This is a genomic window from Streptomyces sp. NRRL S-920, from assembly GCF_000717945.1.
Lineage (GTDB): Bacteria > Actinomycetota > Actinomycetes > Streptomycetales > Streptomycetaceae > Streptomyces > Streptomyces alboniger.
The window spans coordinates 1-43299 of sequence record NZ_JODF01000054.1 but is presented as its reverse complement, the minus strand read 5'-3'; the positions used below and the strand labels follow the sequence as shown (position 1 = coordinate 43299).

The 43299-nt window shown below is 72.8% G+C and carries 38 protein-coding genes and 1 riboswitch; of the genes, 13 read left to right on the top strand and 25 right to left on the bottom strand.

Annotation, left to right across the window (positions count from 1 at the left end; translation table 11 throughout):
* Positions 1-156 precede the first annotated feature (156 nt).
* The 6 genes from IG54_RS0129265 to IG54_RS0129240 form a co-directional block, all read right to left on the bottom strand.
* Complete coding sequence (locus IG54_RS0129265) at positions 157-1605, bottom strand: penicillin-binding transpeptidase domain-containing protein (protein WP_030791186.1); 1449 nt, start codon at positions 1603-1605, stop codon at positions 157-159.
* A gap of 114 nt (positions 1606-1719) precedes the next feature.
* Entirely contained in the window at positions 1720-2424 is a 705-nt protein-coding gene (locus tag IG54_RS0129260; protein WP_051820113.1) for a response regulator transcription factor, read from the bottom strand.
* Positions 2421-3674 (bottom strand): sensor histidine kinase, encoded by a 1254-nt coding sequence (locus IG54_RS0129255; RefSeq protein ID WP_030791179.1) that lies wholly within the window; start codon positions 3672-3674, stop codon positions 2421-2423. Before IG54_RS0129255 ends, IG54_RS0129260 begins: the two co-directional genes overlap by 4 nt.
* On the bottom strand, positions 3671-4702 hold the full coding sequence (locus tag IG54_RS0129250) for a hypothetical protein (RefSeq protein ID WP_030791177.1): 1032 nt from the start codon (positions 4700-4702) through the stop codon (positions 3671-3673). The genes IG54_RS0129255 and IG54_RS0129250 overlap by 4 nt, the downstream gene beginning before the upstream one ends.
* Before the next feature lie 179 nt (positions 4703-4881).
* Complete coding sequence (locus tag IG54_RS0129245) at positions 4882-5358, bottom strand: GNAT family N-acetyltransferase (protein ID WP_030791175.1); 477 nt, start codon at positions 5356-5358, stop codon at positions 4882-4884.
* 3 nt (positions 5359-5361) lie between these two features.
* Positions 5362-6135 carry an IclR family transcriptional regulator gene (locus IG54_RS0129240; RefSeq protein ID WP_030791173.1) on the bottom strand — a complete coding sequence of 258 codons (774 nt, stop codon included), beginning with the start codon at positions 6133-6135 and terminating at the stop codon, positions 5362-5364.
* Between the two features lie 143 nt (positions 6136-6278).
* Between IG54_RS0129240 and IG54_RS0129235 the strand changes: the two genes are divergently transcribed.
* A complete protein-coding gene (locus tag IG54_RS0129235; RefSeq protein ID WP_078594652.1) occupies positions 6279-7811 on the top strand; it encodes an aldehyde dehydrogenase (NADP(+)) in 1533 nt (510 codons plus the stop codon).
* Positions 7812-7835: 24 nt separating this feature from the next.
* On the opposite strand, the gene IG54_RS0129230 is transcribed toward IG54_RS0129235, so the two are convergent.
* On the bottom strand, positions 7836-8990 hold the full coding sequence (locus IG54_RS0129230; protein ID WP_030791169.1) for a Gfo/Idh/MocA family protein: 1155 nt from the start codon (positions 8988-8990) through the stop codon (positions 7836-7838).
* Positions 8991-9053: 63 nt separating this feature from the next.
* Here IG54_RS0129230 and IG54_RS0129225 point away from each other — a divergent pair, with 63 nt between their 5' ends.
* From IG54_RS0129225 to IG54_RS0129215, 3 genes are all read left to right on the top strand, one after another.
* Positions 9054-9425, top strand: coding sequence for a winged helix-turn-helix transcriptional regulator (locus IG54_RS0129225; RefSeq protein WP_037897939.1), 372 nt, complete (start codon positions 9054-9056; stop codon positions 9423-9425).
* 94 nt (positions 9426-9519) lie between these two features.
* On the top strand, positions 9520-10236 hold the full coding sequence (locus tag IG54_RS0129220; protein ID WP_030791165.1) for a DsbA family oxidoreductase: 717 nt from the start codon (positions 9520-9522) through the stop codon (positions 10234-10236).
* Positions 10237-10258: 22 nt separating this feature from the next.
* The gene (locus tag IG54_RS0129215; protein ID WP_030791162.1) at positions 10259-11326 is read left to right on the top strand and encodes an aminotransferase class V-fold PLP-dependent enzyme; all 1068 of its coding nucleotides are present in this window, start codon (positions 10259-10261) and stop codon (positions 11324-11326) included.
* 21 nt (positions 11327-11347) lie between these two features.
* Here the strand turns inward: IG54_RS0129215 and IG54_RS0129210 are convergent, their stop codons facing one another.
* The gene (locus IG54_RS0129210; protein ID WP_234336382.1) at positions 11348-11803 is read right to left on the bottom strand and encodes a MarR family winged helix-turn-helix transcriptional regulator; all 456 of its coding nucleotides are present in this window, start codon (positions 11801-11803) and stop codon (positions 11348-11350) included.
* Between the two features lie 191 nt (positions 11804-11994).
* On the opposite strand from IG54_RS0129210, the gene IG54_RS0129205 reads away from it, so the two are divergent.
* Positions 11995-13056 (top strand): alkene reductase, encoded by a 1062-nt coding sequence (locus tag IG54_RS0129205; RefSeq protein WP_030791155.1) that lies wholly within the window; start codon positions 11995-11997, stop codon positions 13054-13056.
* Positions 13057-13140: 84 nt separating this feature from the next.
* Here the strand turns inward: IG54_RS0129205 and thpD are convergent, their stop codons facing one another.
* From thpD to IG54_RS0129175, 6 genes are all read right to left on the bottom strand, one after another.
* Entirely contained in the window at positions 13141-14040 is a 900-nt protein-coding gene (thpD, locus tag IG54_RS0129200; RefSeq protein WP_030791152.1) for an ectoine hydroxylase, read from the bottom strand.
* 74 nt (positions 14041-14114) lie between these two features.
* Positions 14115-14519 carry an ectoine synthase gene (locus IG54_RS0129195; RefSeq protein WP_030791148.1) on the bottom strand — a complete coding sequence of 135 codons (405 nt, stop codon included), beginning with the start codon at positions 14517-14519 and terminating at the stop codon, positions 14115-14117.
* 53 nt (positions 14520-14572) lie between these two features.
* Positions 14573-15844: a diaminobutyrate--2-oxoglutarate transaminase gene (ectB, locus tag IG54_RS0129190; RefSeq protein ID WP_030791145.1), complete on the bottom strand. Its 1272-nt coding sequence runs from the start codon at positions 15842-15844 to the stop codon at positions 14573-14575.
* A gap of 144 nt (positions 15845-15988) precedes the next feature.
* Complete coding sequence (gene ectA, locus IG54_RS0129185) at positions 15989-16540, bottom strand: diaminobutyrate acetyltransferase (RefSeq protein ID WP_078594650.1); 552 nt, start codon at positions 16538-16540, stop codon at positions 15989-15991.
* A 439-nt stretch (positions 16541-16979) separates the two neighbouring features.
* Positions 16980-17510 carry a DinB family protein gene (locus tag IG54_RS0129180; RefSeq protein WP_030791139.1) on the bottom strand — a complete coding sequence of 177 codons (531 nt, stop codon included), beginning with the start codon at positions 17508-17510 and terminating at the stop codon, positions 16980-16982.
* A 433-nt stretch (positions 17511-17943) separates the two neighbouring features.
* Positions 17944-19044 (bottom strand): pyridoxal-phosphate-dependent aminotransferase family protein, encoded by a 1101-nt coding sequence (locus IG54_RS0129175; protein WP_030791135.1) that lies wholly within the window; start codon positions 19042-19044, stop codon positions 17944-17946.
* 166 nt (positions 19045-19210) lie between these two features.
* On the opposite strand from IG54_RS0129175, the gene IG54_RS0129170 reads away from it, so the two are divergent.
* Together IG54_RS0129170 and IG54_RS0129165 are read left to right on the top strand one after the other, a co-directional pair.
* The gene (locus IG54_RS0129170; protein WP_030791132.1) at positions 19211-20305 is read left to right on the top strand and encodes an amidohydrolase family protein; all 1095 of its coding nucleotides are present in this window, start codon (positions 19211-19213) and stop codon (positions 20303-20305) included.
* 369 nt (positions 20306-20674) lie between these two features.
* Positions 20675-21622 carry an SCO1860 family LAETG-anchored protein gene (locus IG54_RS0129165; protein ID WP_030791129.1) on the top strand — a complete coding sequence of 316 codons (948 nt, stop codon included), beginning with the start codon at positions 20675-20677 and terminating at the stop codon, positions 21620-21622.
* Positions 21623-21698: 76 nt separating this feature from the next.
* On the opposite strand, the gene IG54_RS0129160 is transcribed toward IG54_RS0129165, so the two are convergent.
* The gene (locus tag IG54_RS0129160) at positions 21699-22193 is read right to left on the bottom strand and encodes a GNAT family N-acetyltransferase (RefSeq protein ID WP_030791126.1); all 495 of its coding nucleotides are present in this window, start codon (positions 22191-22193) and stop codon (positions 21699-21701) included.
* Positions 22194-22399: 206 nt separating this feature from the next.
* Here IG54_RS0129160 and IG54_RS0129155 point away from each other — a divergent pair, with 206 nt between their 5' ends.
* Positions 22400-23182 carry an SDR family oxidoreductase gene (locus tag IG54_RS0129155; RefSeq protein WP_030791123.1) on the top strand — a complete coding sequence of 261 codons (783 nt, stop codon included), beginning with the start codon at positions 22400-22402 and terminating at the stop codon, positions 23180-23182.
* A 24-nt stretch (positions 23183-23206) separates the two neighbouring features.
* On the opposite strand, the gene IG54_RS0129150 is transcribed toward IG54_RS0129155, so the two are convergent.
* Positions 23207-25123, bottom strand: coding sequence for a CASTOR/POLLUX-related putative ion channel (locus IG54_RS0129150; RefSeq protein ID WP_030791105.1), 1917 nt, complete (start codon positions 25121-25123; stop codon positions 23207-23209).
* A gap of 265 nt (positions 25124-25388) precedes the next feature.
* Here IG54_RS0129150 and IG54_RS0129145 point away from each other — a divergent pair, with 265 nt between their 5' ends.
* Complete coding sequence (locus IG54_RS0129145) at positions 25389-27395, top strand: flavin monoamine oxidase family protein (protein WP_030791088.1); 2007 nt, start codon at positions 25389-25391, stop codon at positions 27393-27395.
* A gap of 7 nt (positions 27396-27402) precedes the next feature.
* On the opposite strand, the gene cobC is transcribed toward IG54_RS0129145, so the two are convergent.
* Positions 27403-28875, bottom strand: coding sequence for an Rv2231c family pyridoxal phosphate-dependent protein CobC (cobC, locus tag IG54_RS0129140; RefSeq protein WP_078594646.1), 1473 nt, complete (start codon positions 28873-28875; stop codon positions 27403-27405).
* Positions 28876-28956: 81 nt separating this feature from the next.
* Between cobC and IG54_RS0129135 the strand changes: the two genes are divergently transcribed.
* Positions 28957-29688, top strand: a complete 732-nt coding sequence (locus IG54_RS0129135) for a ZIP family metal transporter (RefSeq protein ID WP_030791058.1) — start codon at positions 28957-28959, stop codon at positions 29686-29688.
* Positions 29689-29702: 14 nt separating this feature from the next.
* Here IG54_RS0129135 and IG54_RS0129130 read toward each other — a convergent pair whose 3' ends face one another.
* The 7 genes from IG54_RS0129130 to IG54_RS0129100 all read right to left on the bottom strand — a co-directional run bounded on the left by IG54_RS0129130 (position 29703) and on the right by IG54_RS0129100 (position 38272).
* Positions 29703-31142 carry a cobyrinate a,c-diamide synthase gene (locus IG54_RS0129130; protein WP_030791054.1) on the bottom strand — a complete coding sequence of 480 codons (1440 nt, stop codon included), beginning with the start codon at positions 31140-31142 and terminating at the stop codon, positions 29703-29705.
* The gene (cobO, locus tag IG54_RS0129125; RefSeq protein ID WP_030791051.1) at positions 31136-31744 is read right to left on the bottom strand and encodes a cob(I)yrinic acid a,c-diamide adenosyltransferase; all 609 of its coding nucleotides are present in this window, start codon (positions 31742-31744) and stop codon (positions 31136-31138) included. The genes IG54_RS0129130 and cobO overlap by 7 nt, the downstream gene beginning before the upstream one ends.
* A complete protein-coding gene (locus IG54_RS0129120) occupies positions 31744-33810 on the bottom strand; it encodes a putative cobaltochelatase (RefSeq protein WP_030791047.1) in 2067 nt (688 codons plus the stop codon). Before IG54_RS0129120 ends, cobO begins: the two co-directional genes overlap by 1 nt.
* A gap of 61 nt (positions 33811-33871) precedes the next feature.
* Positions 33872-35380 carry a cobyric acid synthase gene (locus IG54_RS0129115; protein WP_030791044.1) on the bottom strand — a complete coding sequence of 503 codons (1509 nt, stop codon included), beginning with the start codon at positions 35378-35380 and terminating at the stop codon, positions 33872-33874.
* Positions 35377-36330, bottom strand: coding sequence for a cobalamin biosynthesis protein (locus IG54_RS0129110; protein WP_030791041.1), 954 nt, complete (start codon positions 36328-36330; stop codon positions 35377-35379). Before IG54_RS0129110 ends, IG54_RS0129115 begins: the two co-directional genes overlap by 4 nt.
* Positions 36331-36439: 109 nt before the next feature.
* A riboswitch (cobalamin riboswitch) is annotated at positions 36440-36577 on the bottom strand.
* 156 nt (positions 36578-36733) lie between these two features.
* The gene (locus IG54_RS0129105; RefSeq protein WP_030791037.1) at positions 36734-36958 is read right to left on the bottom strand and encodes a hypothetical protein; all 225 of its coding nucleotides are present in this window, start codon (positions 36956-36958) and stop codon (positions 36734-36736) included.
* Positions 36959-36970: 12 nt separating this feature from the next.
* The gene (locus tag IG54_RS0129100; protein ID WP_030791035.1) at positions 36971-38272 is read right to left on the bottom strand and encodes an inorganic phosphate transporter; all 1302 of its coding nucleotides are present in this window, start codon (positions 38270-38272) and stop codon (positions 36971-36973) included.
* A gap of 314 nt (positions 38273-38586) precedes the next feature.
* On the opposite strand from IG54_RS0129100, the gene IG54_RS0129095 reads away from it, so the two are divergent.
* From IG54_RS0129095 to IG54_RS0129085, 3 genes are all read left to right on the top strand, one after another.
* On the top strand, positions 38587-39273 hold the full coding sequence (locus IG54_RS0129095; protein WP_037897937.1) for a class II aldolase/adducin family protein: 687 nt from the start codon (positions 38587-38589) through the stop codon (positions 39271-39273).
* Between the two features lie 95 nt (positions 39274-39368).
* Positions 39369-40505 carry an alpha/beta hydrolase family protein gene (locus tag IG54_RS0129090; RefSeq protein WP_030791031.1) on the top strand — a complete coding sequence of 379 codons (1137 nt, stop codon included), beginning with the start codon at positions 39369-39371 and terminating at the stop codon, positions 40503-40505.
* 88 nt (positions 40506-40593) lie between these two features.
* A complete protein-coding gene (locus tag IG54_RS0129085; protein ID WP_078594644.1) occupies positions 40594-42060 on the top strand; it encodes a hypothetical protein in 1467 nt (488 codons plus the stop codon).
* A gap of 41 nt (positions 42061-42101) precedes the next feature.
* Here the strand turns inward: IG54_RS0129085 and IG54_RS0129080 are convergent, their stop codons facing one another.
* The gene (locus tag IG54_RS0129080) at positions 42102-42992 is read right to left on the bottom strand and encodes a neutral zinc metallopeptidase (protein WP_030791027.1); all 891 of its coding nucleotides are present in this window, start codon (positions 42990-42992) and stop codon (positions 42102-42104) included.
* Positions 42993-43299 lie beyond the last annotated feature (307 nt).

The following is a 43299-nucleotide window of genomic DNA, read 5'->3' as shown; positions in this document are numbered from 1 at the left end:
CCATCGCGTTGCCGCCCTCCTCCGCCTTGCATCTCGACGCACCAGACCCCGCTCACCAGCGCAGAAAGGTGACCGCCACCCAAGTGCGGCCTGATCCGCGGGACAGGCCCTAGCCCCTGAGGCACCCAGCCTTGAGGCACCCAGCCCCCGAGGCATCTAGCCCTTGAGCGCCGCCGCCATCATCGCCTTCGCGATCGGCGCGGCCAGGCCGTTGCCGCTGACCTCGTCGCGGGCCGCACTCGACGACTCGATCATCACCGCGACCGCCACCTCCCGGCCGTCGTCGCCCTTGGCGTACGACGTGAACCACGCGTACGGCGTCTTGCTGTTGTTCTCGCCGTGCTGGGCCGTCCCCGTCTTGCCGCCCACGGTCGCGCCGCTGATCTGCGCGTTCGACCCGGTGCCCTTCTCGACCACCGTCTCCATCGCGGACTGGAGGCCCTCGGCGGTGGACGCGCTCATCACGCGCTTGGCGTCTTCGTCGTCGTACTTCTCCAGGACGTTGCCGTCCGAGTCGGTGATCTGCGAGACCATGTGCGGCGCGGCCAGCTCCCCGCCGCCTGCGATCGCCGCCGACACCATCGACATCTGCAACGGCGTCGCCGTCACGTCGAACTGGCCGATGCCCGACAGGCCCGTCTGCGCCTTGTCCATGCCGGAGGGGTACACGCTCTCGCCCGCGCGCACCGGCACATCCAGCTTGTCCGCGTTGAAGCCCAGCTTCTCCGCCATCGCCCGAACCTTGCCCTGACCCAGGTCGACGGCCATCTTCGCGAAGACGTTGTTGCAGGAGTACTGGAGGCCGGTGCGGATCGTCGCGTTCTCGCAGGGGGCCGACTGGTTCTCGTTCCTCAACACCGTCGCCGTGCCCGGCAGCGTGTACGGGTTCGGGCTCTGGGTCCTGGCGTCCACCGAGGAGTAGAGGCCGTCCTCCAGGGCCGCCGCCGCGACGACCAGCTTGAACGTGGAACCGGGCGGCAGCGGCTGGCGCATCGCGCGGTTCACCATCGGCTTCTCCTTGTCGCCGGTCAGCTCCTGCCACGCCGTGGAGTCCGTGGAGCCGCTGATCCTCGACGGGTCGTACGACGGCGTCGAGACCATGCCGAGGATCTTGCCGGTTCTCGGGTCGACGGCGACCGCCGCGCCCTTGGTGTCACCCAGCGCCTTGAACCCGGCCTTCTGCACCGCCGGGTCGATGGTCGTCACCACATCGCCCGGATCGGCGCGCTTGTTGGTGACCGCGTCGAGCGGGTTCTTCAGACGGTTGTCGGTACCGTCCAGGAGGTCCTTGTAGATGCCCTCCAGCTGCGTGGCGCCGTACACCTGCGAGCTGTAGCCCGTCACGGGCGAGTAGAGATCGCCGTTCTTGTACGTCCGCTTGTACGCGAGGTCCCCTCCCTTCGTCCGCGCGGAGCCGGTGATGGCCTCACCGCCCACGATGATGTCGCCCAGCGGGTGCGCGTACTGCTCGATCGCGTTGCGCCGGTTCAGCTTGTCGTCCGCGAGCGCCTTCGAGTCGTGGAACTGCACCCACGTCGCCCGCACCAGAAGAGCGAGCACGAGCAGCAGAGCGAAGACCGAGGCGTGCCTGATCGTCTTGTTCATCCCACGAAAGGACGAGCGAAGGGGAAGGTTTCGTTCCCTTCTGATCCGCTTGTGACCGTTTTCTCAGAGAGTCCTCATGAACCGGCGGGCGCGCGGGCCGCGGGGCGCGCGCGGTCAGTCCGTGTTCATGAAGCCCGCCTCGTACGCCGCGATCACCGCCTGCGTGCGGTCCCGCGCGCCCGTCTTGGCGAGCACGGACGCCACGTGCGTCTTCACTGTCGCCGCGCCTACCCCCATCCGCCCGGCGATCTCCGCGTTGGTCAGCCCCCCGGCCATCAGCCGCAGCACCTCGCTCTCCCGGGCGGTGAGCCGCGCCACCCAGGCGGGCGGCGCCGGCTTGGCCCGCCCGTGCTCGGCGGCCAGGGCTCGCACGGCCGCCGGGAAGAGCAGCGAGTCGCTGTGCGCGACGACGCGCACGGCCTGCACGAGCGCGTCCGCGTCCGCCCGCTTGAGCAGGAAACCGGCCGCGCCCGCGCGGAGCGCCTCGTACACGTACGCGTCGTTCTCGAAGGTCGTCACGACCACGATGCGCGGCGGCTGCGGCATCGTCCGCAGGATCTGCTCGGTGGCGCGGATGCCGTCGATCTCCGGCATGCGGACGTCCATCAAAACGACGTCGGGCATCAGCTCCCGCACGACCGACACCGCCTCCGCGCCGGTCGCCGCCTCGCCGACGACCTCGATGCCCGGCTCGGCGGAGAGGATCGCGCGCAGGGCGGTACGCACCATGCGCTCGTCGTCGGCGAGCACGATCCGGATGGCCGCGCCTGCCTGGCCGGCGGGCGCGGGGGGGCCGGTGGGTGCGGGTGTGGTGGTCATGTGTGTCCCTTCAGCGGAAGTCGTACGTCGAGTCGCCAGGCGCCGTCCGCCGGGCCCGCGTCGGCGGTGCCGCCGAGCAGCCGGGCCCGGTCCGCGATGCCGCGCAGGCCGTGGCCGCCGCCGGGGCGGGTGGCGGGGGCGTGGGGCGGCAAGGGGTTCTCGGCCGTGACGGCCAGGTCGGGGCCGTCCAGGGTGATGCGCAGGGTCACGGCGGTGCCGTCACCGCCGTGCCGCAGCGCGTTGCTCAACGCCTCCTGCACGATGCGGTAGGCCTCGCGGGAGACCAGCGGGGGCAGGGCGGCGGGCTCCATGCCGACGTCGGCGCTCACCCGCAGGCCACCCGCCCGCGTGCGGCGCAGCAGGCCCTCCAGATCGGCGGCGAGCGTGGGCGCGGGCGCCGTGGAACGGGCGTCGTCGGCCTCCCGCAGCACACCGAGCACGGCGTCGAGTTCGCCGACCGTGCGGCGCGTGGTGTCCTCGATGGCGGCCAGCGCCTCGCGGACGAACTCCGGGTCGTGGTCCAGGACACGGCGGGCCGCGCTCGCCTGGAGCGTGACCGCGCTCAGCGCGTGGCCCACGGAGTCGTGCAGTTCGCGCGCCAGGCGGTTGCGCACCGCGAGGTCGGCGGCGCGCTGCTCGGCGGCGGCGAGCCGGTCGGCGGGCGTCGGCCCGAGCAGGGCGGGCGCCCAGCGGGCGAGGACGCCGCCGGCCGTGGCCGCACACGCCGCGAGCGCCACCAGGCAGGCGCAGCCGATGACCGGGGAGAGGGCCACCATCCAGGGTTCGCCGAAGACTTCGGGCATGCCGATGTGCCCCTGGAACACGGCGAAGAACGGCACTGCGATCAACACGGCCGCGAGCGGCGGCAGTCCGAGCGACATGCCGCTGATGACCCCGCCGAGGCCGAGGTGGAGCGTGAACCACGCGGCGGTCCGCCCGCGCGCCACCCGCCCCCGCGCGGGGCCCTCGGCGAGGGAGTCGTGCGGCACCGCGCACAGCGCCCGCACGGCGGCCACCGACATGGGCCGGGTCAGCGGGAAGAGGGCGGTGACCGCGGCCAGCGGCAACCCGGCCGCGAAGGCGGCGAGTTGGGAGGAGAACGACCCCAGGACCTGGTCCTCGTCGACGAGCGGGCTCACGATCAGGGAGCCGACGAAGACGTACGGCATGGCGAGCGCGCCGCCCAGGATCAGATGGACCCACCGGCGGCGGGCCGCGCGCCCGAACAGGGCGGTGGCGAGCGCCTTCACGCCGCGGACCCCGCCCGCGCCTTGAGGAAGCGCGCGCCGAGGGCGGCCACGAGTATGCCGATGATCATCTGCACAGCGTAGGTGAGAAGCATCAGGCCGGTGGGCTGTCGGGAGAGATCGTCGGCGGGGCCGGTGAGCGAGGCGAACAGCAGCCAGGCTCCCCAGCAGCCCACCGCGCCCGAGCCCGCCCAGGCGAGGGCGAGCGGCACCTTCACCGGAAGGGCCTCCAGCGCCCGGAGCACCGGAGACCGTCGGAAGGCGAGCATCAGGGCGCCCGTCACGGCGGCGGCGAGGTAGGCCACGTCCAGGCACTCCAGGACGGAGGAGTCGGCGGTGCGCTCCCCGGCCCGCGCCGCGCTGAGCCCGATGGTGGAGCCGGTGGCCCACAGCACATGGAGCGCGAGGGGGAGCGGCGCGAGCAGCGCGGCGGCGACGGCGGCGGCCCGCGCGCCCCGCTCCCCGGCGCCGGGGAGCGGCAGGTTCCCCACGCGCCCCCGCCACAGGTGCCCCCAGCGATCACGCGCGTACAGCACGAACAGGGCGCCGAGCGCGCCGCCTTGGACGATGAAACCGGTGTAGACGACGCCGAAGACCCAGTCGGCGAGGAACGGCTCGCCCCCGCCGCTCCCCGCCGAGTCCCGCACGCTCCCGTCCAACGCCCTGACCAGCAGTTGGAGCGGGAATCCGGCCATGATCGGCACGAGCAGCCCGGTGGCGGCCCACATCGGGAATACGAGCAGCGGGGCGGGCGTCCGCAGGCCCCGGGGCCGGGTCAGAACCAGCACCAGCACGATGACGCCGGCGTCCATGAGGACGGTGAGCCCATTGGCGAAGACCATCAGCGCCCGGTGGTCGAGCAGGGAACTGCCCTCGGGAATCCCGAGTCGGCTCCCGCAGATCCAGGCCACCTTGAGGGCGAGGTACGGAACACAGGCGAGCAGCGCGACGAACCGCAGGGCCCGACGGGGGCGGCCGAGGGCGAAGGGCGCGGGGGCCGCCGGTGGGGAGGAGCGCTGGGTCTGCGTCATGCCCCCACGCTCCCGCTCGGACACCCCCCGGCACCTCCTGCGCCGTGACGATCCGCCTCCCCCGCACGGCGGAGCCGAGACCCCGCCCAGGACGAGTCAGGGGCTGACCGGGTCGTCAGGGGCTGACCGGGTCGTGCGGCTCAGGCTCCTTCCAGGATGGGCTGACCGGGTCGTGCGGCTCAGGCCCCGTCCAGGACGAGGACCACCTCGTCGATCTCCGCCCCGCGCGCCGCCGCGTACCCCCGCTCGCGCGCGGACTCGCGGAACCCGCACTTCTCCAGGACCCGCAGCGAGCCCGCGTTGTCCGCCGCCGCACGGGCGTACAGCGGGCGTTCGGGGAACAGCGCGAGCAATTCGCGCAGGGCGGCGGTGGCCAGGCCGCGCCCCCAGTACGCGCGATCGATCCAGAACGTGACCTCCCGCTCGCCCGGCTCGCCGTACACCCCGGCGTTGCCCACCACGTCCCCGTCCGCGAGGACCGTCCGCACGTCGGTGCCGGCCGAGGCGCGCATCTTCGTCCACTGGGCGTCGAAGCGGGTCCGGTCGGCCGGGTCCTCGGGAAGGAAGGCGGCCATGTGACCGGACTCGGGGTCGTTCAGCTGCCGGAAGAAGACGGGCAGATCGCTGTCGTGCACTTCTCGCAGGCTGACATCCATGCGTCAGAGCCTACGAGTCGCCAACGTCAGCCGGTCGCGCGCGTCGAACAGGGCGTCCTTGACGGTCTGTTCGTGCGCGGGCGTGAGCCGGGCCGCCGGTACCGAGCAGCTGATCGCGTCCCGCGCCGGGGTGCGGTAGGGGATGGCGACGCCGAAGCAGCGCAGACCGAGCGTGTTCTCCTCGCGGTCCACCGCGAACCCCTGCTCGCGCACCGCGTGCAGCTCCTCGATGAGCTTTTCGCGGTCGGTGGTGGTGTGTTCGGTCAGGGCGGGCAGCGCCTCCGGGAGCAGCTTGCGGACCTGTTCGTCGGTGTGCGTGGCGAGCAGCGCCTTGCCGAGCGAGGTGGAGTGCGCGGGCAGCCTGCGGCCCACCCGCGTGAACGGCCGCAGAAAGTGCTGGGACTGGCGGGTGGCGAGGTAGACGACGTTCGTGCCGTCGAGCCGCGCGAGGTGGATCGTCTCCGCGGTGTCGTCGGAGAGCCGGTCGAGCGTCGACCGGGCGGCGGCCACGACCTCGTCGCCGTCGATGTACGAAGTGCCGACAAGCAGGGCGCGTACGCCGATGCCGTACCGCGTGCCGGTGGCGTCCGTCTCCACCCAGCCCAGCTCGACCAGCGTGCGAAGGAGCATGTAGAGGCTCGACTTGGGGTAGCCGACGGCCTCCTGGACCGCGGCCAGGGAGTGCATTCCGGGGCTGCCCGCGAAATACTCGAGCAATTCCACCGTCCGCACCGCGGACTTGACCTGCGCGCCGCCTCCGGTCTCGCCAGCCGACATCGCCCTTGACCCCTTTGAACGCCGAGAAATACTCTCCAACTCCCCGCCGTTCACTAACGGAGACAGTGTTCAGCATATCGAACAGTCCTAGTGAGTGGCATATCTCTGGAAACCTCAGGAAACCTCTTGAAAGGGAATCCGCGGTGGCAGCAGCACCAGTCTGGAGTGTCGACCCCCGAACCGGGAAGCAGCGCGAGCAGGTCGCGGTGGAAGCCACGGCCGAGGAGGTGGGCCAGACGGTCCGTGCCGCCCGGGACGCGGCACCCGCGCTCGCCGACCGCGCGGTCCGCGCCGCCTTCCTGCGCACCGCCGCCGGACTCCTGGAGGAGGCGAAGGACCACCTCGTGGAGGCCGCGGACGCGGAGACCGCGCTCGGCCCCGTCCGGCTCACCGGCGAACTCGCCCGCACCTGCTTCCAGTTGCGCGCCTTCGCGGACATAGTCGACGAGGGCGCCTTCCTCGACATCGTCATCGACCACCCCGACGCCACGGCGACCCCGCCCATCCCGGACCTGCGCCGCTACAAGATCCCGCTCGGCGTCGTCGCCGTCTACTCCGCGTCCAACTTCCCCTTCGCCTTCTCCGTACCAGGCGGCGACACCGCGAGCGCGCTCGCCGCGGGCTGCTCCGTCGTCGTCAAGGCCCACCCCGACCACCCGGGCACCTCCGAGCTGGTCGCCTCCGTACTGCGCAGGGCCGCGGCACGGCACGGCATCCCCGAGGGCGTCCTCGGCCTGGTGCACGGCTTCGAGGCGGGCGTCGAACTGGTCAAGCACCCGCTGGTCGCCGCCGCCGGGTTCACCGGCTCCATCCGCGGCGGACGTGCCCTCTTCGACGCGGCCGCCGCACGGCCCGTGCCGATCCCCTTCCACGGCGAGCTGGGCTCCCTCAACCCCGTCGTCGTCACCGAGGCCGCCGCGGCCGAGCGCGCCGAGCAGATCGGCACCGGCCTCGCGGGCTCGATGACGCTCGGCGTCGGCCAGTTCTGCGTCAAGCCCGGCCTGGTCCTCGCCCCCGAGGGCGCGGGCGGCGACCGGCTCGTGAAGTCCCTGACCGAGGCGGTCAGCGACACCGACGCCGGGGTCCTCCTGGACCACCGCATGCGGGACAACTTCGTCGCCGGGGTGCGCGAGCGCGCCGAACTCCCGGACGTGGAAACCCCCGTGACCCCCGGCTCGGGCGGCGAGCACACCGTCAGCGCCGGCTTCCTCACGGTCCCGGCCGCGCGCCTCACCGGCGAAGGGGCGTACGACCTGCTCCTGGAGGAGTGCTTCGGTCCGGTCACCGTCGTCGCCCGCTACGCCGACGACGCGGAGATCACCGCCGTCCTCTCCCGCCTGTCCGGCAACCTCACCGCGACCGTGCAGCTCTCCGCCGACGAGGCGGCGGGCGTGAGCGCCCGGGGCGCCGAGCTGATCGCCGAGGTCACCCCGCTCGCCGGGCGCGTACTCGTCGACGGCTGGCCCACCGGCGTCGCCGTCGCCCCCGCCCAGCACCACGGCGGCCCCTACCCGGCCACCACCTCCACGTCGACGTCCGTGGGCGGCACGGCCATCGAACGCTGGCTGCGCCCGGTCGCGTACCAGAACACCCCCGAGGCGCTGCTCCCGCCCGAGCTGCGCGACGCCAACCCGCTGGGGCTGCCGCGCCGGATCGACGGGCGCCGGGAGCACTGACCCGCCGCGGGGCCGATCCACGGCTCACACCGCCACGCGGCGCCCCGTGGCCGCCGACCGCCCGATCGCGTCGAGCAGCCGCTGGCGCCGCACCGCGTGCGCGAAGTCAGGCGCGTGGGCGGTGCCCTCGGTCAGGTCCGTGAGGATCCGCGCGTACTGCGCGCCCACGTTGTACGCCACTTCGTACGACGGAAGCCCACGCAGCTCGGTCAGCTCGGTCACGTCGAAGTGGCGTGCGGGCACGGGGAGTTCGGTGAGCCCCTGGTCGGCGCCGCGTCCGCCGCGCACGGTCAGCGCGGCCTGCTGGAGGTGCCCGGAGTCGCCCGTGACGACGAGGTCCCCCTCGGTGCCGTTGATCTCCCAGTGGAAGTCGGTGCCCCGGGAGAGCCCCGAGCGGAAGTGCGCGGTGGCGACGGCTCCCGACTCCAGGCGTCCCGACACGGCGATCTGGTCGGCGGCCGTCATCGCGGCGGTGCGCCCCGTGCCGGCCTCGCGCACGACGGGCCGCCGCGTCGCGAGGGTGGCGGAGACCTCGGTGAACTCCCCGAGCGCCATGGTGAGCCCGTCGATGGTGTGCCCGAAGGGGATGGTGAGCATCGTGGCGCCGTTCCGCTCGTCCAGCAGATAGGCGCCGCTCGGCTCGAACACCGGCCCCCACCCGCGCCCCGAGGCGACCATGGTCGTCGACAGGACTTCGCCCACGTAGCCGTCGGCGACCAGCTCCCTGACGTGCCGGACAGCGGGCGCCGAACGGGCCTGGAGGCCCACGAACGTCCGTACGCCCGCCCGGTCCGCGGCCGCCGCCAGCTCCTCGGCCTCGGCGAGGCCGTTGCCGAGCGGCCACTCGCAGAGCACCGCCTTGCCCGCGCCGAGCGCGGCGAGGGCCGCCTCGCGGTGCAGCGGCACGCGTACGCTCACCACGACGAGGTCGACCTGGTCGCTGCGGACCAGCTCCTCGGTCGAGCCGAACGCCAGTGGCACCCCGTACTCCGCGCCCGCCGCCCGCGCCGAGGCCTCGCTCGACGCGGAGAGGGCACGCAGCTCGTACCCCTTGAGGCGGGCCAGCGCGGGCAGGTGGGAGCGGGACGCCCAGCCGCCGCGGGCGGACAGGCCGACGATGCCGACACGGACGGGAAAGGGGACGGAGGCGACGGTGGCGGAGGCAGCGGTGGATTTCATGATCGGGACGGTAGAGCGCACTGCCCGGTTACCCGCAAGGAGACCAACTATATTTTGGGAACCATGACTGGTCAGCCCCACAATGACTCGCTCGCCCAACCCCGGCACGACATCTACGGCCTGCTCTGCCCGGGCCGCGCGGTCTTCGAGCTGCTCGTCCACAAGTGGACGGGCCTCGCCATCACCGCCCTGGCGGACGGCCCGCGCCGCTTCGGCGAGCTGCGCCGCAAACTGGAGGGCGTCAGCCCCAAGGCGCTCACCCAGACCCTGCGCCGCCTGGAGGACAACGGCCTGGTCAGGCGCACGGTCTACGCCGAGGTCCCGCCCCGCGTCGAGTACGAACTGACCGCCCTCGGCCGCGGCGCCCTGGAGCCCCTGGCGCATCTGCGCACCTGGATCAGGACGAACACGGGAAAGTTCACGGCGGGGGAATGAGCCGCTTTGCCCGTACGTTGACGCCCTGAGCGGAGGGTCCCTCCGCACCGACAGTCACGCATCCGCGTACCGCACGACCTGGAAAGAGCCACACATGCGCGTCGAGATCTGGAGCGACATCGCCTGCCCCTGGTGCTACGTGGGCAAGGCCCGCTTCGAGAAGGCCCTCGCCGCCTTCCCGCACCGCGACGGCGTCGAGGTCGTGCACCGCTCCTTCGAGCTGGACCCGAACCGCGCCAAGGGTGACTCCGGGCCCGTCATCCCGATGCTCATGCGCAAGTACGGCATGAGCGAGGACCAGGCCCGCGAGGGTGAGCGGCGGCTCGGGGAGAACGCGGCCGCGGAAGGCCTCGACTACCTCACCGAGGGCCGCGACCACGGCAACACCTTCGACATGCACCGCCTCCTGCACCTCGCCAAGGAGCGGGGCCGCCAGGACGAGCTGATCGGCCTGCTGTACCGCGCGAACTTCGCCGAGGAGCGGTCCGTCTTCGCCGACGACGAGCGCGTCGTGGAGGTCGCCGTCGAGGCGGGCCTGGACGCCGACGAGGTGCGGGCCGTGCTCGCCGACCCCGCCAGGTACGCCGACGACGTCCGCGCCGACGAGCGCGAGGCCGCCGAACTGGGCGCGAGCGGCGTGCCGTTCTTCGTCCTCGACCGCAAGTTCGGCGTCTCCGGCGCCCAGCCCGCCGAGGTCTTCACGCAGGCCCTGGAGCAGGCGTGGAGCAGCCGTTCGCCGCTGACCGCCCTCGCGGACGCCGACGCGGGTGAGGCGTGCGGGCCCGACGGATGCGGGGTTCCGCAGGGCTGAGCGGCCGCCTAGGTTGATCCCCATGACGCTCACGGGGATCATCGACGGCACCGACCATGCGGGCGAGTTCGCCCCGACGACGACCTACCTCAATACGGCGAGCTGCGGTCTGCTGCCGCGCCGGGCCGTCGCGGCCGTCCAGGCCCTGGCGGCGGAGGTCGGTTCGGGCGAGCGCAGCGGGTCGGGCGACTTCGCGAAGGTCGACGCGGCCCGCGAGTCCTTCGCGCGGCTGGCGGGCGTGGCCCCCTCGCGGGTGGCGACCGGCGGTTCGGTCGCCGTGCACGTCGGTCTGATCGCCGCGTCCCTCCCGGCGGGCGCCGAAGTGCTCCTCCCCGAGGGGGACTTCTCGTCCCTGATCAACCCGTTCGTGCTGCGGGGCGACCTGAAGGCGCGGTACGCGCCGCTGGAAGGACTCGCGGAGGCGGTCGGCCCCGAGACCGCGCTGGTCGCGTTCTCCACCGTGCAATCGGCCGACGGCCGCGAGGCGGACTGCGCCGCGATCCGCGAGGCCGCGGCCGCGCACGGCGCACGCACCCTCGCCGACGCCACACAGTCGGCGGGCTGGCTGCCGTTCGACGCGGGCGTGTACGACTACTCCGTGACCGGCGCCTTCAAATGGCTGCTCTGCCCGCGCGGCACGTCGTTCCTGACGGTGGGCGAGGCGGCGCAGGAGTCCCTGGTACCGCTGCACGGCGGCTGGCTCGCGTCGGCCGACTCCTGGCTCTCGACGTATGGCCCGATCAGTGAACTCGCCCCGGACGCGCGGAGGTTCGACGAGCCGCCCGCCTTCCTCGCCTACCACGGGGCGGCCGCGGCGCTCTCCCTGGTCGAGGAGGTGGGCGTCGACGCGATCCACGCCCACGACGTGGCACTCGCCGCCCGCTACCGCGCGGGGCTCGCCGGACTCGGCCACTGCCCGGTGCCGGGAACCTCACCCATCGTCTCGGTCCCCGGGCTCGCCGACCGCGAGCCGGAACTGGCCCGTGCGGGCATCATCGCGTCCGCGCGGGCGGGCCATCTGCGCGTCACCTTCCACCTGTACAACACCGAGGCCGACGTGGACCGCCTCCTCGACGTACTGGCCGGCTGAGCCCCCGGAGGCCCGTAGGTCTCAGCCCCGCGCCGCCCGCCGCTCCGGGCAGTCCGCCGTCTCCGTGCAGAGGTTCGTCTCCACCTTGGCGAGCAGCCGCAGCAGTTCCGTACGCTCGTCCTCGTCGAGCCCGGCGAGCGTATGCCGCTCCAACTCGCCCCAGGCGCGCTCCACTTGGGTGAGCAGCCCACAGCTGGCTTCGCTGGCCTCGACGAGCACCGCCCGGCGGTCGGCGGGGTCGGGGCGGCGGCGCACATGGCCGGCCTGCTCCAGCCGCTGGAGCATCTTCGTGACCGTCGAGGGGTCGAGGTCCACCGACTTGATCAGCTCGGACTGGCGCACCGGCCCCGCCTCCCACAGGTGCATCATCACGAACTCCTGGCCGGGATAGAGCCCCACCCCCTTCAGGACCTTGCCCGCGGCGATGCGGTGCAGCCGCGCCACCCGGCTGACGGCGTGACTGACCGGGCCCGCCATGGCCACCGAGGGCGGCCCGGGAGGGCAGTCGGGGTCGGCCGGTTCGGTGCGAGGGGGGTCGGCCTTCATCACGTGCTCCTGCTGGTCACTGGTCGTCTTCCAAAAGATTACCTTGGTCGGCCAAGAAATGCGTTACAGTGGCGTCAGGCCAACTAATTGGTCGACCACATAAACCCTGCCCGGGAGTCCTGATGACCACCGCGTTCGACCCCATCGACCTGTCCGGTATCTCGCTCGCCAACCGCATCGCCATGGCTCCCATGACCCGGAGCCGTGCTGGTCAGGGCGGTGTCGTCACGGACCTGACCGCTGAGTACTACGCCCAGCGCGCCTCCGCCGGCCTGATCATCAGCGAGGGCATCCAGCCTTCTGTGGTCGGCCAGGGATACCCGGACACGCCGGGTCTGCACAGCGCCGAGCAGGTCGCCTCCTGGCGCAAGGTCACCGACGCCGTGCACGCGGCGGGCGGCAAGATCTTCGCCCAGATCCTGCACGCGGGCCGCATCGGCCACCCCGTCCTGTTCCCCGACGGCGTCGTCAGCGTCGCCCCGTCGGCGATAGCCGCCCAGGGCCAGGTCTACACGGCCGAGGGCCCCAAGGACTTCGTCACCCCGCGCGAGCTGACCGACGCCGAGATCCGCGCCACCATCGCCGACTTCGCCACCGCCGCGCGGCACGCCGTGGACGCGGGCTTCGACGGCGTGGAGCTGCACGGCGCCAACGGCTATCTGATCCACCAGTTCCTCGCGCCCGGCACGAACCGGCGCACCGACGAGTGGGGCGGCTCGGTCGAGAACCGCATCCGCTTCGCCGTCGAGGTGGCCAAGGCCGTCACCGAGGAGATCGGCGCCGCCCGCACCGGCCTCCGCATCTCGCCCGGCAACCCCTTCAACGGCATCTCCGAGCCCGACCCGGAGCCGACGTACACCGCCCTGGTGAAGGAGCTGGCCGCCCTGGACCTCGCGTATCTGCACATGATGGAGGTCGGCGACGTCCGCGAGCTGACCACCCGGCTGCGCCAGGACTTCGGCGGCACGTTCATCCTCAACCCGCGGACCGAGGGCCCCACCGGCGAGGACGCGCTCGCCCTGATCGAGGACGGCACGGCGGACATCATCGCGTTCGGCGCGCTGTTCCTCGCCAACCCGGACCTGCCGGCCCGCCTGAAGGCCAAGGGCCCGTACAACACGCCCGACCAGTCCACCTTCTACGGCGGCACCGAGAAGGGCTACACGGACTACCCCACGCTGTAATACGGGTAACTACGGGTAACACGGACCACGCGATGCGGCCCGGCGCCCACGGGGGGTGCCGGGCCGCATCGCGTGCGGATCAGCTCACTTGACCGGGGTGAAGTCCCGGGCCCCGATGAACTCGGGCCGGCGCACCGGCGCCGCGAACGGCTCGACCGCGGTGTTCTCCACGCTGTTGAACACGATGAAGACGTTCGAGCGGGGGTAGGGGGTGATGTTGTCCCCGGAGCCGTGCATGGCGTTGCAGTCGAACCAGGTGGCCGAGCCCGCCTCGCCGGTGAAGAGGCGGATCCCGTGGTCGGACGCGAGGTGCGTCAGCGTCTCGTCCGACGGGATGCCCGCGTCCTGCATCTGGAGCGACCGCTTGTAGTTGTCCTTCGGCGTGGCGCCCGCACAGCCGAGGAACGTCTTGTGCGACCCCGGCATGATCATGAGGCCGCCGTTGGTGTCGTGGTTCTTCGTCAGCGCGATCGACACCGAGACGGTGCGCATGTTCGGCAGGCCGTCCTCCGCGTGCCAGGTCTCGAAGTCCGAGTGCCAGTAGAACCCCGAGGCCCCGAAGCCCGGCTTCACGTTGATCCGGGACTGGTGGACGTATACGTCGGATCCGAGGATCTGCCGTGCCCGGCCCACCACGCGCGGATCGGCCGCGAGCTTGCCGAACAGCTCACTGATCTTGTGCACCTCGAAGATGGAGCGGATCTCCTGTGAGCGCGGCTCGACGATGGAACGCTCGTCCGCGCGCATCACCGGGTCGTTCATGAGCCGTTCCAACTCGGCGTGGTACACGCTGACTTCGTCCGGGGTGATCAGCTGGTCGATGGCCAGGAAACCGTCCCGCTCGAACCCCGCCAGATCCCCGGCCGCGATGGGCCCCTCGGCACCCGGCTCGGACCACACCACCGGGTCCTTGCGTTCGATGAGCACCTCTTCGGCGCCTCGGGTCGGGTACAGGTCAATGGTGCGTTCGGGTGCGGTGGTCATGGTGTTGCCTGCCTCTCCTCTCGTACGGCCCTGTGCGGGATGTCGGCCGACCCTCAAGCCGACCGGCGGCGCGCTCAGCCCTCGTCGGGCTCGGTGAGCAGCGGGTACACGCCGTTCTCGTCGTGGTCCTCACGTCCGGTGACGGGCGGGTTGAAGACACACAGGCAGTGGAAGTCCTCCTTGATCCGCATGGTGTGCTTCTCGTGCCCGTCGAGCAGGTACATGGTGCCCGGGGTGATCGTGTACGTCTCGCCGGTCGTGTCGTCGGTCAGCTCGGCCTCGCCCTTGGTGCAGACGACGGCCTCGATGTGGTTGGCGTACCACATCGACGTCTCCGTACCCGCGTACAGGATGGTCTCGTGCAGGGAGAACCCCACGCGCTCCTTGGCGAGGACGATGCGCTTGCTCTCCCAGGTACCCGACTTGGCCTTCACATGCCGGTCGGTGCCTTCAATGTCCTTGAACGAACGGACGATCACGGTGGGTTGGTTCCTTTTCTCTTACGTTGCCGGGGGCTCGGACTCTCGCTGGCTCAGGCGGTCTCGCGTACCGCGCGGGCCAGCGTGCGCAGCCCCTCGTCCAGCTCGTCGGGGGTGATCGTCAGCGCCGGAAGGAGCTTGACGACCTCGCCCTCGGGGCCGGAGGTCTCGATCAGCAGGCCCAGTTCGAAGGCCCGCTTCGCCACGGCGCTCGCACGGTCCTTGTCCAGGAACTCGATGCCCCAGACCAGGCCGCGGCCGCGGAACTCCTTGATCTCCGCGCGGTTCTCGTCGACGATCGCGGTCAGCGCCTGCTCGACCTGCTCGCCGCGGGCGCGGGTCTGCTTCTCCATCGCCGAACCGTCGGACCAGTAGGTCTCCAGGGCGGCGGCGGCCGTGACGAACGCCGGGTTGTTGCCGCGGAACGTGCCGTTGTGCTCGCCCGGCTCCCACACGTCCAGCTCCGGCTTGAACAGGCAGAGCGACATGGGCATGCCGTAGCCGCTGATGGACTTCGACACCGTCACGATGTCCGGCGTGATGCCCGCCTCCTCGAAGGAGAAGAAGGCGCCGGTGCGGCCGCAGCCCATCTGGATGTCGTCGACGATCAGGAGCATGTCCCAGCGCTCGCACACGTCGGCGAGCTTGCGCAGCCACTCGGCGCGGGCGACGTTGATGCCGCCCTCGCCCTGCACCGTCTCGACGATCACGGCGGCGGGCTGGTTGAGGCCGGAGCCCTGGTCCTCAAGGAGCCGCTCGAACCAGATGAAGTCCGGGGTCTGGCCGTCGAGGTAGTTGTCGAACGGCATCGGCGTGCCGTGCACCAGCGGTATGCCGGCGCCCGCCCGCTTGAAGGCGTTGCCGGTCACCGCGAGCGAGCCGAGCGACATGCCGTGGAAGGCGTTCGTGAACGACACGATCGACTCGCGGCCCTTGACCTTGCGGGCCAGCTTCAGCGCCGACTCCACGGCGTTGGTGCCCGTCGGGCCCGGGAACATGACCTTGTACGGCAGGTCGCGGGGGCGCAGGATGATGTTCTGGAACGCCTCGAGGAAGGCGCGCTTCGCACTCGTCGACATGTCCAGGCCGTGCACGACGCCGTCGCGCTCCAGGTAGTCGATGAGCGCGCGTTTGAGGACCGGGTTGTTGTGGCCGTAGTTGAGTGAGCCGGCCCCGGCGAAGAAGTCGAGGTACTCGTGGCCGTCCTCGTCGAACATGCGGCTGCCCTGCGCGCGGTCGAAGACCGTAGGCCAACCGCGGCAGTAGCTGCGCACCTCCGACTCCAGGGTCTCGAAGACGCTCAGGTCGGGCTGGGTGATGGTCACAGCAGATCTCCTGGGAGATGGAAAGTCGTGGGAGGTGGGGGGAGTTACAGGTGGTGCGGGGATCGCGGCCTCGCGGGCGTCGCTGGGGGGAGCGAGGGCGGATCGGTGCGCGTGGATCAGTGCGGGTGGATCGGTGCGGGTGGATCAGGGGCCGAGCGGACCGATGCGGTACAGCACCTCGGGCTCGTGACCGTCGTCGGGGAAGAGCCCGGCGTCGAAGAGGACCCTCCGCTCGACGGACGCGCCGCGTCGACGCGCGTAGGAGAGGAAGAGCCGCTCGGACGCCGTGTTCGTGGGCGCGATCGTCGTCTCGATCGCGGTCAGCGCACGGCCCGCGGCGACCTTCGAGGTCAGCCCGTCGAGCAGGGCGCCGGCCAGACCGCGGCCGCGCTGATCGTGGTCGACGGCGACCTGCCAGACCATGAGGGTGTCGGGGCGCTCGGGCCGGATGTAACCGGTGATGAACCCGACCGCCTCGCCGCCGGCGTCGCGGGCCACGACGGACGTGCCCGCGAAGTCGCGGCACCACAGCAGATAGCTGTACGAGGAGTTGAGGTCCAGCACCTTGGAGTCGCGGGCGATCCGCCAGATCGCGGCGCCATCGGCGACAGCGGGACTGTCGAGGCGCAGTCCCTCGGGCATTTCCAGGAATTGCGCTTGCAGGTCGGTCGGTAGATCGGCTTGTGCAGCGGTCATGCGGAGTGAATTTACCGAGCAATTTCTTGAATTGCATCGGGGGAAGGGGTTACGTAAGCGGGCTTCATGTGTTATCGCGCGAGGGTGCGCGCCCGCATGAGGTGGCGGAGCTTTGTGGCGATTTGACCGGGTCATATGCCAACAAAATGGACGCATTGTGGAGTACGTCACAGCGATGTAACCCGCGTGAGACGCGCCCGAATTACGGTGATTGACGCTGACGAAACCTTAGTGTTTAGGTCCCCGGAAAGCGGGCAGAAGAATACGGGAAGCTGAGCTGATAAAGAATTCGTGAGAATGCGCGGATGAAAAGGCGGATGATGTGCGGAGTGTGCCGTATAAGCACGCCCGCGTCACGTTCTCTTCCGCATGCCGTCGCTCATGCTCCCGCCCATAGGCCTGCTTACGCTCCCGCCCCTGCGCCCGCTCATGCCCACGGTCATGATCCCGTCACGCCGTCGATGCGTTCCCGTAGGAGATCCGCGTGGCCGTTGTGGCGCGCGTACTCCTCGATGAGGTGGACCAGGACCCAGCGGAGGCTGACCACGTCGTCGCCGCCCACGACGGCCGCTTCCTCGGGCCCGAGCCGCCCCGTCTCATCCAGCGAACGCCCCGCGCATATCTCCCGGTTGACGGCGACCTCGCTCTCCCACAGCGCGAGCACCTGGGCGAACGTCCGGCCGCGGTCCGGCGTGAACCCGCCGCCCGGCGACGACGGGAAGAGCAGCGGGACGTCCCGCTGGGCGAACACCCGCTGGATCCAGTTCCGTTCGACCTCGGCGAGGTGCTGCACGAGCCCGAACAGCGAGAGCGAGGACGGCTCGACGGACGTCCGCAGAGCCTGCTCGTCGTCGAGCCCCGAGCACTTGACGGCCAGCGTGGCCCGGTGCATGTCGAGCCAACTCGCCAGCATGGTGGGCTCGTCGGCGGTGAGGGAGGGGATGCGGCGGCCGTCGGGAAGAGTGGTCATGTTGGGCACGGTGCCATGGCGGGGCGACGCGGGGGAAGGGGGCGGGGGCCTGCGGCCGGCGGGCTGGTGAGGGGGTCCGGGGGCGGCTGGGCAGGTCGCCGCGTCCCCGGCGGGTGTGAGCCCACGCAGGCGCCGAGAGGTGGCCCCCTCCCGGGGCGCCGACTCGCCGGGCAGGCGTAGGGCGTGCCTGGTCAGGGTGCGTTTGGCGGGGCGGGGCGTGTTCCGGTGCTGGCCGCCCGTCCCGGTCGGCGTGGCGTTCGTGGATCGGGTGCCGGGCCGCGAGGCTCGTGGCGTGGACCGTCGGGGGCGCCTGAGGGTGCGTCCGGCGGGTCGGCGCACGCTCGGGCGGCGCCCGCCCATCGGTGCGGGCCCGGCCCCGCGCCCCCCCCAGCAGGCCCAAGGCCCCCGCGTTATCCGCCGGACAGGCCCTGCCCTAGCCCCAAGCGGACGTCACCGCGCGGCGTGCCGCTTCCAGGTCCGCCGGGTGGCCCGCCTCGCTCAGCGCGGCGCCGAGGGCCGCCAAGCAGGCGTGTACGACGCCGCGGGTCGCGTCCGGCCCGTAGTGGTTGACCCGGATCATCTCCTTGGCCAGCGCCCCGCCACCGGCGACCAGCGGAAGCACCGGGTCGGCGGCGAGTGCCCTGGCGACCAGCTCCGAGGCGTCCGTGCCCGCGGGCACGCGCAGGGTGGTGGCGACCGGGGCCGCGTCCTGGGCCTCGTACACGTACGGCTCCAGACCTCCGCCCAGCGCGAGCGCCCCCGCGCGCGTGGCGGCGGCAGCGGTGGCGTGGCGTGCCATCAGGGAGTCGAGGCCCTCCGCGTCGATGCGCTCCACGCACGCTTCCAGCGCCAGCATCTCCAGCTGCGCGGGCGCGTGCAGCAGCGCCTTGCGGCCGGCGTCGATCCAGCGCTCCTTCCAGTCCAGGAGGGAGAGGTAGGAGCGGCGCGGCGCCTGCGGGTTGGCGGCGATCCGCTGCCAGGCCCGCTCGCTCACCGACACCGCGGAGACGCCCGCCGGGCCGCCCATCGCCTTCTGCGCGCCGATCACGCACAGGTCCACGCCCCACGCGTCGGGCAGCAGCGGCTCGGCGCCCACCGAGGCGACCGCGTCCAGCATGAAAAGGGCGCCGTGCTCCCGCACGACCGCGCCGATCTCGGCGACCGGGTTGGTGTTGCCGGTGGCGGCCTCGGCGTGCACCAGCGAGACGAAGTCGATCTCCGGGTGTTCGGCGAACGCCTGGCGCACCTGCTCGGCGGTGACGGCCGTGTGGAAGGGCACGGCGAGGTCGATGACGGCGGCACCGCAGTCCCGCAGCCAGTTGCCGAAGGTCTGGCCGTACGGCCCGGTGATCACGTTCAGCGCGGTCGTGCCGGGCCGCGCGGCGCCCCGGATGCACCCCTCCAGGGGCAGCAGGGCCTCGCCCTGCATGATCACGACATCCTGCTCGGTGTCGAGCAGACGGGCCACCCGCGCCTCGATGGCGGCGAAGTGCTGGGCGCTCAGCGGCGCCAGGTCCAGAAAGGGGTGCGTCACGGTACTGCTCACGTCACTGCTCACTTCGCTCACGAGTTCGGCCGGGCTGCGGCACCGAGCGTACCGAGCCTACCGAGCGCCCCCGCGGCGAGCGTGCTCAAAGGCCCGGCACAGCCGCCCCGACGGCCCCGTACCGCACGCCAGGAGCGCCTCCTAAGCTGCTGCCATGAGCGATCACGCGGTGCTGCACGTGAAGGGGCGGGTGCTCGTCGGGCCCGATGACGTACGGGACGAACTGTGGGTCGTCGGGGGGAGGGTGACGTACGAACGTCCGGTGACCCCGGCGACGGAGACCCTCGCCGTCGAGGGGTGGGCGCTGCCCGGCCTGGTCGACGCGCACTGCCACGTGGGCCTCGACACGCACGGCCCCGTGGACGCCGACACGGCCGAGAAGCAGGCCCTGACGGACCGCGAGATCGGCGCCCTCCTCATCCGCGACGCGGGCTCCCCCTCCGACACCCGCTGGATCGACGACCGCGAGGACCTCCCGAAGATCATCAGGGCGGGCCGTCACATCGCGCGCACGCGCCGCTACATCCGCAACTACGCCCATGAGATCGAGCCGGAGGACCTGGTGGCGTACGTTGCCCAGGAGGCCCGGCGCGGCGACGGCTGGGTCAAGCTCGTCGGCGACTGGATCGACCGCGAGGCCGGTGACCTGACCGCCTGCTGGCCCCGGGACGCGGTCGAGGCGGCGATCGCCGAGGCGCACCGTCTGGGCGCCCGCGTCACGGCCCACTGTTTCGCCGAGGACTCCCTGCGGGACCTGGTGGAGGCGGGCATCGACTGCGTCGAACACGCCACGGGCCTGACCGAGGACACGATCCCGCTCTTCGCCGAGCGGGGCGTCGCCATCGTCCCGACCCTGGTGAACATCGCCACGTTCCCGGACCTCGCCGCGGGCGGCGAGAAGAAGTTCCCCCGCTGGTCGGCGCATATGCGCAGGCTCTACGACCGCCGCTACGACACGGTGCGCGCGGCGTACGACGCGGGCGTCCCGGTCTTCGCGGGCACCGACGCGGGAGGCTCCCTGCCGCACGGCCTGGTCGCCGCCGAGGTCGCCGAACTGACCCGCGCGGGCATCCCGACGGTGGCCGCGCTCTCCGCGACGACCTGGGGCGCCCGCGACTGGCTCGGCCGCCCCGGCCTGACCGAGGGCGCCCCGGCGGACCTCGTCGTGTACGAGGCGGACCCCCGAGAGGACGTACGGGTGCTGGCCGCGCCGCGGAGGGTGGTGCTGAACGGCCGGGTGGTGGGTTAGCGCGCGCACCCGGCCCCCGGCCCCCCTTCTGGAGGTAGCCGTATGGGGACGCTGATTGACCAGGCGTTACGGCGGGACGGGGTGCGTCGTTTGTATGGGCTCGCTGGGCGCTGTGCGTCAACCAGGGTTCCCGAGGCGGTAGTTGTTCGGGTGATGTGAGGGAACGCGCGTGCACGGAGATTCGAAGGCAAGGTCGAAAACCCCCCTTTGGAGTGAACTCACCACCGGTTGCTGACTGTTCACTCTCAGTGCGTAAAGATTCCCGCGTCGTCCTTCATCGACGGAGGGCGACGCCATCGGTGCGTACGCGATGTCCCCATGTGGCGTACGCCGCCGAAGGCCCGTTTCTCCCGTGGGGGTTCCACCACCTTGAACAGCTTCACCTTCCGCATGCCCGCCTGCCGCCGCCACCGTCGTCGTCTCGTCGTCGTGGCCACCGCCACCGCCCTCGCCGCCGGTCCCGCGGCGCTCGCCGGCGCCGGATCCGCGCGGGCCACGGGCGGCGACCACGACCGCGGCGGCCGCGCCGACGCCGTCGTCCTGCGTACCGGGCTCGACGTCTCCCTGCTCAACAAGACCGTGAACGTCCCGCTCAAGGTCTCCCTCAACGAAGTGCAGGCACCCGCGAGCGCCGAGAAGACCGCGCTGACCGCCAGGTTGGACGGGGTCGACGGCGGACAGCCGTTCAGCGTGCTGCGCGCGGACGTGGCGACCGCCAGAGCGACGGTGAAGGGCGGCAGGGCGGAGGGGTACAGCAACATCGCGCGGGCCGAGATGCATGTGCCCGGGCTGCCGCTGCTCTCCCTCATCGAGGTCGAGAAGGTCACCTCGAAGGCCGTCTGCGAGGCCGGTAAGCGCCCCGTCGCCGAGGCGAACCTGCTGGGTGGCGTGACCGTGCTCGGCAAGAAGGTGACGCTGACCGCCGGGGGGACGACCGAGGTGAAGGTCCCGGGCGTCGGGGAGGTGACGCTCGCCCTCTCGAAGAGGCGTACGACATCGCGTACGGCTGTGGCGGCGGCACTGGAGCTGAAGGTCTCGGTGAACCCCTTGAAGCTGAACGTGGCCGAGGTGGAGGGGACGGTGACGCTGGCGGGGGCCGGTTGTGAGGCGCCGAGGGCGGAGCGGGAACGCACGGGCGGCGGCACGAAACCCCAGGGCAAGCCGGCGAAGCCGGTCGGCCATAAGGCCACGGAGGCGAACCTCGCGGAGACCGGCGGGAACTCGACGACGCCGTACATCGCGGGCGGGGCGGTGGTGTTACTGATCGCGGGCGGCGGCGCGGTGGCGATGACCCGCCGAAGCCGAAGCCGAGGCTGACCGCCCGGCCGGGCCGGCCGTCGACGTCGTAGGGCACGGGGGGCGCGCAGGGCACGGGCACGCGAGCGTGCTGAAATCAAGCGGGCGTGCTGAAAGAGATCCAGGTGTCCGGCGGCAGGTCCGGCCGACGCGGCACAGCCCTGCGCTCCTCCGTCCACTCCTCGCCCGCGACCTCGTCGGCGACCCGGCGCCAGAAACGGACCGCGGCCAGGTTGGCGTCCTGGAAGGCGACTTCCCACCGCCCCGGATGCTCGGCCACGATCTCCCGGGCGGCCTGTAGTCCGATCCCTCTCCTGCGCGCCCCGCGGACGACGAAGAAACTGTTCAGCACACGCGCCGGACCGCCCACACCGCGCACCAGCGCGAGCCCCGCGGGGCGGTCGCCGCTCAGCAGCAGGTACGGCGCCCAGTCGGCGTCGGCGAAGGCGCTCCGGAGCCAGTCGTCGCGGAAGCTCCCATCCGGGTCGGGGAGCGTGTCCTGGAACCCCGACAGGTCATGACGGAACATCAGCCACAGCCGCTCCAGGGTGGGCTGGTCGGTGGCGTTCGCGAGGCGCACGACATCGGACATGGAACTCCTTCGTAGCGGGGAAGGTGGAGGCGCGGGGCATGAAAAAGCCTCCCTGGGCGGGCACTTGACCGGCCCGGGGAGGCATCACGTATCTGATGATTCTAGCTCAAGCGTACGACTGGCCGCCTAGGCTGGGTCGTTCACGGGGCGTCCGGGGTGCCGGGGGTGTCCGGGACGCCCGGGGCATCGCGAGGGGAGAAGTGATCATGGGGGAACTGGACGGCAGGACCGCACTGGTGACGGGCGGCTCACGCGGGATCGGGCGCGCCGTCGCCCTGCGGCTCGCCGCCGAGGGAGCGCTGGTCGCGGTCCACTACGGCGGCAACGACGCGGCCGCCGCGGAGACCGTGGCGCGGATCGTCGAAGCCGGCGGCCGGGCGTTCTCGGTCCAGGCCCGCTTCGGCGAGAGCGGAGCGGTGGACCGGCTGTTCAAGGAACTCGTCGCCGGGCTCGCCGACCACGGGGCGGACGACGGACTGGACATCCTGGTCAACAACGCGGGCATCCACTCGGTCAGCCCGATCGGGCAGCTCACCGAGGCGGAGTTCGAACGACTGCTCGCGATCAATGTGAGTACGCCGGTCTTCGTGGTCCAGCGGGCTCTGCCGCTGCTGCGGGACGGCGGACGGATCGTCAACATGGGCTCGGCGGCCACCCGGATCGCGGACCCCGGCCAGATCGGTTACACCGTCACCAAGGCGGCGCTGGCGGCCCTCGGCCCGTCCCTCGCCAATGAACTGGGCCGCCGTGCCATCACCGTCAACACGGTCGAGCCCGGAGTGGTACTGACCGACATGATCGCCGCCTACGCCGCCGTCCCCGAGGCGATGGCCGGACTGGAGTCCATCACCGCGCTCGGACGGGTCGGCCAACCCGAGGACGTCGCCGACGTGGTGGGCTTCCTGGCGGGCCCGCGCGGGCGCTGGGTGACCGGGCAGACCATCGACGTCTCCGGCGGCACCTACCTCGGACCGATCGCGCCCGGGTGATCCGCCCGAGGTGCCCGGAAGCCGTCAGTCCCCGCCGATGACGATCACTTCGTCCTCGGCCGACCAGCGGCGCCGCTCGTCCTTGGGCGGATTGATCCGGACGCCGTAGCGGGGGGCCGTCGACGTGTCGCCGTGAATCCGGTAGCCGATGGCGCATTCGCGGCGCCGCCGGGCCGCGGCCACGACCGTGGCGAAGGGCGTCTCGCTTCCGGGCAGCACATAGTCGGTGGCGGGCCGCAGGCGGACCCCGGTGCCGTCGGCGGAGAACAGTTCCTCGAACACCGCCGCCAGGTGCCGGTTCTGGGAGATCTGCGCCATGAGCAGACCGATGAACTTGCCGCTGATGATCACATCGGCACCGGGGCCGATGGGGGCCAGCGCCCGGTTGCGGTCGTCGATCAGCTCGGTGACGACCGGCAGTTCGCGCCCGCTCGTCTCCTCCAGTCGGCGCAGCAGCAGGAGGGTGACGAGCGTGCGGTTGTCGGGGTCGTCCGGTGACTGTCCGAGGGCGGGGGCCGGGACGGGGGCGGGGTCGCGGCCGAGCACGATCACGCTGTCGTAGGAGTAGAGGTCCAGTCGCCGCAGGGTCTCCGGGCGGGTGACGTCTCCGTGGTGCAGGGTCAGGCTCAGCTCACCGGCGCTGTCCGCGACGGCCTCGTCCACCTCCCCGACCGTCGCTTCCCCGTGGTCCGTCACCACGTCGACGGCGGACCCGGGCCGGGAGCGGCGTCGCAGCTGATCGACCATGAGCGGTGCCCGGCGATTCCAGCCCAGGAGAAGAACGCGCTCCGCTCGGGCGGGCGTCGGAGGGCCGGATGCCATGGCCGCCTCCTCGGCCAACTCCGCGCAGTCGTCCAGCCAGACCGTGTCGTCGTCACGGGAGATGACGATGAGCAGGTCGTCCGGAGCGATGACCGTGTCCGGCGCCGGGTTGAGCAGGGGGGTGTCATCGCGCATCATCCCGACGGCGCTCGACGTGGCGTAGGACAGCAGCGCGTCACCGAACGGGCGTCCGGCCAGGGCCGGTTCGGCGACCAGGTAGAACTCGTCGCCGGCGAAGTCGAGGAGTTCCTGGTGGACGAGGGAGAGCCCGGGGTGGCGCGCGGCCTGGACGATCAACCGGGCGGTGACGGTGTCACTCTCCAGAATGACGCTGCCCGGCCCGGCGGCGAGTTGGGCGGCCAGCCGGTAGCTGTCGTCCCGGACGGCGGCGACGACGGCCGGACGGGTGGCCGCCTCGGACAGGGCCGCCCTGAGGGCCAGCAGCGTCTTGACCACCTCGGCGTCGGCAGCGGGCTCGTCGCGGGGCATGACCAGCACGACACCGGCCTCGGCGGGGTTCGTCAGGGGTAACACGGCCGGGTCGGTGGTGGGTCCGCTGCGGCAGATCAGCCGCGTACGGCCGAGGGGACCCACCTTCGTGTGCAGGGCCTCCTCCATGACGGTCTTGTCCCGGTCGGCCAGCACGACCACCGCAGCCCGCCGCTGGTTGGCGTTGGCGGCCACCAGCTCGCTCACCACCGTGAAGACCTGCTCCGACCAGCCCAGGACCACGGCGTGCCCTGCTTCGAGCACGGTGGAACGGCCTCGGCGCAACGCGGTGAGCCGCTCCGTCAGCGCCGCCGTGATCAGGCCGACGAGGGCCGAGACGTACAGCAGGGTGACCAGCGCGAGCAGTACCGACATCGCCACCCGCAGCGGAGGGCCCGTCGCGCCACCCAGCCGCAGGGTCCGCCCCGTGTGGCGCCACACCTGCGCCAGCCGGTCCGCCAGGGACGCCGGCACGTCGGGGTCGGTCCATGCCAGCACCGCGCTGGCCGGGAGGACGATGGCCAGGCACAGCAGCGCCATCCACAGGACGAGAGCGGCGGCACCGCGGGCCAGGGTGCTGTCGAACCAGTACCGGGCCCTGTCACCGAACGGAGTGCGCCGCCGGACCATCCTTCCCCCTCCCTCTCCCTCCTCGCCCGCTCGCAGGACGGACGTGGATAGTCGTCAGGACGGACGTGGATAGTCGTATCGCACCGCCGGGCGGCTACTCACCACGGCAGACGGAGACCACGTGGCGTTCACCCTTTCGGGTCCCGTGCCCTTGCCACCGGCGGTTCCCGTGGTGACGTCAGGGTTCGCCACCGCGTGGTTCCTTCGGGTCAACACCCGGTCAGGGGGCGGGCCTCCGCGCGCGGCCACCTGTACAAAGGCGGCCATGACTGAAGATCAGGCAGTGGCGCGTTCGGACGGCAATCTCTCCCGGAGGGGCTTCACGGCGGTGGCGGGCGCGACCCCCGTGGCCATGGCTCTGTCCGGCGGCGCCGCCGCGGCTCTGCCCGCACCGGCCCTCCCGAGGGAAAGCCCTGGTGCCGACTTCGACCGGTGTCTGGCCGTCGCTCGCGCGCTCCTCGTACTGGACTCCGACGACCGTCCCCTCGTCCCGCGCTACCAGAGCGTCCTCCAGAAGGGGCTGCCGGCGCATCGACGTTCACGGCCCAAGAACGTCCTGGTCATCGGCGCCGGACCGGCCGGGCTTGTGGCCGCCTGGCTGCTGACCAGGGCCGGCCACCGCGTGACGGTGCTGGAAGCCAACGGCAACCGGGCGGGCGGGCGGATCAAGACCTTCCGCCGCGGCGGGCACGAGAACGCCGAGCAGCCCTTCGCCGACCCCCGCCAGTACGCCGAAGCGGGCGCGATGCGCATCCCGGGCAGCCACCCCCTGGTGATGGAACTGATCGACCAGCTCGCCCTGAAGAAGCGGCGGTTCCACTACGTGGACGTCGACAGCGAGGGACGCCCCGCCCACCGCACCTGGATCCACGTCAACGGCATCCGCGTACGGCGTGCCGACTACGCACGCGCGCCCCGGCGCGTGAACCGCTCGTTCGGCGTCCCCCGGGCCCACTGGGACACCCCGGCCGCCGCCATCCTGCGCTCCGCGCTGGACCCGGTGCGCGACGAATTCAGCTACCTCGGCCACGACGGCGGACGGGTCGACAAGCCGCTGCCCGAGCGGTTGCGGGGCTGGGCCCGGGTGGTGCGGCGGTTCGGTGACTGGTCGATGTTCCGCTTCCTCACCGAACACGCCGGCCTCGACGAACGGACCATCGACCTGATCGGCACCCTGGAGAACCTCACCTCCCGCCTCCCGCTGTCCTTCATCCACAGCTTCATCGGCTCCTCCCTCATCAGCCCCAGCACGCCCTTCTACGAGTTGGAGGGGGGCACGGCCGTCCTGCCGGACGCCCTGCTGGAACGCGTCCGCAAGAACGTGCGCTTCGACCGCCGGGTCACCCGCATCCAGTACCACCACCCCGACCGCCCTTCGCAGGACGCCGAGCACGTCCGCGGCAGGGGCCCGCACGTGTGGGTGGACACGGTGTCGGAGGGGCGCGGACGCCCGGTCGTACGCGAGCAGTTCACCGCGGACGTCGCCGTGGTCACCGTGCCCTTCTCCGGGCTGCGCCACGTACAGGTGACCCCGGCCCTGTCGTACGCCAAGCGCCGGGCGATCGGCGAACTGCACTACGACAGCGCGACCAAGGTGCTGCTTGAGTTCAGCCGCCGCTGGTGGGAGTTCGACGAGGCCGACTGGAAACGGGAGCTGCGCCGCATCGACCCCGAGCTGTACGACGCCTACCGCACCGGCCGGGCGACGGCGGACGGCAGCCTCCTTGGAGCCCACCCCTCCGTGCCCGCCGGACACATCACAGCGGGCCAGCGCACCCACTACGCCGCCAACCGCGTGCTCGCCCGCGAACAGCCGGAGGCGGTCGACGTCACGGGAGGCGGCTCGGTGTCGGACAACGCCAACCGGTTCATGTTCCACCCCTCCCATCCGGTCCCGGGCAGCGCGGGAGGCGTCGTCCTGGCCTCCTACAGCTGGGCCGATGACGCGCGGCGCTGGGACTCACTGGACGACGAGGCGCGGTACCCGTACGCCCTGTGCGGCCTCCAGCAGGTCTACGGCCAGCGCATCGAGGTCTTCTACACGGGTGCGGGCCGCACCCAGAGCTGGCTGCGCGACCCCTACGCCTACGGAGAGGCGTCCGTGCTCCTGCCCGGCCAGCACACCGAGATTCTGCCCGCCATCCCCGTGCCCGAAGGGCCGTTGCACTTCGCCGGGGACCACACGTCCGTCAAACCCGCGTGGATCGAGGGAGCCGTGGAGTCCGCCGTACGCACCGCCCTGGAGATCCACACGGGAGGAGACGGCCGCTAAGAGGACACTAAGAGCCCGGCGCCGCGCCCAGCACCGCGCCCAGCGCCGCGAGGAAGCGGTCCGATGTGGTGCGGTCCCTGACCGCCAGGCGGATCCAGTCCGGCCCCAGGCCGGGGAACGTATCGCCACGCCGTACGGCGAAGCCCCGCTCCCGCAGACGGTCCCGTACCCCCAGCGCGTCGGGCACGCGGACCAGCACGAAAGGCCCCTCCGCGGGGCCCACCGCGCGGACCCCGAGCGGGGCCAGCCTCGCCAGGCCCGCGAGGAGGTGCGACCGGTCCGCCGCGACGCGGTGCGCCGCGTGGCCGGCCTCCGCCAGGGCCCGCGGGCCGACACACGCCCGCGCCGCCACCAGCGCCGGCGTGGACACCGGCCACAGCGGCTGCGCCCGGGTGAGCGTCGTAATCACGTCGGGGGAGGCGAGGACGTAGCCGATGCGGAGCCCGGCCAGGCCCCACGTCTTCGTGAGGCTGCGCAGCACGACCAGGCCGGGCACGTCCGTACGGCCCGCCAGCGCCTCCCGCTCACCCGGCACCGCGTCCATGAACGCCTCGTCCACCACCAGGATCCGGCCGGGCCGCGCCAGCGCGGCGATCGAAGCGGCCGGGTGGAGGACGGACGTCGGGTTCGTCGGATTGCCGACGACCACGAGGTCGGCCTCCTCCGGAACCACCGCCGACCCGTCCAGCCGGAACCCGCCCTCCTCCCGCAGCAGCACCCGCCCCACCTCGTACCCGGCATCCCGCAGAGCCGCCTCCGGCTCCGTGAACTGCGGGTGCACGACGACAGGGTGACGGATCTTCAGGCCCCGCGCGATGAGTACGAAGGCCTCCGCCGCGCCCGACGTGAGCAGCACGCGGTCCGGGGTCACGCCGTGCCGCTCCGCCACCGCCTCCCGCGCCTGCCTGCCGTCCGGATAGGCGGCCAGGCCGTCCAGGGAGGAGGCGACGACCTCCTTCAGCCACGCCGGGGGAGTGCCGGCCCGTACGTTCACCGCGAGGTCGGTGAGGTCCGCGCCGTCGTCCCGCACCTCCGCGTCCCCGTGGTGGCGCAGGTCGTGGCCGAGGCCGGGCCCCCCTGCCGCGCCGCCGCGGCGGGCCACCGCGCACGTCGCCATCGACGGGCGCCCCACCGGCGCCGACTTCCGTTTGGGGACGAGGAGTTCGCCGCCGCCCCGCAGCGCCGCCGCCTCCGCCACGGACGGCGTCCCCACCGCCGCCCGCGCCGCGAGGGACGGATTCGGCACCCGCACGGCCGCCAGCTCACGCGCCGAGTACGCCACGAGCGGCACCCCGAGCCGCGCCGCCGCCCCGACGATCCCCGGCTCCTCGGCCTTCACGTCGACCGTCGCCAGCTCGGCGACGGCCCCTTCGGAGAAACCGGCCTCGCGCACCGCGTCCCGCACGAGCCCGAGCACCTCCTCCGGCGGAGCGTCCTCGCAGGCGCCGACGCCTACGACGAGAACCGGGACGTCAGCCATGGAGGGGTCCTTTCTGAGGAGGTGGGGGGACACGGGGTGCGGGATGCGCGTGAAACGGGGTCAATCGGCTAGCAAGGGCCCATGGCGGTGTTCGTGGCGCTCGGCGCCTTCCTCATGACCCTGGTGGGCGGCTGGACGGCCCAGCGGGTCACCGACCGGCGCCACCTCGTCCTGGGGCTCGCGGGCGGCCTGATGCTCGGGGTCGTCGGCCTCGACCTGCTGCCGGAGGCGCTGGACGCCGCCGGCGAGCCGGTGTTCGGCGTCCCGGCGGCCCTGCTCTTCTTCGTGGCCGGTTTCCTCTTCGCCCACCTGGTGGAGCGCCTCCTCGCGGTCCGGCAGGCCGCGCACGGCGCCGGCGGGCACGGGAACGCCCGGGTCCCCCAGGTGGGGCTCACGGCGGCCGCCGCGATGGTGGGCCACAGCGTCATGGACGGCGTCGCCATCGGCGCCGCCTTCCAGGTGGGCGGCGGCATGGGCGCGGCCGTGGCGCTCGCGGTCATCGCCCATGACTTCGCGGACGGCTTCAACACGTACACGATCACGAGCCTGTACGGGAACGCCCGCCGCAAGGCCCTCGCGATGCTGTTCGCGGACGCGGTGGCCCCGGTGGTGGGCGCCGCGTCGACCCTGCTCGTCACCATCCCGGAGGGACCCCTCGGCGGCTATCTCGGCTTCTTCGGCGGGGCGCTGCTGTACCTCGCGGCCGCCGAGATCCTGCCCGAGGCGCACCACGACCACCCGGCCCGCTCGACGCTGCTGTGCACGGTGGCGGGCGCGGCGTTCATCTGGGCCGTGGTGGGCATCGCCGAGTGAGCGGCCCCGCGCGTTCACGGGGTACAGCTCTCGACGAAGCGGCGCGCGATGTCCGGCCGAGCGGCCCAGTGCGTGTGCAGATAGCTGGCGTGGACGTTCCCCTGTACGAAGCCTTCGACGCGCCGCTCGGGGGCGTGCAGGCCCCACGCGGCGGCCGCCCCGGCGCCGGGCTCGACGACCGTGCGGTGGAACTCGTGGCCCCGCATCCGCGTCCCCGCCGCCGCGAGCACACTGTCCGACACGGCGACGGCCTCGCGATAGCCCAGCGTCAGCCGCTGCGACATCCGCGCCCGCGCGTCGAGGACCCCGCACATCGGCTTCCCGTCCAGCTCCCGGGAGAGGTAGAGCAGCCCCGCGCACTCGGCGGCCACGGGCGCCCCCGACGCCGCCAGCTCCGCGACGGCCTTGCGCAGCGGCTCGTTGGCGGACAGCTCGGGCGCGTACACCTCGGGGAACCCGCCTCCGATGACCAGCCCGGCGGTCCCCTCCGGCAGCTCCTCGTCGTGGAGCGGGTCGAACGGTACGACCTCGGCCCCGGCGGCGGCCAGCAGCTCAGCGTGCTCGGCATACGAGAACGTAAAGGCGGCCCCACCGGCGACGGCGACGACGGGTCGCTGCCCTTTGGGCCCGGCCGGGGGGGATCCAGCCCGTCGAGGGGGTCCCTCCCTGCTCATTGAGAGCTTGGGGGAGTTTGAGGACGAACTCGGCGAAGCCGGTGACGCACCGAGCCCCGTCGCAGGGTCCCACACCTCACCCGGCAGGGACGGCGCACCGCGTGCCAGGGCGAGAAGTGCGCCGAGGTCGCAACCGTCCCGCACCTGCGAGGCCAACGCGGCGACGGACTCCACCGCCTCCGCCCGTCGCTCGGCGACCGGCACGAGCCCCAGATGCCGCGAGGGAGCCCGCACCTGGGGAGCGCGACGCAGCGCGCCGAGCACCGGCACCCCGGACTCCTCCAAGGCCTCCCGCAGCAGCACCTCGTGCCGGTCCGAGCCGACCTTGTTGAGGATGACGCCCGCGACCCGCACCTCGGGGTCCCACGAGGCGAAGCCGTGCACCAGCGCCGCCACCGAACGCGACTGCGACGACGCGTCGACGACCAGCACCACCGGCGCCCGCAGCAGCTTGGCGACATGCGCCGTGGAGGCCAGTTCGCCCTGGCCCGCGGCCCCGTCGTACATCCCCATCACGCCCTCGATCACGGCGAGATCGCACCCGGCGGAGCCGTGCGCGAACAGCGGCTCGATCAGCTCGGGGCCGCACAGGTACGCGTCGAGGTTGCGGCCGGGACGACCGGTCGCCAGGGCGTGGTAGCCGGGGTCGATGTAGTCCGGCCCCACCTTGTGCGGGGAGACGGCGAGCCCGGCCGCCGCGAAGGCGGCCATCAGGCCCGTCGCGACGGTCGTCTTGCCGCTGCCCGACGACGGCGCCGCGATGACGAGGCGAGCTACCACTCGATGCCCCTCTGCCCCTTCTGCCCGGCGTCCATGGGGTGCTTGACCTTGGACATGTCGGTGACGAGGTCCGCGAAGTCGATCAACTTCTGCGGCGCGTTGCGGCCGGTGATGACGACATGCTGGGTGCCCGGCCGGTCCCGCAGCACCTCCACGACCTCGTCCGTGTCGATCCACCCCCAGTGCATCGGGTAGGCGAACTCATCGAGGACGTACAGCTTGTACGTCTCGGCGGCGAGGTCCCGCTTGACCTGCTCCCAGCCCTCGCGGGCCTTGTCCTCATTGGTCAACTCGCCCTCGGCGGGAGCGCGCTGGATCCACGACCAGCCCTCGCCCATCTTGTGCCAGGCGACCGTGCCGCCCTCACCGGAGGCGCCGAGCACCTTCAGCGCGTTCTCCTCGCCGACCTTCCACTTCGCCGACTTCACGAACTGGAAGACACCGATCGGCCACCCCTGATTCCAGGCCCGCAGCGCGAGCCCGAACGCAGCGGTCGACTTGCCCTTGCCGATGCCCGTGTGGACGAAGACGAGCGGGCGGTTGCGGCGCTGGCGCGTCGTGAGCCCGTCGTCCGGTACGACACTCGGCTGTCCCTGCGGCATTAAGCGGCCCTCCTCGAAGTCGAACCCGCACGGGTTCCTTGTACGTCCTTGACGAGACCGGCGATCGAGTCCGCCCGCAGCTCGTCGAGCGTCACGGCCGTCCCGCCCAGCTCGCCCGCCAACTGCCCGGCCAGACCCAGCCGTACGTAACCCGACTCGCAGTCCACGACCACCGAGGCGACACCCTCGGCCGCGAACAGCCGTGCCGCGCGCCCCGCCCGCGCCACCGGCTCCACGCCGCCCGTGGCACGCCCGTCCGTCACCACGACCACCAGCGGCCGCCGCGCAGCGTCCCGCAGCCGCTCGATCCGCAGCACGTCGTGAGCCTTCAGCAGGCCCGCCGCCAGCGGGGTGCGCCCGCCGGTCGGCAGTGTTTCGAGCCGGGCGGCGGCCGCGTCCACCGACGACGTCGGCGGCAGCGCGACCTCGGCGTCCTTGCCGCGGAACGTCACCAGACCCACCTTGTCGCGCCGCTGGTAGGCGTCGAGGAGGAGGGAGAGCACGGCGCCCTTGACGGCGCTCATCCGCTGCCGCGCCGCCATCGACCCGGAGGCGTCCACGACGAACAGCACGAGGTTGCCCTCACGGCCCTCCCGCGTCGCCTGCCGCAGATCGTCACGGCGGACGACGAGACCGGCGCCGGAGCGGCCACGGGCCTTCTGGTGCGGGGCCGCGGCCTGCACGGTCGCCGCCAGGTGCAGCTTGGTCAGCGCGCCCTGCGGCCGACGCGAGCCCGTCGTACGCCCGTGCTCGGTACGGGCGCGGGAGCGCCGCCCGGCCGCGCCCTCGCCGATGCCGGGCACGCTGAGCATCTTCGTGCGGAAGGGCTCGGCGGCGCGTACGGGCTGCTGCTCACCGGAGCCTCCGGGGCCGGCGGTCGGGGCCGGTTCCTGGGGGGCCTGCGGTGCCTCGTCGGAGCCGGGACCCTGCTGCTGGGAAGGGAGTTCCGGGGCGTCGGGGCCGCCGCCCTCCGGGGGCTGCCCGCCGCCACCGCCACCGTCGTCACCGGGACCGCCCCCGTCGGGATCGTCCTCGGGCGGCTCGGGCGCCTCGTCCTCGCGTGCCTCCTCCAGCGTCTCGTCGAGCTTGTCCTCGTCGAGCCCCGGCGCGTCGAAGGGATTGCGGCGCCTGCGGTGCGGCAGTGCGAGCAGCGCGGCCTGCCGCACGTCCTCGCTCTCCACGTCCGTACGCCCGGCCCAGGCGGCCAGCGCCGTCGCCGTGCGGGCCATCACGATGTCCGCGCGCATCCCGTCGACCTCGAAGGCCGCGCAGGTCGCCGCGATCTGCCGCAACGCGCCGTCGCCCAAGGTCACTTGGGGGAGGAGCGCACGCGCCGCCACGACCCGCTCCCGCAGCGCGGTCTCGTCCTCGGCCCAGCGCCCGGCGAACCCCTCGGGGTCGTCGTCGTACGCGAGCCGCCGCCGGACGACCTCGACGCGCTGGTCCGTCTCGCGGGACGCCGCCACCTCGACGGTGAGGCCGAACCGGTCGAGCAACTGCGGCCGCAGCTCGCCCTCTTCGGGGTTCATGGTGCCGACGAGCAGGAAGCGGGCGGCGTGCCGCACGGAGACGCCCTCGCGCTCCACGTACGAGGCGCCCATGGCGGCGGCGTCCAGGAGGAGGTCGACCAGGTGGTCGTGGAGAAGATTGACCTCGTCGACGTAGAGGATGCCCCGGTGCGCGTCGGCGAGCAGTCCGGGCTCGAAGGCCTTCACGCCCTCCGCGAGTGCCCGCTCGATGTCGAGGGCGCCGACGAGGCGGTCCTCGGACGCGCCGACCGGCAGCTCCACCATGCGCGCGGGGCGCGCCGTGCCACCGCCCGCCTCGTGCGGGCCGTCGGGGCAGTTCGGGTCGGGCGCCGCGGGGTCGCACGAGAAGCGGCACCCGGCGACGACCGGCACCTCGGGCAGCAGCGCCGAGAGGGCGCGTACGGCGGTGGACTTGGCGGTGCCCTTCTCACCCCGTACGAGTACGCCGCCGACGGCGGGCGAGACGGCGTTCAGCAAGAGCGCGAGCCGCAGGTCGTCCTGCCCGACGAGAGCGGTGAACGGGTACGGGGTACTCACAGAGCCTCCTTGAAGCGGTGGTGCGGTGCGGCGCTCACGAGAACGCCGGCGAGTACGGCGCTCACGACGGCGCTCCGGGCGCGATGAACGGCAGCCCGGCCGGCGGGCCGTTCTCGATCAGGCCAAGGAGCGCGTCCGTGTCCGCGTGTTCTTCGATCAGGTCACCGAGCAGGTCGAGCTGCTCCTCGCGCAGCGCGCCGAAGCAGGTGTCCGGGGCGGGGACGAAGCGGCGCCCGGCCGCGCGCGCCACCTCGGTGAGGAACCGGCGCCGGAACGCGTCGCTCTCCAGCGACCCGTGCCAGTGCGTGCCCCACACCTCGCCGACCCGGCAGCCGTCGAGGAAAGGCTCCCCACCCGTGACGTCGGCGACGCCATGATGGATCTCGTACCCCTCGACCGGCTCGCCGAGGGCCTCGCCCACCGGTCTCGCCAGCGTCTTCTCGCGGGCGAACCGCACCCGCACCGGCAGCAGCCCGAGGCCGTCCACCGAGCCCGCCCGCGACTCGACCTCGTCCTCGATGTGCTCGCCGAGGGCCTGGAAGCCGCCGCAGATCCCGAGCACCGGCCGCCCCTCGGCGGCGCGGCGCGCGAGGGCGTCCGCGAGACCGCGCTCGTGCAGCCACTCAAGGGCCCGCACGGTGCCGCGTGTTCCCGGTACGACCACGAGGTCGGCGTCGACCAGCTCCTCGGCCCGGTCCACGAACCGCACGACGACACCCGGCTCCGCGGCCAGCGCGTCCACGTCCGTGAAGTTGGACATCAGCGGCACCGCGCACACCGCGACCCGCAGCACGTCCTCGCCGACCGGGGGCGCCACCGCGGACTCCCGTACGGCGCCGCGCAGGGAGACCCGCAGGCCGTCCTCCTCGTCGATGCCGAGCCCGTGCCGGAACGGCAGCACACCGAACGTGCGCCGCCCGGTGAGGCCGTGCAGCATGTCGAGGCCGGGTTCGAGGAGGGAGACATCGCCCCGGAACTTGTTGACGAGATACCCCGCCACCAGCTCCTGGTCGGCCGCGCTCAGCAGCGCCGTCGTCCCGAAGAAGGAGGCGAACACCCCGCCGCGGTCGATGTCACCGACCACCAGGACGGGGAAGCGGGCGGCTCGCGCGATGCCCATGTTCACGATGTCCGTGCGCCGCAGATTGATCTCGGCGGGACTGCCCGCCCCTTCACAGATCACGGCGTCATAGCTGCCCCGCAACTCCTCGAGGCATCCCACGACGGTGTCGAGCAGCGCGGCCTGCCGCCCCCCGTGGTAGCCGCGCGCGCTCATCTCGCCCACCGGCTTGCCCATCAGCACGACCTGGCTGGAGCGGTCGCTGCCCGGCTTGAGCAGTACGGGGTTCATCAGCGCGCTCGGCTCGACGCGGGCGGCCTGCGCCTGCATGGCCTGCGCCCGCCCGATCTCCGCTCCCTCGCGGGTGACGAAGGAGTTGAGCGACATGTTCTGTGCCTTGAACGGCGCGACGGACACGCCCTTGCGGGTCAGCCACCGGCAGATCCCGGCGGTGACGACGCTCTTGCCCGCGTCGGAGGTGGTCCCCGCGACGAGCAGCCCACCACTCATATGTCTCTCCTCGACTTCGTCGACCGCAGTGCCCGGCGGGCCGCCACCGCGACTCCCAGCGCCAGCCAGCCGACCCGCCGCGACAGCTTCACGGCCCGCTCGATGTCCTCGACGCCGACGTCCCGGCCGTCCGCGTTCAGCACGGGCCGGTGCTCGACGCGCCCCGCGTACGACAGGGTCCCGCCCAGCCGTACGCCCAGCGCCCCGGCGAAGGCCGCCTCGACGGGCCCGGCGTTGGGGCTCGGATGCTTCGCGGCATCGGCCCGCCACGCCCGCACGGCCCCGGCGGGCGCGTCCCCCGCGAGAGCGGCCAGGGCGGCCGTGAGCCGGGCCCCCGGCCACCCGAGGACGTCGTCGAGCCGGGCGGAGGCCCAGCCGTAGCGGCGGTACTTGGGCGACTTGTGGCCGACCATGGCGTCGAGGGTGTTCACGGCGCGGAACGCGACGAGCCCCGGCACCCCGCCGACGGCACCCCACACCAGCGCGCCGACCACCGCGTCGGAGGTGTTCTCGGCGACGGACTCGACGACGGCACGCGCGATCCCGTCGGAGTCCAGCGCCTGCGGATCCCGCCCGCACAGATGGGGCAGCCGCTCCCGCGCCACCTCCACGTCACCGGCGGCCAGCGCCCCGCCGATGGCCCGCGCCTCCCGGCCCAGCGAGGTACCGCCGACCACGGCCCAGGTCGCGGCCGCGGTCAGCGCGACGGACGCGGCGGGGGAACGGCGTACAAGACGAGCGGCGAGGGTGGCGGCACCCGCCGCGCCCCCGGCACAGACCACGGCGTGCAGCGCGCCCCACCCGCGGTGGTCCCGCCACAGCGCCCGCTCGACGGCGGCCGCCGTACGACCGAACGCGGCGACCGGATGGCCCCGGCGGGGATCGCCGAGCAGCAGGTCGCCGAGGAGGCCGGCGGCGGCGCCGTACGCGAAGTCGCGATCGGCACTCATGGGCTCAGCCCGTCGTCGTACGGAGAAGGGAGCTGGCGCTCGGGAACTGGTCCGGCAACGGGCGGCCGCGCATGGCGATATGTCCTCACTCAGGGTGTCCGCGCCCTGGTTCGACGTGATCGGCGGCGAGAGTTCCTGGCTTCCGGGGAGCGTCGTGGCTTCCCGGTGACAGTGGCGGGACCGCGCCGGATTCGCACCGGCTTCCTCTTCTGCCGCCGTAGTTGGCCCCGGCAGTCCACCACGCCCCGCGAACGCCCGTCAACTCGCTGTTGACCTGCGGCGGGAGAGTGTGCGGAGCCCCACAGCGGTGCTTCACAGCGGTGCTTCACAGCGAGGTCCCGCATACGACGGTGGGGGTGCGGGACGCGTACACGTCCCGCACCCCCACCGGGGACCGCTGCCGTCAGGCGACGATCAGATAGATCCCGTACGCCACGGCCGCCGCGCACAGCGCGAAGCAGGCGTACGCGCCGGTGCGCGCCATGGCCGCGGAGCCGCCGCCCGACGCGGACGCCGTCTCCTGCTTGGAGAGACCGATGATGCCGAGGGTGAACAGGCCCACGAGAGCCACCGTCACGGCGAGGCTGACTCCGAAGACGGAGCCGAGAGCTGCCCAGTCGATGTTCATGCTGATGTGTCCTTACACCGTCGCGGGCCGGGCGGGGTCCGCCATGGCGCCGGTCGTGGTCGAGGTCGGGGCCGCGATGGTGGCCTTGACCGGTTCGTCGGAGGGGGCCCCGACGGCGGCCAGCGGGCCGGCCGGGGGCGGCTGGACGGCGGCGATCGCGGTGGTCACGACGCCCAGGGGCTCGGCGCCCGCGGTGTCGTGGCCGTGGCGGATCTCGTCGTCGGTGACGTTGGTGTGGTCCACGGAGTTGCGCCGCGAGAGCGCCCAGATGACGGCCGAGCCGGCGATCAGGAGTGCCGCGGTGACCGCGATGCCCCAGGGGCCCTGCTTGGTGAGGAACTCGGCGCCCGCGCCGACCAGACCGGCGGCCGGCAGGGTCAGACCCCACGCGACGAACATCCGGGTCGCGGTCGACCAGCGGACCACGCCGCCCTTGCGGCCGAGGCCCGCGCCCATCACGGCACCGGAGCAGGACTGCGTGGTGGAGAGCGAGAAGCCCAGGTGCGAGGAGGCCAGGATGACCGTCGCGGCGCTGGTCTGGGCGGCGAAGCCCTGCTGCGGCTGGAGGTCGGTGAGGCCCTTGCCCATGGTGCGGATGATGCGCCAGCCGCCGAGGTAGGTGCCGAGGGCGATGGCCACACCGGCCGAGACGATGACCCACATCGGGGGGTTCGCGCCGGGGTTCAGGACACCGCCGGTGACCAGCGCGAGCGTGATGATGCCCATGGTCTTCTGCGCGTCGTTCGTGCCGTGCGCCAGCGAGACGAGGCCCGCGGAGGCGATCTGGCCCGCGCGGTAGCCCTTGGCGGTCGCCCTGGTGTCGGTGTTGCGGCCGATGCGGTACGTCAGTCGCGTCGCCAGCGTCGCGGCGAGACCCGCCACGAGCGGCGCGGCGAGGGCCGGGATCAGCACCTTGGTGACGACGGTGCCGCCGTTGATCGACGACCAGCCCATCGACATGACCGCGGCGCCGATGAGGCCGCCGAAGAGGGCGTGGGAGGAGCTGGAGGGCAGGCCCACCAGCCAGGTCAGCAGATTCCAGAGGATCGCGCCGACGAGCGCGGCGAAGATGACCTCGGTCTTGAGGCCGTCCTCGTTGACGATCCCGCCTGAGATCGTCTTGGCGACTTCGACGGAGAGGAAGGCTCCGACGAGGTTCAGCACGGCGGACATGGCCACCGCCGTCTTGGGCTTGAGAGCGCCGGTCGAGATGGTCGTCGCCATCGCGTTGGCAGTGTCGTGGAAACCGTTCGTGAAATCGAACACGAGAGCGGTGACGATCACGATCCCGAGGAGAAGCGTGATGTGTTCCATTTACCCAGGCTTCTGTTGGACGTCAGTGGCATGTGGAACGTAGGCAACCTGGGTGAACGGAAAGTGAACTGGGTCGGGCGGCGCGGTGACCCAAAGTGGAGCGCCGCCGCTCCGTTGCCATCAGGTGACTGATCACGATCGTACGGAGTGGCGCGGCCAGGCCACGAATCCGGGCGGAGTGTCGCCTTCCACCACCCTCTCGCGCACCCTTCTCGCGCCCCGGTCAGAGGGGTTCCCGGGGGGTTTCCGGCGTCGCGGAAGAGATCCTTGTCACGCCGCTTCGGGGCCGCGCGCCCGGCTGGCAGGATCGCCCCATGACTGAGCAGCGGCAGGGCGCGGAGCGGGACGCCGTCGGGCGGGCATGGCGCGAGCTGGTGGAGACGGCCCGCAGGACGGTGACGGACGGCCTGGTCGTCGGCACCTCGGGCAATGTCTCGGTGCGGGTCGGCGACACGGTCCTCGTCACCCCGAGCGGGGTTCCCTACGACCGGCTGCGGCCCGACGACCCCGACAGGGCGGTCGGCGTCGACCTCGCGGGGCGGCAGGTCCTCGGCGACCTCGCGCCCACCAGCGAGCTGCCCATGCACCTCGCGATCTACCGCGCCACCGACGCGAGGGCCGTCGTCCACACCCACGCGGTGCACGCCACGGCCGTCTCCATGCTGGTCCCCGAGCTGCCGGGGGTCCACTACATGACGGGCGCCCTCGGCGGCCCGGTCCGGGTCGCCCCCTACGCGCTCTACGGCACCGAGGAGCTGGCGCGGAACATGCTCCAGGCCCTGCGCGGCCGCACGGGGTGCCTCCTCCAGAACCACGGAACCGTCACCTACGGAGCATCCCTGGCCCAGGCGTACGACCGCACGGCGCAACTGGAATGGATGTCCCGCCTGTGGCTCACGGCCTCGTCCGTGCCGGGCCGCACTCCGACGCTTCTCTCTCCCGAACGTCTGAGAGAAGCGGAGGGCAAGCTGAGGGGCTACGGCCAGCAGCCGCCCCCTTGAGCCGCCCCTGAGCCGCCCCCTTGAGCCCCTCCGTCGGGTCACTCCGTGAGCACCGCCCACTGGCCCCAGGGCCGGACGCCCCGGACACTGGGACAGTGCGCCCAGCCAAAGCGACGGCAGCGGCCGTCACCGCAGTCACAGCAGCCCTGGGGACAGCCGCAGCCGCGATCGCGGCGGGCCGGTTCGCCAGCGACGCCGCCCTCAAGGCCCCGGCGGGCCGTCCGCTGCCGACGGAGCCCCGTCTTACCGTGCACGCCACGGCCGCCGGCCAGATTTCCCTGACCCGCGCCCTCGCGAGCCTGCGCCCCGGCACCTACGGCCTCAGCGGCAACGGCACCCACGCGATCGTCGGCCCCGTCCTGGAGTCCGCCCCGCACGCGGCCGACACGGTCGTACGCCGCCTCGAAGCCGTCACCCACGGCACCCTGGAACCCGGCGCGAAGGTCTGGCTCACCCCGCAGGTCCACATCGGCGACCCGCACGCCGCGCTCGGCATCGACCACGCGGACGTCGACATCCCCGGCGAGCTGGGCGGCCTGCCCGCCTGGTTCGTACCCGGCGTCCGTGACACCTGGGTCATCACCGTGCACGGCCTCGGCACCACCCGCGAACACCCCATGGTCGTCATGGACTTCCTGCGCGGTCTGCGGCTCCCCGTGCTCGACCTCGCCTACCGGGGCGACCCGGGCGCGCCCCGCTCCGCGGACGGCCTCGGCCATCTCGGCGAGACGGAGTGGCGCGACCTGGACGCCGCGATCCGCTACGCCGTGCGGTACGGCGCCCGCAACGTCATCCTGCACGGCTGGTCCACCGGCGCCACCATGTGCCTGCACGCCGCCGCCCATTCGGCGCTGCGCGACCGCGTCAGCGGCCTCGTCCTCGACTCCCCGGTCCTCAACTGGGAGACCACCCTGCGCGCCCTCGCCGCGGCCCGCCGCACCCCGGGACCGCTCCTGCCGCTCGCGGTACGCGCCGCCCAGGGCCGCACGGGCCTGCGCGGCGACCGTGTCCTCGCCGCCGCGGACCCCGACGCGCTGAAGGTCCCGACCCTCCTCCTGCACGGCCCCGACGACGCCATCGCCCCCTGGGCCCTCTCCCGTCAACTGGCCCGGCGGCGTCCGGAACTGGTCACCCTCCGCGTCGTCCCCGGCGCCCCCCACGGCGCCATGTGGAACGCCGACCCGGCGGGCTACGAAGAGGCGCTGCGCCGCTTCCTCACCCCCTTGATGTGACCGCTCGGCCCCCCTCGGCACGGCCCCGCGAAGGCAGCCGTCGCCATTCCGTTTGGGTTTTCGGACCGTCAACAGGAAGACTGCTCCCGTGACGTCCCGTACCCCGCGCGACTCCAGGCTCCGACTCGTCCGCGCCCCCTACCCGAGGGCAGAGAAGCGAGGAGAGGCCCAGCGCGACCCAGCGCGGCCCCTCTCCGCCGCCCCCGGCGCGGTGAGCAACCGCCGCACGCGCCGTCCTGCGCCCCGCCCGCCCGAGGGCACCCCCGCGCGCTCGGAGCTGGCAGGGCGGGCGCGCGCCGTCCTCGCCGACGCCGCGCGGGTCGCCCGCTGGGCCGACGCCGCCCTGCGCCCCGGGCCCGGCCGCACCGGCGCGAAGCCCGGCGGGAAGGGCACCCTCTCCGACGCCACCGCCGAACGGGCCGCGGCCGAACTGGGACTGACCCCCGCTCAGGTCCGCGCCGACTGGGACACCGCGCGCCTCGCGGGCCTCGTCGAGGTGCACGGCGACAGCGCCCGCCCCGGCTGGCGCCTGCGCGCCTGGGACCGCGACGACACCGCCGTACTGCGCGGCTGGGTCGCGCTCTTCGACGCCTGGTCACTGGCCCACCCGGCGCCGGACGACCTCGCCCCCGGCGCGGTCGCCGAGGTCGTCGAGGCCATGCCGCAGGTCCTCTCCTTCCTCCAGCTCTCGGCGGGCCCCGTCCCCGTGCCGCAGCTGCTGGACCTCCTGGACCAGCGCGTCACGGAACTGCGCACCGAGCGCTGCGAGATCCCCTACGGCCCCCAGCCCCAGCCCGAGGCGGCCACCCCGGCCGACCGTCCGCAGGAGGCGGGAGCGCTCCCGGCCCTCCTCGACTGGGCCCTGCACGGCCTCGCGGCCGTCGGCGCGCTCACCTACGCCGAGGGGCAGGCCACGCTCACCCCGCTCGGCAGCTGGGCGGTCTGGGTCAAGCTGGAGCAGATCTGCGTCGCCGCGCAGAGCCCCGCCGGGCACATCGAGCAGTCCGCCGAGGACATGCTGCGCGGCTGCGCCCGCCTGCGCCCCAACGCGGCCCGTGCCGAATACCGCGCCTGGCTCGCCGCCCGCCCCGTCGGCAGCGCCGTCACCGACCTGCTCACCGCCGCCCGCGGCCAGGACGCCCTGCTGCGCGGCCTCGCCTTCGAGGCCCTGCGCGTGGTCGGCGCCCCGGCCGAGGCGGAGGTCAGAGCCGTCCTCGACGAGGCCTCGCTGCGGCCCTACGCCCTGCTGTGGCTCGCCGAGCAGGAGGGCGCCGACCCCGAGGACGTCCACCTCGTGCTGACCCGCGAGGAGTCCACGTGGCTGTGGATCGACACCGCGGCGGCCGTCGCCGACCACGGCGAGGCCCAACTCCTCGTCCGGCACCTGGAGTCGGCGGTCCAGCCCACCGTCCCCGCCCTCCTCGACGAGGTCCGCCGCGCGGGTCACCCCCGCACCGTCCAGGTCCTGGTCGCCCTCGCCGCGGCCCACCCCGATCCGGCGCTCGCCAAGGCCGTGCGCCGCGCCGCCTTCCAGGTGCACACCGGCGGGGAGTAGGTCTCAGGCCCGCGCAGCTCGGATACGTACTCACCAAACGGTCATCGGAAGGTGTCGCACTGCCCCATATCGCCGGTGCGATAGCCCTGGTAGAACCACCGCTGGCGCTGCTCGGCCGAGCCGTGCGTCCAGGACTCGGGGGTGACCCGCCCCTGGAACTTCTCCTGGATCCGGTCGTCGCCGACCGCGGCCGCCGCGTCCAGGCCGTCCTGGATGTCCGCCTCGTCAAGACTGCTGATCAGCGGCTTGCCCGTACGCTCGTCCGGGCTGCGGGTCGCGTGCCGCGCCCAGACCCCGGCGTAGCAGTCCGCCTGCAACTCGACCTTCACGGCGTTGCTGTCCCGGCCCGTACGGCCGTCCTGGGAGCGTCTCAGGACGCCCGTCAGGTTCTGGACGTGGTGCCCGTACTCGTGGGCCACGACGTATGCCTGTGCGAAGGGGCCGCCGCTGGAGCCGAACTTCGTGCGCAGCTCGTCGAAGAAGCCCAGGTCCAGGTAGACCTTGCGGTCGCCGGGGCAGTAGAAGGGGCCGACCGCCGAGGTCGCCGCGCCGCAGGCGGTGCCCACGCGGCCGGTGAACAGGACGGTCGGCGCGGGGGAGTACGCCGCCCGCCTGCGCTGGAACTCCGGGCGCCAGAAGTCCTGGACGCTGTTGACCACCGCCACGATGCGGCAGTCGTCCTTGGTGTTCGCGTCCCGGCCCGTGCGGCAGCTCTGCTGCACCTGCGCCAGGGACGAGGACGAGGCCTCGGGCTCCTCGTCGCCGGACGAGAGGCCCAGCTGGTCGGGGCCCACTCCGAAGACGAGGCCGAGCACCAGCGCGATGAGGCCGGCGATGCCGCCGCCGACGGTCGCCCGGCCGCCGGGGATCCGGCTGCCGCGCACGTCCTGCACCTCGGAGGTGTCCAGGTTCGCGTCGTCGTCGAACTGCATGGGCGCACCCCTCTGCGTCGCACCCGGAGCGGCACCCGCCGCCCCGCACCGGGACTCCGGCCACTTCATCCTGGTACGCCCGCTCTCCCGGGGCCCCGGACGGAGGTCCGAACGGGGGACGCGCACCACGCCCCCCGCCGTGTCGCACAGCCCCCACCGCCCCCGCCGCTACGCTCTGCGCCTGATCCGTGGGCCCGCGGTACCGAAGGGGGGGCATCATGACCACTCTGCCACCCACCCCGACCACCACCCCCACCACGCTCCGACCGACCGCCGGCCCCACCGCGCTCCCGCCGGACGCCAAGCC

Bases quoted from the DNA above. Each gene is read 5' to 3' on its own strand.
- IG54_RS0129265 (WP_030791186.1), bottom strand. From the start codon at position 1,605: ATGAACAAGACGATCAGGCACGCCTCGGTCTTCGCTCTGCTGCTCGTG.
- IG54_RS0129260 (WP_051820113.1), bottom strand. From the start codon at position 2,424: ATGACCACCACACCCGCACCCACCGGCCCCCCCGCGCCCGCCGGCCAG.
- IG54_RS0129250 (WP_030791177.1), bottom strand. From the start codon at position 4,702: ATGACGCAGACCCAGCGCTCCTCCCCACCGGCGGCCCCCGCGCCCTTC.
- IG54_RS0129245 (WP_030791175.1), bottom strand. From the start codon at position 5,358: ATGGATGTCAGCCTGCGAGAAGTGCACGACAGCGATCTGCCCGTCTTC.
- IG54_RS0129240 (WP_030791173.1), bottom strand. From the start codon at position 6,135: ATGTCGGCTGGCGAGACCGGAGGCGGCGCGCAGGTCAAGTCCGCGGTG.
- IG54_RS0129230 (WP_030791169.1), bottom strand. From the start codon at position 8,990: ATGAAATCCACCGCTGCCTCCGCCACCGTCGCCTCCGTCCCCTTTCCC.
- IG54_RS0129225 (WP_037897939.1), top strand. From the start codon at position 9,054: ATGACTGGTCAGCCCCACAATGACTCGCTCGCCCAACCCCGGCACGAC.
- IG54_RS0129220 (WP_030791165.1), top strand. From the start codon at position 9,520: ATGCGCGTCGAGATCTGGAGCGACATCGCCTGCCCCTGGTGCTACGTG.
- IG54_RS0129215 (WP_030791162.1), top strand. From the start codon at position 10,259: ATGACGCTCACGGGGATCATCGACGGCACCGACCATGCGGGCGAGTTC.
- IG54_RS0129210 (WP_234336382.1), bottom strand. From the start codon at position 11,803: ATGGCGGGCCCGGTCAGTCACGCCGTCAGCCGGGTGGCGCGGCTGCAC.
- IG54_RS0129205 (WP_030791155.1), top strand. From the start codon at position 11,995: ATGACCACCGCGTTCGACCCCATCGACCTGTCCGGTATCTCGCTCGCC.
- thpD (WP_030791152.1), bottom strand. From the start codon at position 14,040: ATGACCACCGCACCCGAACGCACCATTGACCTGTACCCGACCCGAGGC.
- ectA (WP_078594650.1), bottom strand. From the start codon at position 16,540: ATGACCGCTGCACAAGCCGATCTACCGACCGACCTGCAAGCGCAATTC.
- IG54_RS0129180 (WP_030791139.1), bottom strand. From the start codon at position 17,510: ATGACCACTCTTCCCGACGGCCGCCGCATCCCCTCCCTCACCGCCGAC.
- IG54_RS0129170 (WP_030791132.1), top strand. From the start codon at position 19,211: ATGAGCGATCACGCGGTGCTGCACGTGAAGGGGCGGGTGCTCGTCGGG.
- IG54_RS0129160 (WP_030791126.1), bottom strand. From the start codon at position 22,193: ATGTCCGATGTCGTGCGCCTCGCGAACGCCACCGACCAGCCCACCCTG.
- IG54_RS0129155 (WP_030791123.1), top strand. From the start codon at position 22,400: ATGGGGGAACTGGACGGCAGGACCGCACTGGTGACGGGCGGCTCACGC.
- IG54_RS0129150 (WP_030791105.1), bottom strand. From the start codon at position 25,123: ATGGTCCGGCGGCGCACTCCGTTCGGTGACAGGGCCCGGTACTGGTTC.
- IG54_RS0129145 (WP_030791088.1), top strand. From the start codon at position 25,389: ATGACTGAAGATCAGGCAGTGGCGCGTTCGGACGGCAATCTCTCCCGG.
- cobC (WP_078594646.1), bottom strand. From the start codon at position 28,875: ATGGCTGACGTCCCGGTTCTCGTCGTAGGCGTCGGCGCCTGCGAGGAC.
- IG54_RS0129135 (WP_030791058.1), top strand. From the start codon at position 28,957: ATGGCGGTGTTCGTGGCGCTCGGCGCCTTCCTCATGACCCTGGTGGGC.
- cobO (WP_030791051.1), bottom strand. From the start codon at position 31,744: ATGCCGCAGGGACAGCCGAGTGTCGTACCGGACGACGGGCTCACGACG.
- IG54_RS0129115 (WP_030791044.1), bottom strand. From the start codon at position 35,380: ATGAGTGGTGGGCTGCTCGTCGCGGGGACCACCTCCGACGCGGGCAAG.
- IG54_RS0129110 (WP_030791041.1), bottom strand. From the start codon at position 36,330: ATGAGTGCCGATCGCGACTTCGCGTACGGCGCCGCCGCCGGCCTCCTC.
- IG54_RS0129105 (WP_030791037.1), bottom strand. From the start codon at position 36,958: ATGAACATCGACTGGGCAGCTCTCGGCTCCGTCTTCGGAGTCAGCCTC.
- IG54_RS0129100 (WP_030791035.1), bottom strand. From the start codon at position 38,272: ATGGAACACATCACGCTTCTCCTCGGGATCGTGATCGTCACCGCTCTC.
- IG54_RS0129095 (WP_037897937.1), top strand. From the start codon at position 38,587: ATGACTGAGCAGCGGCAGGGCGCGGAGCGGGACGCCGTCGGGCGGGCA.
- IG54_RS0129080 (WP_030791027.1), bottom strand. From the start codon at position 42,992: ATGCAGTTCGACGACGACGCGAACCTGGACACCTCCGAGGTGCAGGAC.